Annotated in this window: 59 protein-coding genes (1 of these 59 cut by a window edge); 38 read left to right on the top strand and 21 right to left on the bottom strand. The window is 69.7% G+C overall.

Features of this window, described 5'->3' with window-relative positions; genetic code table 11:
• A protein-coding gene (locus ACYQBY_RS17575) for a DUF6668 family protein (RefSeq protein WP_459645181.1) crosses the window boundary here: on the bottom strand, window positions 1–377 show its 5' portion. It extends 208 nt beyond the left edge of the window; only the first 377 of its 585 coding nucleotides appear in the window; it begins with the start codon at window positions 375–377; its stop codon lies off the left edge, out of view.
• A 150-nt stretch (window positions 378–527) separates the two neighbouring features.
• Here ACYQBY_RS17575 and ACYQBY_RS17570 point away from each other — a divergent pair, with 150 nt between their 5' ends.
• From ACYQBY_RS17570 to ACYQBY_RS17540, 7 genes are all read left to right on the top strand, one after another.
• Complete coding sequence (locus ACYQBY_RS17570; RefSeq protein ID WP_459645190.1) at window positions 528–791, top strand: helix-turn-helix domain-containing protein; 264 nt, start codon at window positions 528–530, stop codon at window positions 789–791.
• Window positions 784–1,806: a C40 family peptidase gene (locus ACYQBY_RS17565; protein ID WP_459645180.1), complete on the top strand. Its 1,023-nt coding sequence runs from the start codon at window positions 784–786 to the stop codon at window positions 1,804–1,806. The genes ACYQBY_RS17570 and ACYQBY_RS17565 overlap by 8 nt, the downstream gene beginning before the upstream one ends.
• A 224-nt stretch (window positions 1,807–2,030) precedes the next feature.
• Entirely contained in the window at window positions 2,031–2,435 is a 405-nt protein-coding gene (locus ACYQBY_RS17560; protein WP_459645179.1) for a hypothetical protein, read from the top strand.
• Between the two features lie 781 nt (window positions 2,436–3,216).
• Window positions 3,217–3,711, top strand: coding sequence for a helix-turn-helix domain-containing protein (locus tag ACYQBY_RS17555; RefSeq protein ID WP_459645178.1), 495 nt, complete (start codon window positions 3,217–3,219; stop codon window positions 3,709–3,711).
• A gap of 99 nt (window positions 3,712–3,810) precedes the next feature.
• A complete protein-coding gene (locus ACYQBY_RS17550) occupies window positions 3,811–4,449 on the top strand; it encodes a hypothetical protein (RefSeq protein ID WP_459645177.1) in 639 nt (212 codons plus the stop codon).
• Window positions 4,450–4,507: 58 nt separating this feature from the next.
• Window positions 4,508–5,596: a hypothetical protein gene (locus tag ACYQBY_RS17545; protein ID WP_459645176.1), complete on the top strand. Its 1,089-nt coding sequence runs from the start codon at window positions 4,508–4,510 to the stop codon at window positions 5,594–5,596.
• 164 nt (window positions 5,597–5,760) lie between these two features.
• Window positions 5,761–5,997, top strand: coding sequence for a hypothetical protein (locus ACYQBY_RS17540; protein WP_459645175.1), 237 nt, complete (start codon window positions 5,761–5,763; stop codon window positions 5,995–5,997).
• Between the two features lie 404 nt (window positions 5,998–6,401).
• On the opposite strand, the gene ACYQBY_RS17535 is transcribed toward ACYQBY_RS17540, so the two are convergent.
• Together ACYQBY_RS17535 and ACYQBY_RS17530 are read right to left on the bottom strand one after the other, a co-directional pair.
• Window positions 6,402–6,608: a hypothetical protein gene (locus tag ACYQBY_RS17535; RefSeq protein ID WP_459645174.1), complete on the bottom strand. Its 207-nt coding sequence runs from the start codon at window positions 6,606–6,608 to the stop codon at window positions 6,402–6,404.
• Window positions 6,609–7,760: 1,152 nt separating this feature from the next.
• Entirely contained in the window at window positions 7,761–8,249 is a 489-nt protein-coding gene (locus ACYQBY_RS17530; protein ID WP_459645173.1) for a hypothetical protein, read from the bottom strand.
• Between the two features lie 739 nt (window positions 8,250–8,988).
• Between ACYQBY_RS17530 and ACYQBY_RS17525 the strand changes: the two genes are divergently transcribed.
• From ACYQBY_RS17525 to ACYQBY_RS17465, 13 genes are all read left to right on the top strand, one after another.
• Window positions 8,989–9,222: a hypothetical protein gene (locus tag ACYQBY_RS17525; RefSeq protein WP_459645172.1), complete on the top strand. Its 234-nt coding sequence runs from the start codon at window positions 8,989–8,991 to the stop codon at window positions 9,220–9,222.
• A complete protein-coding gene (locus ACYQBY_RS17520; protein WP_459645171.1) occupies window positions 9,219–9,398 on the top strand; it encodes a hypothetical protein in 180 nt (59 codons plus the stop codon). The genes ACYQBY_RS17525 and ACYQBY_RS17520 overlap by 4 nt, the downstream gene beginning before the upstream one ends.
• A 4-nt stretch (window positions 9,399–9,402) precedes the next feature.
• Complete coding sequence (locus tag ACYQBY_RS17515) at window positions 9,403–9,750, top strand: hypothetical protein (RefSeq protein ID WP_459645170.1); 348 nt, start codon at window positions 9,403–9,405, stop codon at window positions 9,748–9,750.
• A gap of 61 nt (window positions 9,751–9,811) precedes the next feature.
• On the top strand, window positions 9,812–10,222 hold the full coding sequence (locus ACYQBY_RS17510) for an RRQRL motif-containing zinc-binding protein (protein ID WP_459645169.1): 411 nt from the start codon (window positions 9,812–9,814) through the stop codon (window positions 10,220–10,222).
• Window positions 10,223–10,282: 60 nt separating this feature from the next.
• The gene (locus ACYQBY_RS17505; RefSeq protein WP_459645168.1) at window positions 10,283–10,528 is read left to right on the top strand and encodes a hypothetical protein; all 246 of its coding nucleotides are present in this window, start codon (window positions 10,283–10,285) and stop codon (window positions 10,526–10,528) included.
• A 136-nt stretch (window positions 10,529–10,664) separates the two neighbouring features.
• Window positions 10,665–11,042, top strand: a complete 378-nt coding sequence (locus ACYQBY_RS17500) for a ParB family protein (RefSeq protein ID WP_459645167.1) — start codon at window positions 10,665–10,667, stop codon at window positions 11,040–11,042.
• Between the two features lie 83 nt (window positions 11,043–11,125).
• Entirely contained in the window at window positions 11,126–11,605 is a 480-nt protein-coding gene (locus tag ACYQBY_RS17495; RefSeq protein ID WP_459645166.1) for a hypothetical protein, read from the top strand.
• 11 nt (window positions 11,606–11,616) lie between these two features.
• Window positions 11,617–11,844, top strand: coding sequence for a hypothetical protein (locus ACYQBY_RS17490; protein ID WP_459645165.1), 228 nt, complete (start codon window positions 11,617–11,619; stop codon window positions 11,842–11,844).
• A 107-nt stretch (window positions 11,845–11,951) separates the two neighbouring features.
• On the top strand, window positions 11,952–13,541 hold the full coding sequence (locus tag ACYQBY_RS17485) for a ParB/RepB/Spo0J family partition protein (RefSeq protein ID WP_459645164.1): 1,590 nt from the start codon (window positions 11,952–11,954) through the stop codon (window positions 13,539–13,541).
• Window positions 13,538–14,299 carry a ParA family protein gene (locus tag ACYQBY_RS17480; protein WP_459645163.1) on the top strand — a complete coding sequence of 254 codons (762 nt, stop codon included), beginning with the start codon at window positions 13,538–13,540 and terminating at the stop codon, window positions 14,297–14,299. Before ACYQBY_RS17485 ends, ACYQBY_RS17480 begins: the two co-directional genes overlap by 4 nt.
• Complete coding sequence (locus ACYQBY_RS17475) at window positions 14,296–14,532, top strand: hypothetical protein (RefSeq protein ID WP_459645162.1); 237 nt, start codon at window positions 14,296–14,298, stop codon at window positions 14,530–14,532. The genes ACYQBY_RS17480 and ACYQBY_RS17475 overlap by 4 nt, the downstream gene beginning before the upstream one ends.
• 279 nt (window positions 14,533–14,811) lie before the next feature.
• On the top strand, window positions 14,812–15,174 hold the full coding sequence (locus tag ACYQBY_RS17470) for a TnpV protein (RefSeq protein ID WP_459645161.1): 363 nt from the start codon (window positions 14,812–14,814) through the stop codon (window positions 15,172–15,174).
• An 89-nt stretch (window positions 15,175–15,263) separates the two neighbouring features.
• The gene (locus ACYQBY_RS17465; protein WP_459645160.1) at window positions 15,264–20,231 is read left to right on the top strand and encodes a helicase-related protein; all 4,968 of its coding nucleotides are present in this window, start codon (window positions 15,264–15,266) and stop codon (window positions 20,229–20,231) included.
• A 62-nt stretch (window positions 20,232–20,293) separates the two neighbouring features.
• On the opposite strand, the gene ACYQBY_RS17460 is transcribed toward ACYQBY_RS17465, so the two are convergent.
• Window positions 20,294–20,734, bottom strand: coding sequence for a hypothetical protein (locus tag ACYQBY_RS17460; RefSeq protein WP_459645159.1), 441 nt, complete (start codon window positions 20,732–20,734; stop codon window positions 20,294–20,296).
• A gap of 485 nt (window positions 20,735–21,219) precedes the next feature.
• Here ACYQBY_RS17460 and ACYQBY_RS17455 point away from each other — a divergent pair, with 485 nt between their 5' ends.
• From ACYQBY_RS17455 to ACYQBY_RS17435, 5 genes are read left to right on the top strand one after another with little or no spacing between them, the layout of a single operon-like run.
• On the top strand, window positions 21,220–21,729 hold the full coding sequence (locus tag ACYQBY_RS17455; RefSeq protein WP_459645158.1) for a hypothetical protein: 510 nt from the start codon (window positions 21,220–21,222) through the stop codon (window positions 21,727–21,729).
• Window positions 21,726–23,381, top strand: a complete 1,656-nt coding sequence (locus ACYQBY_RS17450; RefSeq protein ID WP_459645157.1) for a relaxase/mobilization nuclease domain-containing protein — start codon at window positions 21,726–21,728, stop codon at window positions 23,379–23,381. Before ACYQBY_RS17455 ends, ACYQBY_RS17450 begins: the two co-directional genes overlap by 4 nt.
• Before the next feature lie 57 nt (window positions 23,382–23,438).
• Window positions 23,439–24,359 (top strand): hypothetical protein, encoded by a 921-nt coding sequence (locus ACYQBY_RS17445; protein WP_459645156.1) that lies wholly within the window; start codon window positions 23,439–23,441, stop codon window positions 24,357–24,359.
• Window positions 24,356–24,556, top strand: a complete 201-nt coding sequence (locus ACYQBY_RS17440; RefSeq protein ID WP_459645155.1) for a hypothetical protein — start codon at window positions 24,356–24,358, stop codon at window positions 24,554–24,556. The genes ACYQBY_RS17445 and ACYQBY_RS17440 overlap by 4 nt, the downstream gene beginning before the upstream one ends.
• The gene (locus tag ACYQBY_RS17435) at window positions 24,556–26,811 is read left to right on the top strand and encodes a toprim domain-containing protein (protein ID WP_459645154.1); all 2,256 of its coding nucleotides are present in this window, start codon (window positions 24,556–24,558) and stop codon (window positions 26,809–26,811) included. The genes ACYQBY_RS17440 and ACYQBY_RS17435 overlap by 1 nt, the downstream gene beginning before the upstream one ends.
• A 92-nt stretch (window positions 26,812–26,903) precedes the next feature.
• Here ACYQBY_RS17435 and ACYQBY_RS17430 read toward each other — a convergent pair whose 3' ends face one another.
• A complete protein-coding gene (locus ACYQBY_RS17430) occupies window positions 26,904–27,896 on the bottom strand; it encodes a saccharopine dehydrogenase NADP-binding domain-containing protein (protein ID WP_459645153.1) in 993 nt (330 codons plus the stop codon).
• Between the two features lie 258 nt (window positions 27,897–28,154).
• Here ACYQBY_RS17430 and ACYQBY_RS17425 point away from each other — a divergent pair, with 258 nt between their 5' ends.
• The gene (locus tag ACYQBY_RS17425) at window positions 28,155–29,057 is read left to right on the top strand and encodes a hypothetical protein (protein WP_459645152.1); all 903 of its coding nucleotides are present in this window, start codon (window positions 28,155–28,157) and stop codon (window positions 29,055–29,057) included.
• Window positions 29,058–29,081: 24 nt separating this feature from the next.
• Here ACYQBY_RS17425 and ACYQBY_RS17420 read toward each other — a convergent pair whose 3' ends face one another.
• From ACYQBY_RS17420 to ACYQBY_RS17395, 6 genes are all read right to left on the bottom strand, one after another.
• Window positions 29,082–29,228, bottom strand: a complete 147-nt coding sequence (locus ACYQBY_RS17420) for a hypothetical protein (protein ID WP_459645151.1) — start codon at window positions 29,226–29,228, stop codon at window positions 29,082–29,084.
• Between the two features lie 315 nt (window positions 29,229–29,543).
• Window positions 29,544–30,605: a site-specific integrase gene (locus ACYQBY_RS17415; RefSeq protein WP_459645189.1), complete on the bottom strand. Its 1,062-nt coding sequence runs from the start codon at window positions 30,603–30,605 to the stop codon at window positions 29,544–29,546.
• On the bottom strand, window positions 30,605–31,714 hold the full coding sequence (locus tag ACYQBY_RS17410) for a hypothetical protein (protein ID WP_459645150.1): 1,110 nt from the start codon (window positions 31,712–31,714) through the stop codon (window positions 30,605–30,607). Before ACYQBY_RS17410 ends, ACYQBY_RS17415 begins: the two co-directional genes overlap by 1 nt.
• A gap of 53 nt (window positions 31,715–31,767) precedes the next feature.
• A complete protein-coding gene (locus tag ACYQBY_RS17405) occupies window positions 31,768–32,715 on the bottom strand; it encodes a hypothetical protein (RefSeq protein WP_459645149.1) in 948 nt (315 codons plus the stop codon).
• Window positions 32,716–32,919: 204 nt separating this feature from the next.
• A complete protein-coding gene (locus ACYQBY_RS17400) occupies window positions 32,920–33,825 on the bottom strand; it encodes a hypothetical protein (protein ID WP_459645148.1) in 906 nt (301 codons plus the stop codon).
• Window positions 33,826–33,890: 65 nt separating this feature from the next.
• Complete coding sequence (locus ACYQBY_RS17395; RefSeq protein WP_459645147.1) at window positions 33,891–34,499, bottom strand: hypothetical protein; 609 nt, start codon at window positions 34,497–34,499, stop codon at window positions 33,891–33,893.
• A gap of 692 nt (window positions 34,500–35,191) precedes the next feature.
• On the opposite strand from ACYQBY_RS17395, the gene ACYQBY_RS17390 reads away from it, so the two are divergent.
• The 3 genes from ACYQBY_RS17390 (at window position 35,192) to ACYQBY_RS17380 (ending at window position 37,083) form a co-directional block, all read left to right on the top strand.
• Window positions 35,192–35,557, top strand: a complete 366-nt coding sequence (locus ACYQBY_RS17390; RefSeq protein ID WP_459645146.1) for a transposase — start codon at window positions 35,192–35,194, stop codon at window positions 35,555–35,557.
• Window positions 35,558–35,580: 23 nt separating this feature from the next.
• Window positions 35,581–36,495, top strand: a complete 915-nt coding sequence (locus tag ACYQBY_RS17385) for a transposase (protein ID WP_459645145.1) — start codon at window positions 35,581–35,583, stop codon at window positions 36,493–36,495.
• A 189-nt stretch (window positions 36,496–36,684) separates the two neighbouring features.
• Complete coding sequence (locus ACYQBY_RS17380; protein WP_459645144.1) at window positions 36,685–37,083, top strand: hypothetical protein; 399 nt, start codon at window positions 36,685–36,687, stop codon at window positions 37,081–37,083.
• Window positions 37,084–37,204: 121 nt separating this feature from the next.
• On the opposite strand, the gene ACYQBY_RS17375 is transcribed toward ACYQBY_RS17380, so the two are convergent.
• Window positions 37,205–37,561 (bottom strand): hypothetical protein, encoded by a 357-nt coding sequence (locus ACYQBY_RS17375; RefSeq protein WP_459645143.1) that lies wholly within the window; start codon window positions 37,559–37,561, stop codon window positions 37,205–37,207.
• A gap of 123 nt (window positions 37,562–37,684) precedes the next feature.
• Window positions 37,685–38,299, bottom strand: a complete 615-nt coding sequence (locus ACYQBY_RS17370) for a hypothetical protein (RefSeq protein WP_459645142.1) — start codon at window positions 38,297–38,299, stop codon at window positions 37,685–37,687.
• Window positions 38,300–38,533: 234 nt separating this feature from the next.
• Here ACYQBY_RS17370 and ACYQBY_RS17365 point away from each other — a divergent pair, with 234 nt between their 5' ends.
• Complete coding sequence (locus ACYQBY_RS17365) at window positions 38,534–38,908, top strand: hypothetical protein (RefSeq protein ID WP_459645141.1); 375 nt, start codon at window positions 38,534–38,536, stop codon at window positions 38,906–38,908.
• A gap of 73 nt (window positions 38,909–38,981) precedes the next feature.
• Here the strand turns inward: ACYQBY_RS17365 and ACYQBY_RS17360 are convergent, their stop codons facing one another.
• Window positions 38,982–39,443, bottom strand: a complete 462-nt coding sequence (locus ACYQBY_RS17360) for a hypothetical protein (protein ID WP_459645140.1) — start codon at window positions 39,441–39,443, stop codon at window positions 38,982–38,984.
• Window positions 39,444–39,557: 114 nt separating this feature from the next.
• Here ACYQBY_RS17360 and ACYQBY_RS17355 point away from each other — a divergent pair, with 114 nt between their 5' ends.
• Both ACYQBY_RS17355 and ACYQBY_RS17350 read left to right on the top strand, forming a co-directional pair.
• On the top strand, window positions 39,558–39,911 hold the full coding sequence (locus ACYQBY_RS17355; RefSeq protein ID WP_459645139.1) for a hypothetical protein: 354 nt from the start codon (window positions 39,558–39,560) through the stop codon (window positions 39,909–39,911).
• Window positions 39,912–40,078: 167 nt separating this feature from the next.
• Window positions 40,079–40,438: a hypothetical protein gene (locus ACYQBY_RS17350; protein WP_459645138.1), complete on the top strand. Its 360-nt coding sequence runs from the start codon at window positions 40,079–40,081 to the stop codon at window positions 40,436–40,438.
• A 210-nt stretch (window positions 40,439–40,648) separates the two neighbouring features.
• Here the strand turns inward: ACYQBY_RS17350 and ACYQBY_RS17345 are convergent, their stop codons facing one another.
• On the bottom strand, window positions 40,649–41,059 hold the full coding sequence (locus tag ACYQBY_RS17345; RefSeq protein ID WP_459645137.1) for a hypothetical protein: 411 nt from the start codon (window positions 41,057–41,059) through the stop codon (window positions 40,649–40,651).
• 431 nt (window positions 41,060–41,490) lie between these two features.
• Between ACYQBY_RS17345 and ACYQBY_RS17340 the strand changes: the two genes are divergently transcribed.
• The 6 genes from ACYQBY_RS17340 (at window position 41,491) to ACYQBY_RS17315 (ending at window position 45,377) form a co-directional block, all read left to right on the top strand.
• Window positions 41,491–42,069, top strand: a complete 579-nt coding sequence (locus ACYQBY_RS17340; RefSeq protein WP_459645136.1) for an RNA polymerase sigma factor — start codon at window positions 41,491–41,493, stop codon at window positions 42,067–42,069.
• On the top strand, window positions 42,066–42,941 hold the full coding sequence (locus ACYQBY_RS17335) for a hypothetical protein (protein WP_459645135.1): 876 nt from the start codon (window positions 42,066–42,068) through the stop codon (window positions 42,939–42,941). The genes ACYQBY_RS17340 and ACYQBY_RS17335 overlap by 4 nt, the downstream gene beginning before the upstream one ends.
• 236 nt (window positions 42,942–43,177) lie before the next feature.
• The gene (locus tag ACYQBY_RS17330) at window positions 43,178–43,903 is read left to right on the top strand and encodes a hypothetical protein (RefSeq protein WP_459645134.1); all 726 of its coding nucleotides are present in this window, start codon (window positions 43,178–43,180) and stop codon (window positions 43,901–43,903) included.
• A 47-nt stretch (window positions 43,904–43,950) separates the two neighbouring features.
• Window positions 43,951–44,199 (top strand): helix-turn-helix domain-containing protein, encoded by a 249-nt coding sequence (locus ACYQBY_RS17325; protein WP_459645133.1) that lies wholly within the window; start codon window positions 43,951–43,953, stop codon window positions 44,197–44,199.
• A gap of 183 nt (window positions 44,200–44,382) precedes the next feature.
• The gene (locus ACYQBY_RS17320) at window positions 44,383–44,811 is read left to right on the top strand and encodes a hypothetical protein (protein WP_459645132.1); all 429 of its coding nucleotides are present in this window, start codon (window positions 44,383–44,385) and stop codon (window positions 44,809–44,811) included.
• A 113-nt stretch (window positions 44,812–44,924) separates the two neighbouring features.
• Window positions 44,925–45,377, top strand: coding sequence for a hypothetical protein (locus ACYQBY_RS17315; protein WP_459645131.1), 453 nt, complete (start codon window positions 44,925–44,927; stop codon window positions 45,375–45,377).
• A 124-nt stretch (window positions 45,378–45,501) separates the two neighbouring features.
• Here ACYQBY_RS17315 and ACYQBY_RS17310 read toward each other — a convergent pair whose 3' ends face one another.
• From ACYQBY_RS17310 to ACYQBY_RS17285, 6 genes are all read right to left on the bottom strand, one after another.
• Window positions 45,502–45,816, bottom strand: coding sequence for a hypothetical protein (locus tag ACYQBY_RS17310; RefSeq protein WP_459645130.1), 315 nt, complete (start codon window positions 45,814–45,816; stop codon window positions 45,502–45,504).
• 654 nt (window positions 45,817–46,470) lie between these two features.
• Window positions 46,471–48,456: a glycoside hydrolase family 6 protein gene (locus ACYQBY_RS17305; protein ID WP_459645129.1), complete on the bottom strand. Its 1,986-nt coding sequence runs from the start codon at window positions 48,454–48,456 to the stop codon at window positions 46,471–46,473.
• Between the two features lie 89 nt (window positions 48,457–48,545).
• On the bottom strand, window positions 48,546–50,543 hold the full coding sequence (locus tag ACYQBY_RS17300; protein ID WP_459645128.1) for an SGNH/GDSL hydrolase family protein: 1,998 nt from the start codon (window positions 50,541–50,543) through the stop codon (window positions 48,546–48,548).
• A 95-nt stretch (window positions 50,544–50,638) separates the two neighbouring features.
• Complete coding sequence (locus ACYQBY_RS17295) at window positions 50,639–52,591, bottom strand: DUF4832 domain-containing protein (protein ID WP_459645127.1); 1,953 nt, start codon at window positions 52,589–52,591, stop codon at window positions 50,639–50,641.
• Window positions 52,592–52,778: 187 nt separating this feature from the next.
• Complete coding sequence (locus ACYQBY_RS17290) at window positions 52,779–53,105, bottom strand: hypothetical protein (protein ID WP_459645126.1); 327 nt, start codon at window positions 53,103–53,105, stop codon at window positions 52,779–52,781.
• A 3-nt stretch (window positions 53,106–53,108) separates the two neighbouring features.
• Complete coding sequence (locus tag ACYQBY_RS17285; protein WP_459645125.1) at window positions 53,109–55,037, bottom strand: hypothetical protein; 1,929 nt, start codon at window positions 55,035–55,037, stop codon at window positions 53,109–53,111.
• Window positions 55,038–55,234: the final 197 nt, after the last annotated feature.

The following is a 55,234-nucleotide window of genomic DNA, read 5'->3' as shown; positions in this document are numbered from 1 at the left end:
GCCACCACGCCAGCCAGGAGCAGGCCCGGCGTGACGTCGCCGGATGCCCATCGATGTACCTCCTGGCGCGCACGCAGCAAGCCGCTGGCATGGGTCCGGCACACCAGGACGACGGCGCCGATGCCGGCCGGGTCGGAGGGCCACCGCCGTTCGGCGTCCCGACCGCCAGAAATGAGCGCGGAGAGGGTCGAAACTCCCGCCCCGCCGTGAGTCCCGAGCCAGTACCAACTCTCCGCCCCCTCCTGCTGAGGAAGGGCAGAGTTCGGCCGCTCTCCGGCGGGGCTGAGTCGCCTGTGCGCCGACGCCCACAGCCGTGCGGGGGTGGTCGAGGTGCCGCCCGGAGCGGGCGGAACGACGCCGTGCGTCGCCTTGTCCACGGGGTGCTCCTTCGATCGTGAGCGACAACCGCCGGCTCGAACTACCCGGCCTTCGCTCCTGTGAGTACAGACTAGACGTGTTCCTGTCAGTATAGTCAAGCCGGTAGCCGAGCAGAGCGCCGCGGGCGCGAGCAGGAAGAGGTGGTGGACATGCCGCAGAGTCAGGCACCCGGAAGCGACGTCTCAGTCATGACGGCAGGCGCTCCACCCGGTCGCAGTCCGTTGGACGACGATGTCCTGACGGTGCTGGAGGTGGCGGCGCTGTTCAAGGTTTCGCGGCAGTCGGTCTACGACTGGATTCATCAAGGGCACCTGCCGGCCATCAGGCTCGGCAGGACGTTCCGCATCCACGCCCAGGTGGTCAGGCAGATCCTGGCGTCAGGGACGATGGCTGTCGGTGGCGCCGATGCCTAACTCCGCCGCGCTCGTCGCCGCTGCCGGAGGTGCTGCAGCTCTCATTGGCCTCACGGTCATCATGGGCGTCGCCTCCGATCCAGCAGCCGCAGGCGGAACCGGTGGTATCGGAGCGGGCGCCCAGCTACGACCAGGAACGGTCCCTGCCCAGTACGCCGCCCTTGTTCAAGCGGCCGGACAGGTCTGCCCGGCCGCGCCCGCGCCGATCATCGCCGCGCAGATCAAGGCGGAGTCCAACTGGAACCCCCGTGCCGTGTCTCCGGTTGGGGCTCAGGGCATCGCGCAGTTCATGCCCGGCACCTGGCGCAGCTTCGGCAAGGATGAGAACGGCGACGGCCGAGCCGACCCCTTCGATCCGGCGGATGCCATCCCGGCCCAAGCGCGCTACGACTGCGCGGTAGCCGCCCAGCTCGCCCCCGACATCGCATCGGGGCGCATCCGAGGCGACCTCACCGATCTGATGCTCGCGGCCTACAACGCCGGACCGGGCGCTGTGAGGAAGGCCGGCGGGATCCCGCAGAACGGCGAGACGCCCGCCTACGTCAGTCGCATCAAGCAGTACGCCGCCGACTTCGCCAACCCCACGATCCCCACGCTCGGGGCGGTCCCGTCCTCGGAGTTCGGGCGACGAGTCGTGGACACCGCCATGCTCTACAACAACAAGTTGACCTACGTGTGGGGTGGCGGGAACTACTTCGGCCCAACCGGCGGCGGATTCGACTGCAGCGGGCTCGTCCTCCATGCCGTCTACCAGGCGTCGGGAGGCAAAATCAAACTTCCGCACCGAGCTGACATCCAGCGCACCATGGGAACCCCGGTCCCCCGCGAGCAACTGCAACCAGGCGACGCCATCGCCTTCGCCCACCCCGGTGCGTCGTTCTTCCACCACATCGGCATCTACCTCGGGGACGGCCAGATGATCCACGCCCCCACCTTCGGGAAGCCCGTCCAGATCACCAACCTCAGGACCAACTACTGGGGCCGTATGACATGGAAGGCGGTTCGCTACGGATGAGCACCTCCCGTCGCGCCCTGGCCCTGCGTCTCGCCGCACCCATCGCCCTGCTGGGACTTGTCCTGCCCCTCGCCTCGTGCGGGGACGGAGGAGCGAGCGGGGAGCGGGCAGTCAGTGCTCCCACGAGCAGCTCCCCCGTCGACGGCGAAACGGCCTTCACCCCCTCCCCCAGGCCCTCGGGGACCACCGGAAGTCCCGCCGCCAGCCAGCCCGTCGTGGGCTCGGTGGACATGAGCAACCCTGATGCCGTCGCCCAGGCGGCCCTGGTGGCGCTCTACAGCCACGACACCAGCATCGACACCGGCCCGCACGATGCGGCTCTGCGTGCCCTGCCCTGGCTCAGCTCCTCCTTCGCTCGCGCTGTTCAAGAAGCCCGCCCCGTCGCCGCACCAGGCGCGGAGTGGAACGAGTGGGCACAGCACCAGGCGTGGACGACACCCAGGGTCATCGAGGCCCTGGACCAGCGGCCCGAGGACACCAGCGTTCAAGCCTTCCGTCAGTACCAGGTGGACCTCACGCCAACCGGGCGAGACGGGTGGGCCGGGGCGGTCACGAGCTACGACGTGTTCGTCATCTTGACCAACGACATGCAATCTGGCTGGCGAGTGAACGAGGTGAATCTGGCATGAAAGGACATCGCTTCAAGGACGACCCCCTCATGCTGACCTTGAAAGTGGTCGACGACATGGTGGGTCATGTGAATGGTCGCGCCGTGCAGGCAGGTAGCCGGAGCGTGCATCGCAACCTCATCGGGACTGCCGCCACCTTCGCGGCCAGCGTCGGCCGGCCGCTGCCTGCGGTTGCAGAGGACGACAGAGGGCGGGTGCATCTGGTCATCGCCGCCGACGGATCGGTTCGCGTTCTCCACCCGCGACGTCAGGACACGAGCCGCTGGACGTCCGATGTCCGCCCCGCAGCGGTCGATGCTGTCCCAGCCCCAACTCCCCCGGCACGTGATTCCACGGAATCTCGGGGAGGCGGCAGCAAGCGGCCCCCGCACTACGGCGACCGCTCGACCTACTACTACGACGCAGGGCGAGGCATCGGAGCAGAAGACCCTCAGTCACCCCCTGGCGACGAACCCGCACCAAGCGACATGGCTACGGCCGCAGGCGTACCTGACGCCGTGCTATCCCAGGCGGCCAAGGCACTGGGGATCGACCCTCAGGCCCTGGCGCAGGTTCTTGCGGCATCACGACAGGAGGCTGAGGAGGCCCCCTCCAGCTCAGCCCCCCCGGCTTGATCCAAGCGTGACCTGCTGCCCCTAGGCTGGGAGGTCTCGCGTTCCGGCAGTCGGGTGGTGACCTCTTCAACCATCCGGCGAGGCTGCTACCTTCGGGTAGCAGCCTCGCCTGCTACCGGGCCGGGAAATCAGGATCGGAATGGGCGACGAAAACGGCTGGGGGATTTGTGGAGCTCGGGCGTGACGGCGGAGACTTCACGGTCACGCTTGCTGACCGTCTCAACGCCCTGTTCAAGGAACGCCACCCCGAGGGGCGAGGGCCTTACTCCACCGAAGAAATCGCCGACATAACCGCAGCCAACGGTGAAGCCGTCTCCTCGGCTTACATCTGGCATCTGCGACGCGGCGCCAGAGATAACCCGAGTCTGCCCAAGTTAGCGGCCCTGGCTCGCGCTTTCGGGGTCGGCATCGGCTACTTCTTCACCACTGTAGCCCCCCGAGAAATGCACATGGACGAGGCATTGCGCCGAGCCATGGAGAACACCGCCGTTGCGGATATTGCCCTACGTTCATCTGAGCTTAGTCCCGAAGCACAAGAAACCATTAAGATCCTTATTGAGCGACTGCACGGCATTGAGCAGCCGCCGGCGGGCTTGAAGCGCATTCAGCCTCGCCCCCTCCCCCCTGAGGCCGACGAGGACGACGCGACGCCTCGGGGTTGACGTATCACCCACCGTGTCGGCGGGGTCGAGTCCGTCTGAGCCGTAGGGCATCATGGCGAAGATCAGTGACCGCCACGTCGACTTGAGGTGACACTCGGGGTGAAAGCCAAGATTCAGTCGCTCCTCGCACGACGCAGAGCCCACTCGGCCGGGGAGGTGACTCCTCAGGCTGCCGCCCAGATGGAGAGGGACTGCGCCGACCTGCTCGACCGCATGGACCTCAGCGAGCCCTTCAAGGTCGATGAGTTCCTGGGTACCGTCTCGTCGCTGGTGGCCGCGCCCATCTACCTCCTGGACATGGACGAGGAGTGGCAGGAGGCGCTCAGGCAGGTCGGCGACCACACCTCCGCCTTCACGGTGCCGCTGTACGACGGCTTCGGGATCATGTGGAACCGCAGCATCCCCACGCTCGACGCCGTCGTCCTCGGACACGAGGGTGCCCACGTCTTCTTTGGAGACGTGCGCCGTGGCACTGGGCCGGCTCCGGTCCCCCACGAGCCCCTACGGGTGCCGTCTCCCTACGACGAGAACGGGAAGGTGTCTGAGTTGCTCCTGCTCGGCGCAGCACGCACCTACGAGCTCCCCCCCGACGGTCAGGGAAGCCCTCGTCTCGTCCTCGACCCGGTGAGGGAGTCACGCGCCGAACGGCTGGCGACGCTGGCCGCAGCGCGAGCGACCGGCCGTGGCGGCGGGTACAAGGTCGACCCCATCTCCGCGTTCTTCCGCGCCGATGGGTGAGCTGGCCCTGGCCGTCGCTCCCTGGGCGGCCCTCCCCGGTGTCCTCGTCCTGTGGTTCATGATCCTCATCAAGTGGCCGGGTCTTCGGAAGGCCGCCGGCGGGCGTTGGTACAAGGTCATGCTCGCCGCGGTCATCATGATGACCTTGAAGCTGCCAGTGGGTGGTGTGCTCATCGACGGGGCCAGTGGCGTTCCTGGTCTGCAGGTGCTGCTCCGCGACGTCGCGGGGCTCTACATGAGTCGCCAGGCCGTCATCGGCATCCACGAGGTCACGCGGAGCAAGTACCACAGGCAGCTCGACCGCCTCGTCACCACGCTCGTGCTGCTCGCCGTCCTGGTCATGACGCTGGCCTTCATCGCCACCCCCAACGGGGCGGGCATTCTCAACCTGGACCCTGCGTCCCTCCAGCCGGCGGCGCTGACGTTCTGGGTCGCCTTCTGCCTCGTTCACGGCTTCAACGTGGGCCTCACCGCACTCCGTTGCGGGCGCGGCATCTGGGGGCACCTACGCCATGAGACTCCCGTGCGGACCAAGATCGCTCTGGGCTTCGTCATCCTCGCCAGCTCCATGATCTTCAGCTACCTGCTGGCTCACGTCACAGCCATCTCCGCCTTCGCGCTCAATCGGCCCGACTCCTTCTTCGTCGTGCACAACGTCCCGCTGCAGACCTACCCCGGATTGATCGGCCTGCTGGCTGTGGCGGCTGCCGCAGCAGTCTGGGCCGACCTTCCCGAACGGTGGCTGCACCGCCGCATGGCCGCCGCCTGGCGCTGGACGACCTCCGTCGAGCCAGCCGGCGTCCTCCGCCCCCCGGTCGCCGAGGCTCGCACTCGTGTGGTGCGGCGCCTGATCGAGGTTCAGGAAGCCGCGCAGCGCATGGCCAGCTACGTGCCCGCGCAGCTCCGTGACCGCGCACTCCTGCAAGCCGCGCAGAGCACGGGCAAGCCGCTCGATGCCCCCGAAACGCAGCGCCTCGCGGCGGTCACCATCGTCAGCCTCGGGCGCCAAGCCCGTCTGACCGGACAGCGCTGCGAGCCCCAGGCCCAGCCCCCGCTGCCCATCCCGAACGAACCACGCGAGCTCGTCAGCCTCTTCCGGTTGAGGAAGCAAGCCGACCGCCTGGCCGCCGAGCTCATCGACGCCTGACGGATCACCGCATACAAGAAGGGGCGTTCCTGCCAGGAACGCCCCTTCTTGTCCCTAGTAGTACAGTCGGGGACGTGGCAGCCACAGCAGACAGCAGCACTCACAGCTGCGACACGCCGCCCTCAGAGCTGCCGCAGCGATATCGAAATCACTACGGTGTCCAGATGACCATGAAGCACCGTCGTCCCCGAGGCGCGGCGGGGGGCGCTGTCCCTCTCTTCGCCCACGTCGCCCCCGAGGCCAAGGCCGTCCTCGACGACGCGGCCGAGGCGTGCGGCGTGCACAAGTGGGTCGTCCTCGAAGCCATCCTCCGCCACACGCCCTTGGACGAGCACGGCCGTCCGGTGTGGTGGAACGAGCTGCACAAGACCACTGAGGAGCAGCCGCTGAAGAGCGCCTAAAAACGGGGAGGAGCCCCACCGCCTGCCAGCGGTGAGGCTCTCCACGAGTCCCGCGGTCCGGCTCCGGCGACCAACCTGCCCGGCCCGCTAGTCACAGGCCCGCTTGCGCGGCGCCTGCCCTTGTCATGCCCCCCTGCTGAGGAGGCGTCATCAGCGTAACTCAACCGTCCGACGCGCGACCACCCATGCGACCTGGTGTCGCCGGTTCGCGCTGCGCCAACGCGCCCCAGGACGAGACGAGCACCGCAGCGGCTGCGGCGCAGGCCCTCGATGAGCTGCTGTTCGCTCCTACTACCTGGTTCTGCATCGACTCGCGCAACAGGCGGGTGCCGGGAGCGACGCCCGGAACCCTGGCGCAGGGCCTCGCCCTTGTCGGGAACCGAGTGGCGAGTGTCGTCGGGCGACTACGCGACGACGTCGTCGGCATCGACATCGACGCCGATGGCGACCTGGGCGACGTAGCGGCCGAATCGCTGCGCGACTGGTGCCGCGCCCGCGGCTTGTTCCACCTGTTGCGTCCCTCCGGTGGTGGTCGAGGCCACTGGCACGTCTACGTCCTCTCCGGTGTCTTCCATGACGCCCTCCTGGACTTCGTGTGCGAGGTCCGACACGAGCTCCACCTGACCGCCAAGGCCCTCGACGTTCGCGAGGCCCTCCGCCCCCTGAGCGCCCCGCACCGCCGCCGGCGCACCACAGCAGCCGACCTTCTGCCGGCAGAGGTCCTCGCCGATGCCCTGCGCGAGCTGCGCCGCAGTCGGGAGCTAGTGGCTCTGCGGGAGTCGCGGACCGGGCAGGGACGCGCCCGCGACGAGTCGCCCGCCCGCCGCCGAGTACCGGGACGCACCGCAGCGCCGCTCACGCCGCTAGCCCGTCAGCGGCGCCCCCTGCCGGCGCCTTGGGCGGCCTACCTCCGCGAGGGGCGCCGGGCCGCCGCTGCGGGTGGCATCGACCGCGACCCTTCCACCCGCTCTCAGATCGAGGTGGAGGCCACCACCCAGCTCGTTATCACCGGCCACAGCCACGCCGAAGCCTGGACCGCGATCGAGCGGTCCGCGCGAACAGCCTTCACCAAGGCCAAGGCCCAAGGGCTGACGTGGTGGACGGCCTACGTCTGGAACCGTGCCGTGCAGGGCGCAGACGCCTGGCTCTCAACCCGGCGAGGCCAGGTCGAGAGGACCGTGGCCCCCCTCCCCCAGACCCAGCAGGCCCGGAAGCTCCTGGCCGCCCTGTGGCTGACGTGGCCGGCTCGCACCCGCCACGTCGACCGAGAGGTCTTCACCGTCGTCCTCTCCCGGATGGACCGCCTTCAGGCCACGGCCGCCGGCATCCCCCAGCGCGATCTGCTCCTCGACTGCGCCGTCGCCAGCCGCACCACCGTCCGCGCTTCCCTGAAGCGCCTACAGGCCAGCGGGCTCCTGGCAGTCGACGCCACCTACGCGCCGGGCACGACGTCGACGAGCCACACCCTCCGACTGCCGGACCCGCTTCCACCGATGCCAGAGGCCGCGCAGGACAGCCCTGTTGCTCATTGGCCCACCTGGGTTAGACCCCCCCTCAGCGGCCCCACCCCCTCTGATCCTCCCCAGCTCCCCCCTCCCCTCCGCAGGGCACTCGGGCTGCCCGCCGTCCACGTCCTCAGCGAGCTCCCCCGGGACAGGGACTCCCTGGGAGCGACGGAGGAAGACCTGGCGCGTCAGGCTGGGCTCCTTGAGCCCGGACAGACCTGCCCCAGCGCACAGCAGATCCGCACGGCTCGGAGGCATCTACGAACCCTGGGCGAGCACGGTCTTGCAGCCGTTGATGAGCACGGTCGCTGGCGAGCGACCGCTGCGGCAGCAAGCAGCCTCGATGCCCTCGGGCATGAGCTCGACGCCCAGGTGCGCGAGCGGGTCGCGTTGGAACGAGCGGAGTTCCGTGCGGTGGTGGACCTCGAAGCGCGGCGGGCTCGGTGGCAGGAGCAGCGTCGGGCGGCCCAGGCCCGAGCAGCCAAGGCGTCCCGTGCCGCACAGCGAGCGTGGTGGAACGGTCTCGATCCCAGCGACCAGCAAGAGCGTGCCCAGCACCGAGCGACCGCCTTCGATCGGCTCCCGCCCGAGGAACAGGCCGCCCGTGTCGCGACCTGGGCACGAACCCGCCGCCTGGCCGGCGAGGTCGAACGTGACCGACACGAAGCATGGCGAGTCAGCCTCTCCCCCGAGGACGTCGAGGCTCGCTCCTTCCACCGGGCCGTGGGCTTCCACGTGCGTCCCCATCACGAGAGAGTGCAGCTCGCCCGATCCTGGGCGCTGCATCGACGCCGCTACCAGCTTCCCGACCCAATCCGCCCAGACGCTCCGGGCACCGCAAGGTGCGAGATGCGAGTGTCGGGCGCCTCAAGCTCGATCGGAGACCAGCAGACAGTCCTCGACCTCTGGCCTGGCGTCACCGTCGACAGCCTGCTGACCCCGTGAGCTCGGGCAAGGCGATTCCGCGGAATCACCTGCAGCGGGTCGCACGGCGACCCGGGGCCCCGGGTGGTGCTGCTGCTGAGCCAGGGAGCCCACCTCGCCTCTGGTCCCTAGGAGCTCGGGCGAGGTGATTCCGTGGAATCACCTGCAGCGGGTCGCACGGTGACCAGGGGCCCCGGGTGGTGCCGCTGCCGCGATAGGAAGCCCGCCCCGCACCCAGGCCCACAGGACCTCACCGCCGGCAGGCTCGTGCGTCCACCAGCGCAGCGGACAAGGTGCGCGCCTCCCCCGGCCGCGAGCTGCTGCGCTGCTTCCCGCTCGAGCTCGCCGGAACGCACGGCACCCACCTGCCGTCCCCGCCTTCACAAGCTGGCCTGGAGGGAGGGGGTGCCCGTGTTGGCGCCATGCCGCCCCCGGCTGCAGCGCCGGTACGTGGCGTCGCGAACGGCCAGAAAGAGGTCCGCCCAGCTTGCGCCCAAAGGATTTTAACACTAACATTAGAGACGTTAGGAACGATCCGGCAAAGCCCCAGGTGGAGGAAACCATGATCGCAACCGTCGGCACCCGCACCACCCCTCTCGTGCCCGTGAGGATCACGGCGTGGATCGGCTACCGGAAGGTCGTCATCTCCGGCGCCATCCCCGGCGACTCCACGGTCACCCCGCAAGACGCCCAGGCTGTCGTTGCGATCCGCGAAGGCGTGCCCACGGCCGACGTCTGCATCGAGCGCGTCGACCTCGACTCGCCGGCTCCCCTGGCTGCCGAGGTGGGGAAGTGATGCGCGACGCCGCCGAGGAGAACCTGGCGGCGGTCACGCTCGCGCGTGGCCTCATCCAGGGGGCGCCGGACAGCCCGGAGTACCAGCGCGGCGTCGCCGAAATGCTGTCGCTCGCGTTGGGCCTGGAGCACGAGGACCACGCCCCGTGGCTGCTGGCCCTGCTGAAGGGGTCCTGAGGTCGTGGCCCTCGACAAGGCGGCCCATGCCGCCGAGGTGAACGCCCTCCGGGTGCGGCTGGCCACGAGCGAGCACCGCCCCCTGGCGGTACTCACGCCAGCCACCTACCCGTACGCCCGGAGCATGATCGTCTGCTCGTGCGGCTGGAAGCCGACCGCCGACGAGCACGAGGCATGGGGGTGGGACTCCAGCGAGCAGTTCGCGGAGCACGCGCCAGCCTCCGCTCGCCTGATCCCCGTGGCGACCTACGGCGACGGCTACGTCGCCGCTGGGCTCGACTGGTACGCCTGGAGCGAACAGCACCCCGACCGTGGCGACCCCTTCGCACCCAAGCCGCCATCGCAACACTAACGTTACTAACGTACATGTCGGTGGGGGCGGTCATCCGCCCCCACCGAGGAAGGAGAAGGGCATGACGTTCCAGGTAGTCAGGGTGCCCACGTTCGGTGCCGTCGCTTCGGTCGGCGCGGCGGCAAGGCTGACGGCCGGACAGTGGGTCAGCTTCCGTTGGGGCTGTGCCCTCGACGGGCTCGCCACACGACGCCAGCTCACCGCCGCCGGTCTGCGCCCCGGAGGACAGGAGCCCTGCGCAGAAGTGCGCTGGCGCCGCGGTCGGCGCTGGGCGCAGCTGTACCGAGTCGCCGACGCCAAGCCCAAGCGAACCGCGACGCCAGCGCAGTTGCAGGCCCTGGAGCGAGCCATGGTCGCCCGACGAACTTGCCGGAGCTGCAACCGCGATGCTGGCTACTGCCTGCCGCTACCCGAGCGGTACTGCTTGGACTGCCTCGACGACACGCGGGAGAACGGAGTGGCGAGACGGTAGCTATAGATCGTTACTAACACTAGTGTTGGAATCGTTACGAACATCAAGAATGGAAGTGTCATGACTCAGGAGTCGCTGCACCCACTGCTCGACCTGGATCTCTTGGCCGCCTGCTACGACGTCGTGGTGATCGCACCAAGTGCTGCGACCGCCACCGCAGCGGTGGCGGCCGTAGGCCGTTACCGCGTGGACGGTGAGCTCGAAGAGGACGAGGAGACCGGTCAGGACGCCGCCGGACCGGGCGCCGACTTCACCTCCGAGCTCCGGACGGCGAACACGCGACGCCTCTTCCGACTCCAGCTCTGACGACACTCCGCGTCACCTGCCACGCGGGCCCCGCGAGAAACGTTAGGTTAAACACTTCTGTTAGAAGTGCCCGGCGGGGATGCCGCGCAAGCCGCTAGTCCGCCTAGGCCACCCTCACCACCTCCGGGAGCACGCCATGCCCAGTCAACGCGAGACGGACGGTGAAGGGCTGGCGCCTGCCACCGCTGGCAGTGACGCCGATGCGGCCGACACTCCGCCGGCGGAAGCCCCGCGCAGGCGCGGCAGGCCCCGCAAGGAGACCGCGCAGCCGGGTGGCAGTGCGGTCGAGGAGAAGAAGCGCGTCGGCTACTACCAGACGCCCTCCGAGACGGACCGCGCCCGCGGTTGCTACGAGTACACGCGCCTGGCGACCGGCTACCGGTCCTTCTCCGACTTCATCGCCGCCGCCGTGATGGAGAAGTGCGAGGCGCTTGAGCGCCAGTACAACGGCGGTGAGCCGTTCCCCGCCATGGAGCCAGGGGAGCTGCCCACCGGCCGACCCCTCCAGCGCTGAACGCCGCGCTGTCCGAGTCTCGCGCCACCATCGCGCACTGACCGATCTGTTCGACAAGCCTGCTGCGCCCGAGAGGACCACTGATGCCGACGACGACCTGGACGAGCCCCTACGTCGATCCACCCCGTGACCACCTCTACGGCCAGGCGGTGTGGCTGCTGTCGCAGCACCCGCAGCTCGCTCACCTGGCCGCCCGCGTGCCCGGCGTCGTCGACACCGACGAGGAGGGCGATCCGCACATCAACCTCGACGCCTTGGCCCATGGGCTCGCCGCCCACGAGGTGCACGCCGCTGCCTGGGAGCAGTACGAGAAGCGGAGGCCAGCGCCCCGCGACGATGCGTCCTACGAGCGGTGGCAGGCCGCGGGCCCCGCCCTGGATGCTGACGTCGCCGACGCCGTGGAGTCCATCGGCACCATGTCCGGGAGCGAACGGGGCAGGTTGCGCCTCCTTGCCGCCTTCTCCACCGTCCGCGTGCCGTTCCGCGTCCTGGACTTCCGCAGCTTCGACGACAACGGCCAGCAGCTCCTGGACGACTGGTGCCGCATCGTGATGGCCGGCTGAGCGCGACGACGATGAGCAACCTCAATCGGGAAGCAAGCCGAGCTCTACGCGAGGCAGGCATCACCAAGACCGCCTGGGCGCGGCACTTCTTCGCGGACCCTTCCGAGTGGCACGGCGACGCCTGCGGCTGCGCCGACGACCGCTGCATCGGCTACCACCACGACGAGAACGACGACTGCGGGTGCCTTCCCGTCCTCATCCAGCAGTTCCTCGCAGAGCAGGCGGGAACAGGGCCATGAGCACGCCCTCCGTTCGCAGCCAGCGTCGTAAGTGATTCCACGGAATCGCACAGCAGGACTAGACAGTCCTAGCAATATAAGTAATGCTTATGTGAGGAGGTAGAGCCATGGCATCGAAGACGGGCCTCGGAAACGGGGCGGCAGTGCAGGCCGCAGCGCGACGCAAGGTGGACACGAAGGCCACCGGGGAGGATGGGACCACCCCGGCACCTCGCGTGCCGCAGGACGGCATCGTCGCGGCGCTGCGACGCAACGGGGTCGCCCAGGGCGGGGGAGGGGCTCAGGTCGTCCGACTCGACGACATCGCCGAGCACCCGGACAACCCCCGCGACGACCTCGGTGACCTCGCGGAGCTCGCGGACTCGATCCGCGACTTCGGCGTCCTCCAGGCGATCATCCTCGTGCCCGCCGAGGCGTTCCTCCAGGAGCACCCGCAGCACCGTGAAGCCGTCGCCGGCCGATCCTGGGTCGTCATCGCCGGGCACCGCCGCCGGGCCGCGTCGCTCGAAGCTGGCAAGGAAGAGATCCCCGCCGTCATCCGCCCGGACCTGGCAGGGCGCGAGTCCAGCGCGATCACGTTCGTGGTGGAGAACTACCACCGTCGCGACCTGGCCCCGATGGAGGAGGCCCGCGCCTTCGCCACCCTCGTCGACCTCGGCCTCAGCCAGCGGGAGGTGGCCCGCCGGACCGGTGTGAGCCAGTCCCACGTCTCCAAGCGGCTCACGCTGCTCACCCTGCCCCAACCCGTGCAGGATGCCCTCGGAGAGGACAAGGTCGACCTGAAGGAGGCGCTGGCCCTCGCGCAGGCGCCAGAGGAACACCGCCTGGAGGTCTGGGAGCTCGCCCAGCAGCGCCAGTGGCCCGTCGCCTCCGCGGTCACCGCCGTGATGCGCGAGGTTGAGGCCAAGGATGCGGAGGAGAAGGCCAAGCAGGAGGCCGAAGCCGCAGGCATCCCCGTCGTGGAGGCGCCCTTCAACACTTGGGGCAGCAAGGCCACCGACCACCGCTGCTATGCCGAGAAGGACATCGAAGCCGCCCGCGAAGCCGGCACCCTCGTCGCCACGCCGACCTCGCACGGGCTGACCTTCTACTCCACCGAGCCCGTGCGAGAGTCGAGCAGCCGACCAGGGGACCGCAGAGCCGAGGACGAGCAGGCGCGGCGCCAAGCGAACAAGGCGCGACTTGAGGCATGCGCCCGCCTGGTGCAGACCCGACCCAGCACCAAGCAACTCGCCGCCGACTTGGCCGTCACCGTCTTCCACGGCCACGTGGGAACGGCCGACGCCATGAAGCGGGCGCACAAGTGGCTCGGAGAGCGGGTCGGCGCCGCCTCGGCAGGTGAGGACTCCACGCAGACCATCGACGTCTACGCCTGGCACCGGAGCATCACCGATCCCGCCGAGCAGGCATGGGTCGCCTGGGCCATGGCCGTCGCCTCGGACGAGAGTCACGCCGCGGGGGAGTGGGGAGGCTGGGGGCAGCGCGAGGCCGCCCACCTCCAGCGCCTCATCCAGCGGGTCGGCTACGCGCCGACACCCTGGGAGCAGAAGCGCCTCGCCGCAGCGACGGCCGCCGCAGGCAGCGCCGGCGCCGGGGAGAACTCCCAGTCCTCGCCACTGACCGAACACGACGTCCCGCTGTTCGGCGAGGACGGCGACACCTCTGACGCCAGGAACGAGACCGAGGAGCAGGCATGAAGATCGTGACGATCGCCAACGCCGCCGGAAGCGCAGGCAAGACCACGACCGTCGTCACCCTGGCCGCCCTGCTCGCCGAAGCCGGGCACCGCGTCCTCGTCATGGACGCCGACCCCCAGGCCAACGCCACCAGCGCCTTGGGCCTCAACGACCCCAAGGTCACCCTCGGCGACGTCCTCCTCCGTCGCGCCGACCTTGCCGACGCCATCGCCGAGACCGCAGTGCCCGGACTGCACCTCGTCCCCTCCAGTGGACGCCTCGACGCTGATGCCGTGGACCTCTCCCACGTCACCGGCGGCGAACAGCGCCTGCGCCTGGCACTGAACCAGGGCCCCTCGTACGACGTCGTCCTCATCGACTGCCCAGGTGCCGTGAGCATCCTGACCATCGCGGCACTGGTCGCCTCCACTGCCGCCGTCACCGTCGCCCAACCGACCATCAAGGAGATCGTTGGGCTCCCGCGGATGGAAGCCACCGTGGAGGAGGTCCGCGACGCCTACAACCCCACCCTGAGCCTGTCCGCCGTCGTGCCCTGCATCGTGCCGGCGGCGTCCGCCGGTGCCGCCTACGGCGAGGCCGTCGACCTCATCCGGTCCGAGTGGGGAGACCTGGTCACCCCCACGGTGCGGCGCAGCGTGCGCGTGATCGAGGCATACGCCCGCAGCGTCCCCCTCAGCATCCACGCACCCCTGGAAGGAGTCACCGAGGACTACCGAAGCGTGCTCAAGCACCTCACAGCAGCCGGGGTGCTGCCGTGACTGAGGATCCCTCCCCGGAACGCCGCCGCCAGTTCGGCACCCAGGTCCGAGGCGACGTCCAGGACCGCGCCCGCGCCGCCGTGCGGGGCGTCCGGCGGGCGACCGGCGCCGACTACAGCCTGGCGGCCTTCACGGAGGAGGCGATGGAGCGCTACGCCGCCCACCTGGAGCAGCTCTACAACAACGGCGAGCCCTGGCCGGTCACCGACCGACCCCTTCCGCGAGGACGCTGACGACCCGGCGGTGATTCCACGGAATCACCGCCCGTGGGCAGTGGTGTTCTTCCAAGTTAGTGCCGTCCGTAAGTGTCTTTTGATGATTTGTCCATTCTGTATGAGATGGGGACAACGGAGGGGCGTCCTTATTCTGCTTATCTCAGGTACGGTCGCGCGAAAATACCCGCGATCGGCAGGAGCCCTCCATGGCCCCCAGGCGGCGGCAGCGCCAGCAGCACGGCATCGACGGACAGATGAGCCTGGAGTCGCTCTGGGCCGAACCGGAGGAGGTACGCGATGAACAAGTACGGGCGAATCGCACACGAGCACTGGACGAAGTTCCGACCGCAGGAACTGGCGAAGATCGAGTCGCCGACGGACTTCTTTTCGACCTTGGGGCAGCAGATCGAGGACCAGGTGGTGGAGCTAACCCCGACCCTGGCCGGAGCCGACCCGGCGGGGGAGGACTACCTGCAGAAGGTGGGTCGGCTGAACGCAGCCCGGCAGCAAGCGGAGGAGCAGGTCCTGACGGATCTGGTGTGGGAGAGCGGCCCGAACGAGACCTCCGAATCGGAGACGGAGGAGGCCCCGCCGAATCGGGTGGACGCATTCCACCGCGCGATCTGGGAGGCGAGCCAAGAGGAGCCGCTGACGTCCTGACCTTCCGTCCCGGCACGGAGCCGCTTGCTCCTTCGGGCACGAAGTCGCGAGTCGAAGCCAACCTCGCAGCCCTGCGCGTGGTGCGGCAGATGCGAGACGAGCAGCGGCCGGCCAGCGCGGAGGAGCAGCAGATCCTCTCGCGCTGGTCGTCGTGGGGCGCGGTGCCCGCCGTCTTCGACGAAGACCGCCCCGAGTGGGCAGCGGCCCGCGCCGAGCTGCGCGAGCTCGTGGGGGAGGACGGCTACACCGCCGCCCGGCGCACCACGATCAACGCCCACTTCACCGACCCGGCCATCGTCAAGCTGATGTGGACGGCCCTGAAGAACCTCGGCTTCGAGGAGGGCCGCGTACTGGAGCCCGGATGCGGCTCCGGGACCTTCCTCGGCCTCGCGCCGGAGATGGCGGAGCTGACCGGCGTGGAGCTGGACCCCTCCTCGGCCGCCATCGCGGCTGCGCTCTACCCCCAAGCCAACGTGAGGGCGGAGTCCTTCGCCGCGACCCACCTGCCAGCCGGCCACTTCGACGCCGCCATCGGCAACGTGCCCTTCGCCGACGTGACGCTGCACGACCCGCAGTACAACCGCGGCGGGCACAGCCTGCACAACCACTTCATCCTGAAGTCACTGCACCTCGTCCGCCCCGGCGGCATGGTCGCCGTCCTGACCAGCCGCTACACGCTGGACGCCGGCAACCCCTCGGCGCGTCGGGAGATGAACGAGCTGGCCGACCTGGTCGGCGCGGTCCGCCTGCCGACGGGGGCGCACCGGCGCACCGCCGGCACCGAAGCCGTCACCGACCTGCTCATCCTGCGTCGCCGTGAGGAGGGCGTGGAGCCCCGTTCCACGCTGTGGGAGACGGTCACCCCCCGCCGCGTCGGCGACGAGGTCGTCCGGATCAACAACTACTTCGAGGAGCACCCGGAGCACATCCTCGGTGAGCTCGAGGTGGGGCACGGGATGCACAACAGCGCGACCCTCCATGTCCGGCTGCCCCTGGAGCAGCTCCACGATCGGCTCGCGTACTCGCTGGGCATCATCAGCCGGGACGTGGCCTGGGACGAGCTGAAGATGACGCCACGCAGCGCGGTCGTCGCACGCGAGGCCCCGGCGCGGGTGGCTGAGGTGGGGGAGGGCCACTGGGACGGCCACATCGACGTCGACGACCGCACCGGGGACTTCACCATCTTGCAGACCGGCGTGCACGAGCCGATGGAGGTCCCGCGGTCGCAGGCACCCGAGCTGAGGGCGCTGCTCGGGCTGCGCGACGCCGCCCGCACGCTGCTGACGGCCGAGGCCGAGACGCTGGACGACAGCGAGGACCTGGAACGGCTGCGCAGCGGCCTGCGTCGTGACTACGACGCCTACGTCGCCCGCTACGGCCCCATCAACCGCTTCACCCTGCGCAGCACCGGCCGCGTGGACCCCGACACCGGCGAGCCCCGCACCGCCCGAGTCGCCCCGCGCGTGATGGCGACCTTCCGCCGCGACCCGTTCGCCCCGTTGGTGTTCGCGCTGGAGAACTTCGACGAGGCCAGCCAGAGCGCCACGCCGGCGACCATCATGTCCCAGCGCGTCGTCGTCCCCCGAGCACCGCGACTGGGCGCCGACACCCCCGAAGACGCCCTGGCGATCACGCTGGACACCCTCGGCCGGGTAGAGCTGGCCGAGGTCGCACGCCTCCTCGGGGTGGACGAGGACGAGGCGCGGCAGCAACTGGGCACCCTCGTCTACGAGGACCCGGAGACCAACCGCCTCGTGCCCCGAGCCGAGTACCTCTCCGGCAACGTGCGGACCAAGCTCGACGCAGCGGAGGCCGCAGCTGAGCAGGATCCCCGCTGGATGGGCAACGTCGAGGCCCTGCGCGAGGTCCTGCCGGCCCCGCTGGGCGCCGATGACATCGAAGCCCGCCTGGGCGCGGTGTGGGTCAGTGCCGAGGACCACCAGGAGTTCGTGCGTGAGCTCCTGGACGATCCTCGCGCCCTCGTCGAGCACCCCGGCGGAGCGATCTGGGGAGTCCGCGCGGCCAGTCACTCCCTCAAGGCCACCAGCGAGTGGGGCACCCAGCGGATGCCCGCCGGCGCCATCATCCAGGCGACGCTGGAGCAGCGGCCGGTCCAGGTCACCGACGAGGTGGAGGGCAAGCGGTACCTCAACCCCGACGCCACCGCCGCCGCGCAGGAGAAGGCACAGGCGATCCAGGAGCGGTTCGCGGAGTGGGTCTGGGAAGACCCCGACCGGGCCCGGCGGCTCGTGGACAACTACAACCGGACGTTCAACAGCCTCGTCCTGCGTGACTACACCGTCGAAGGGGAGCGGCTGACCCTGCCGGGGCTGTCGATGACCCTCACCCCCCGTCCCCACCAGCGCACCGCCGTGGCGCGGATGCTGTCCGAGCCCGCAGTCGGCCTCTTCCACGAGGTCGGGGCGGGCAAGACGTTGGAGATGGTCATGGGCGCGATGGAGCTGCGCCGTCTCGGCATGGCCCGCAAGCCCGCCCTCGTCATCCCGAATCACATGTTGGAGCAGTTCAGTCGCGAGTGGCTGCAGGCGTACCCGCAGGCGCGGCTCCTCGCTGCCAGCAGCGAGGACCTGGCCGGCGACAAGCGCCGCCAGTTCGTCGCACGGGTCGCCACCGGTGACTGGGATGCCGTCATCCTCACCCGTACCGCGTTCCAGCGCCTGCCCGTCTCTCCGCAGGCCGAGGCCGACTACATGCAGCAGGAGACCGCGCAGATCCGCGCCATGCTCGAACGGTCCGAGGGCGGGGACCGGCTGACCGTGAAGCGGCTGGAGAAGATGGTCGCCGCCGCTGAACAGCGCCTCGAAGCCCGCCTGGACTCCCCGGACGATCCCGGCATCACCTTCGAGGCCACCGGCATCGACTACCTCATCATCGACGAGGCTCACGAGTACAAGAACCTCATGACCGTCTCGAACATCCGAGACGCCGCCATCGCAGGCTCCCAGCGAGCCAGTGACCTGCACATGAAGCTGGAGCTGCTGCGCCGCACCCATGGCGACCGGGTCGTCACCGCGGCCACGGCCACACCTATCGCCAACAGCATCACCGAGGCGCACGTCATGTGCCGCTACCTGCGCCCAGACCTGCTCGAAGCAGCCGGCGTCGACGCCTTCGACTCCTGGGCGGCCACCTTCGGGCAGACCGTCACCGAGATCGAGCTGGCACCCACGGGAGGCGGCTCCTACCGACAGCAGACCCGCTTCGCCAAGTTCCAGAACGTCCCAGAGATGCTCAGGATGTGGCACGTCTTCGCCGACGTGAAGACCGCCGAGGACCTCAAGCTGCCCACGCCGGAGCTCACCGTCCGCGCCGACGGGCAGCGCCAGCCCCGCACGGTCGCTCTCGAACCCAGCGACGCACTGCGCGACTACGTGCAGGACCTGGGCCGGCGGGCCGAGCTCGTGCGCAGCCGGGCCGTCGAGCCCGACGTGGACAACATGCTGAAGATCAGCACCGATGGGCGCAAGGCCGCCCTCGACATGCGGATGGTCGACCCCACCATGCCCGTCGGTGCTACGAAGCTCAGTGCCGCCGCAGACACCATCGCCGACATCTGGGCTCAGCACCGCGAGACCCTCTACCGCGACGGCAGCGGGGAGCTGTCACCGCGTCCGGGGGCGCTGCAGATCGTCTTCTGCGACCTGGGCACACCGACCGGCGCCGGCTGGAGCGCCTACGACGAGCTGCGCAAGCAGCTCGTCAAGCGCGGGATGCCTGCCGAGCAGGTCCGCTTCATCCACGAGGCGAAGAACGACTCCGAGAAGGGCCGGCTGTTCGCCGCCTGCCGTTCCGGCGAGGTCGCCGTCATCGTCGGCTCCACGCAGAAGATGGGCGTCGGCACGAACATCCAGGCCCGCGCCGTCGCGCTGCATCACCTGGACTGCCCCTGGCGACCGGCTGACCTGCAGCAGCGCGACGGGCGCATCCTGCGACAGGGCAACCAGAACCCTGAGATCAGCATCTACCGCTGGGTCACCGAAGGCAGCTTCGATGCCTACTCCTGGCAGACAGTGGAGCGGAAGGCCCGCTTCATCGCCCAGGTCATGCGCGGGCGCCTCGACGTACGAGAGATGGACGACGTGGGCGACAACGCCCTCTCCTTCGCCGAGGTCAAGGCCCTCGCCAGCGGTGACCCCCTCGTCATGGAGAAGGCCAGTGCCGACGCGGAGCTCACCAAGTTCGAGCGGCTCCTGCGGGCACATGGACGCAACGAGGCCGCGCTACGGCGCACCATCACCATCGCCGAGGACGTCGTCCATGCCGCCGGGCCGGACTTGCCTCGGCTGCTCGCAGCTGAGACGGCTCGGACGTCGACGACAGGCGACGCCTTCCAGGTCGAGCTGCTCGGGAAGCACTACGACTCCCGCACGGACGCCGCAGCAGCTCTGCGGACGTGGGTGAAGGAACACGAGGTGGACATCATCAGCCGCGGTCGCTGGCAGCGGTACGAGCTCGGCGAGGTGGCCTCCCTCGGAGGCCACGTCATCACTGCCGCCGCCGTCCCCTGGATGGGACGCGAGGGCCGATGCCAGTTCCAACTGCGCGGTGTCCCCCGCATCGGCACCACCGTCGACATGGACGGGCTCCTGGCGGAAGGCATCGGCACCGTCCGGCGCCTGGAGAACCTCGTCCAAGAGATCCCCGCCGCCATCACCAGGGTCGAGCACGAACGAGACCGAGCCCTCGCTGACATCGACCAGGCACGGCTCGCACTGAGCCGGCCCTTCAAGTACGACGAGCAGCTCACCGCCGCCCGCCAGCGAGTCGCTGACATCGCCGCGCAGATGTCCCCCGACAAGGCGCCGGCGCCGGGACCGGATGCAGTCGAGGCGCCCGAAGACGCAACAGCTCCCGCCGTCGTGAGCCCGCCCGAACACGCCGAAGTGGAGACGAGCATCGAGCGACCAGCGCCCGAGCCGGCCGCCTGGGGAAGCGTCACCGCCGCCCATCACGCAGCTCGTCAGGCGACCGCACCGCCCACGCACCCACGGTCGCCCGCTCTCGGGCCAGCCCCCGGTAGTGGCCGCGCCATGTGAGTGACCCGCGCCAGCACGACGGAGGCGACGCCCCTACATCAGGGGCGTCGCCTCCGTCGTGCTCAGGCCGTCTGGCTCAGAGTGACCGGCTCAGCATCGGCTCCCGACGCCGGAGGGGTCACCTCGGGACCGGAGTCGTCACCGGAACTACGAGGTCGAGGTGCGCCCCGACGCGACCGGCGCCCAGCCGGCGCGTCGTGCCCCAGCTCCAACAGCGCCGCAGCAGACCAGCCCGCCGCCAGTGCCGCCGCGTACGCCTCCTCGTAGGACGTGGCCGCGACCGACGCCCGATCAGCTGCAGCGGCCACCATCTCCTCGGCTTCGCGCTGAGCGCGGGCCACATGCTCCGCTGCCCGCTCCTGAACGGTGCCGACGTCTTCGTTGGCCGCCGTCCGGCTGGCAGCAGCAGCCGCGAGCTCCCCAGCCGCCCCGATCATCGTCCGTTGGAGCAGCGCCTTCGCGGCCTTCTCGGCGGCGCGGCGTGCTTCGCGCAGATCGCCCATGTTCCCTCCTCTGCGCATCGCCTGCTGGCACAGCCGATCCGCACGATCCCAACCCGACCGCAGTCGGGGGCGCCCCGAACGGGGCTGCTGCCACCCCATCACGAGTCCGCGCCTGCGGGGAGGTCCCACACGAAGGCGACGTCGTGCGGCTACCCGCCGACCCCGCCCTCCAGGCGTTCCTCGTCGTGATGAGCCGCCGTGGTGCTTCTCCTGGCCCCACGGTGCGCCCGAAGGCGCACACCCCGCGGCAGCGGGGTGCACATCCCAGTGCGTGACCGCACTATTGAACCGCACGCCTCTGAGGAGGAGCAAGATATGGTTTTTGTACCAAAAACCGTGGACATCGGCTGGCGCCGCTGTCAGGCTGCTGTCACGTACCTCCTCCTGCCCGTGCGCGGGCGATGCGGAGGTACGTGCGACCGGGCGCGGTCGGAGGCAGCCAAAGAGCAGCGGTGGGCGCGGAACTCTTGAGGGGGCGGAGGGGGATGACGCAGCAGCCGGACGACGCTGACGCGGCTTCCCCGGCCGGCGCCCAGGTGGAAGCAGATGACGCGGCCTCGCGCGCACCTGGCGAGACGGCCGACGCGGTGTCGCGTCGAAGGCGCAACACCGGGGCGCAGAACCGGAGCTTGCGGCGCGGGCAGCGCCGGCATCGCCTGGCACCCACGTTCGATGACGAGGAGTTCGCCGTGCTCGCCGAAGCGGCACAACGCGCGGGCCTGACACCCACGGGCTACATCGCGGAGTCAGCACTGGCTGCCGCGCGGGCGACGGCCCCGCCGACTGTCGGGCCGCAGCGGCAACTGCTTCTGGAACTGATGGAGACGCGCACGCAGCTCGTCCGCTTCGCCACGAACGTGAACCAGGCCGTCGCGGCACTCAACGCCACGGGCACCGCGCCGGCCTGGTTGGAGCAGGCGGTCGCCATCACGCGCCGGGCCGTTGTGCGCGTGGACGAGGCCACCGCCGCCGTTCAGCGAGGGGGACGGTCGTGATCGCCAAGGTGATGCGGGGGGAGAAGGTCGGGGGACTGCTGCGGTACCTCTACGGTCCGGGTCGCGCGAACGAGCACACCAACCCGCACCTGATTGCAGGATTCGATGACCCCACCGCCCTGGAGGTGCCGGTCACCGAACGCGGAGAGCGGGACTTCCGGTCGCTGATCGCGGCGCTTGAGGCACCGCTGACCGCCGCAGGAGTGGGGCCGGACAAGAAGCCCGTCTACCACCTGATCGTGTCCGCAGCGAAGGCGAACGAAGCTCTCGGGCAGCCGGCCGATCGCCGCCTGAGCGACGCAGAATGGCGCGAGGTCTGCGAGGACCTCATGGACCGAACCGACCTCGCCCCGACAGGGGACGACGCGGCCCGGCCGGCCCCAGTGAGGTGGATCGCGGTCCGCCACGACGACGCCCACGTGCACCTGGTCGCGACCCTGGCCCGCGAGGACGGCACCCGCGCCTGGCCCAAGAACGACTTCTATCGATTGCGTGAGGGGTGCCGCGCGGCCGAGGCCAAGTACGGCCTCGCGAGCACGGCGCCTGCGGACCGCACCGCACCGAAGCGGGCGACCCGAGCGGAGACGGAGAAGGCTCAGCGCACCGGACAGCGCGAGCCACACCGCGTCACCCTCGCCCAGGAGGTGCGATCGGCTGCGGCCACCGCCAGCAACCTCGACGGCTTCTTCGACCAGTTGGCCGACGCAGGAATCATGGTCCGGCGCCGCTACTCCACCCGCGAAGCTGGGCAGATCACCGGCTACTCCGTCGCGATGCCGACCATCCTCGAAGGCGGCGACCCCATCTGGTTCTCCGGCGGCAAGCTGTCCTCCGACCTCACGCTGCCCAAGATCAGCGCCCGCTTTGAGATGGATCGAGTCGGCGACAAGACCGCCGCAGAAGCCCCTGGACGGCGAGCCAACGCGAGGACCGGCGCGGACAAGGGCCGCGCACACCGCGTCAGCCCGGAGGAGCGGGAGCGGATCTGGGCGCGAGTCCACGAGGCGACGGCGCACGCCACGGAGACGATCAGCACCCACGGCACCAGCGACCCCCGCCAGGCAGCCGACGCAGCTTGGGCGGCGGCCGACTTCCTCAGCGCCGCAGCCGAGGTCCTCGAAGGCCGACGCGGCGGACCGCTGACCGACGCGGCGGGCAGCTACCTCCGCGCCGCGAAGGAGGTGTGGGGGCGCACACCGCCGCCCAGTTCGGCTGGACGAGGGCTGCGAGAGGCCGCGTCGTGGATGACCCTCGCGCGAGCCTTCTCCCGCTCCAACATGGCGCCGATGCTGCAGGCCCTGGCGCAGATGGCCGTCCTTTCCGACGCACTCGTGCGGCTGCGGGAGGAGCAGGACCGAGCCCACCAGGCCGCAGCCGCCCGACGTGCAGCCGAGCAGCTCCGCGCAACCGTCGGCCACTACGGCGGCGTGCTTACCGCGAACCCACCCAGCGAGGGCGACGCCTTTCGTCGCACCGAGGTGGGGGACGAGCAGGCCACCGGTGTCACGCAGGCGCAGGCTCGGGATCGAGCCCGACGCGCCACGAGCGGAAGCACCCAGGACAGCCGGCCAGCGTTCGGGGTGCCGAACCGACCGGCCGCATCGCCGCCTCCAGCGGCACCACCGACCCGCCGGGGAGGACCCCGGCGCTAAGACCATGACCACCGCTGTGCCAGCAGCATCGGTCAGGAGATAAGGGAGCACGCCCTGATGAACGAGCGAGACGAAGTCGACGAGGTCCGCGAGGAACTCGGACAGAAGACACAGCAGTACGTCACGATGGCGATGATGGCGGCCGAGGCCATCATGCAGATCGCTGCGCTGAAGGCACGGGAGGCCGCAGCCCGCGACGAGCAGGCAGCGGCAGCCGCCCGCGCCGAAGTGCGCGCACGCTACAACGCCGACCGCATGAAGTGGCAGCCGCTGTTCGACCAGGAGCAGCGGCAGAAGATGACCGTCGTGGACGCCGGCATGGCATGGGCCGTCGCCCAAGGGTGGCGCGGTGACCTCGACGCCGACCGCGCCAGCGACAGCGCCGAGGACCTGCTGCGCGAACTACGGCCAGACGTCATGGCCCGCTACGACGAGCTGCGAGCCAGCGGCCAGAGCCCGATCGACGCGATGCGCGAGGTCGCGCCCCTCTTTGACGCGCCGCCTGTGCGGACCGGCGAGGCGGCGCCCGCCCGCAGCGAACTCGGCGTCGCCGACTGGTCGGACCGCGAGGCCGGTGCGCAGCTCGTCCCCATGGGCCCCTACGTCGGTGACGGCATCGACTACGACCAGGACGTGGACCAGGTCGCCTTCGCCATCGACGAGCAGATCTTCGGCCCGCAGGACAACGACCTGCTGGAGCCCGGCGAGGAGCCGGCCGCGTCCCGCCCGACGACCGCCGGCGCAGGAGCCGAGGCGGCAGGGGAGGCGCCGGTCGTGACGGCTGGCGAGACGGTGAGTGGGAGCCGCTCCCCGCACCCCGCCACCGCCCTCGTCGCGGAGGGCAGCCCCGTTCCGCTGGAGAGCACCACCAAGAACGCGGCAACCGCCGCCGCCAGCAAGGCCGTCGGATCTGGCGGCCAGCAGGCGTCGAAGGTCTACACCATCACCACCGTGGCAGCCCCGAGGAGTGCGCGATGAGCGAGCAGCAGAGCGTTCCCAGCCGCGAGCTGCCCGCGCCGACTGCGGCACCGCGCACCTCTCGTCCCAGCGGTGCCCCGCTCGACATCAGCGTCGTGCTGGCGGACATGCAGGACCAGATCGACGACCTCGCCGCCGTCGTCCGCAGCCAGCAGGAGGTCATCGAGGCCCTGCGCCGACAGGTAGGGCCGCGCTGATGGCCGGCTACTCGCGGCCACTCACCGCGGAGGATCGGGCGAAGCGAGATGCAGCGCGGCAGGACAAGGTGCAGCAGCTGCAGCGGGTCGTCGCGCAGCAGAAGGCCGCGCTGCGACAGGGCAGGGGTGCGGACTGGGCGGGCTGGCTGCGGCAGGCGGCGCGGTTCCACGCCTACTCCCTCGACAACGTCCACCTCATCCAGGCCCAGCGTCCGGCCAGCACCCTGCTCGCAGGCTACGAGGCGTGGCAGGCGCTGGGCCGCCAAGTCGTCAAGGGTGAGAAGGGAGTCCAGCTCCTCGGTCCCCCCGCCGCATCCGGCGTGACGGCACCGCGCCTGGCCTACCTCTGGGACGTGAGCCAGACCAGCGGTGAGCCGCTGCCCCCCGCGCATCGACCGCCAGAACGGAGGCCGGACCGCATCCAGCTCATCGAGCGGCTCATCGCCGCGAGGCAGGATGAGCTCGCTCGAATCCGGCAGTCCCTGGAGGACGGAACCAGCGCACCCTCGCTTGACGACGGAGTACCGGAAGACCTTTACAGGCTCGTCCGGGAGTCCGCCCAGGTGTGCGCCTTCGCGGCGCACGGCCTGGACCGCGACGAGTACGACTTCCCAGACGTGGCGACGTGGGCGGGCACCTCCGACGACGGGCACTACATGCTCGACGTGGTCGCCACGGCGGTCCTGTCGCAGACCCGTGAGCTGGTCGCCGCCATGCACGCGGCCGACCCCGGCATGGCGCCGCGCGGGGGAGTGGTGACGACCGTCGCGCAGCGAAGCCAAGCGCCCGGCCCAAATGCCGCAACACTCGACGTCGCAGCTCGCGCGGCGGCGGGTGCGCAGCGCACGGCATCACTGCGGCAGCGAGCCGAAGGAGCCGCAGCCAGGACGCGGCCAGGAGTCAACGACAGCCAGGTCGCTGCCGCACCGCAGCAGCTCCTGGCCATCAACGCCCTGGCGGCCAGCTTCTTCCGCCAGCAGCTCAAGGCACACGAGGGACCGCGTGGATACCTGACCGGCCACGGCAGTTGGAACGCGCCAGGCTTCCAGGGGCGAGGCTTCACCGAGGCGACCATCGCTCGGTTCGGAGTCGGATACGCGCCGGCCGGATGGACACAGCTCACGGAGCACCTGCGCTCACGTGGCTACCGTGACGAGGAGCTCGTGGCCGCCGGCGTCGCCGTTCCCAGCCGCCGCGGGGGAGTGGTCGACCTGTTCCGCGACCGCATCATGTTCCCCGTCCGGCGAGTCGAGGACGAGGCGGTCATCGCCTTCATCGGACGCGCCGCCCCCCGTGCTGGGGACGACGTGCCGAAGTACATCAACAGCCCCGACACCGCCCTCTACACCAAGGGGGAGCACCTCTTCGGCCTCTCCGAGGGGCGCAGCCACTTGGACCGAGGTGCCTACCCCGTCTTGGTCGAAGGGCCCATGGACGCGATGGCCGTCTCCAACGCCGGCGACGGCCTGTGGGTGGGTGTGGCGCCAGGGGGGACCTCCCTGACCAGCGCTCAAGTCGAGGCCCTGACCAAGTGCGTCGACGTCACCAAGAGGTACCCCATCGCCGCGTTCGACGACGATGCCGCAGGACGTAAGGCAGCCATCGCCGCCTTCGAGGTGCTGCGCGTCCACGACGTCCAGGCCATGCGAGCCGAACTGCCGGAGGGCAGCGACCCCGCCGACGTCCTAGAACGCTACGGCTTCGGAATGCTGGCGGTGGCTTTGACGGGGGCTGACGATCGACCGCTGGCCGACTGGGTGGTCGATGCCCAGATCGAGCCCTGGGCAGGACGCCTGGACGAGGTGCTGGCCAGCCACAACGCGGCCAAGGCTGCCGCCGAGGTGATCTCGACCCTGCCTCGCGAGCAGGTCTGGCGACAGACCAACCGGGTCGCCCAGCGGCTGCATCAGCCCCAGCAGTACGTCATCGGGTTGGTCGGAGACGCCCTGGCCGACCGCGACAACGCGCGAACCGGAGGTGGTGCCAGCGCGCGAGTCGCGGCCCGCGACCGCGGCGACGACCTGGAGCGTGGCCAGCTAGGCGACGCTTTCGACGCCGTCGCAATCAGTCCAGCGGTCGCGGGGACCCCACCTCGCCAGAGCGAGCCCATCCCGGCACCATCATCGGCTGCTGAACTCGCCGCACGAGGGCAACTGCCTCTCGCCGGCTCCCGACGTGCAAGCGCCGCCGACCCGCATCATCCACCCACTCAGCACGCCGCTCCGCCTCTCGCGCAGCCGGCTCGCAGTCGCTGACATGACACGTGAGGGCTCCTGCTCACCTCGAGCAGGAGCCCTCACGCATCACTCGGCACCACAGCGACGTGCCAGGCCCACAAAGCTCCGCGTCACCCCAAGCCCGTCCCACGGACGGGTGCGACCTGCACATCGGCCAGGCCGAGAAGGCTCTCGCCACCCACGACCTCAGCCGGCGTCCACGCACCCGCCGGCGCACCCTCTAGCACCTGTCCGACGACGGCCGCAGTCCACGTCCATGCCGCCTCGCCGAGGTCCTGCACCGTCAGCAGCGCCGAAGACCCCTCGCCCTCGACGTCGACGACCTCCACGTAGGTCCGGCCCTGACCAGAGGCACCTCGGCCCGGCAGCGGCTTTCGCGGGTCAGGCACGTACGCGCTGGCGTCCGCACCCGTCGCCCTCCACGCTGCAGCCAAGTCCCCCATTGGGGCCCGCAGCACCGGCAGGTCGATGCCGCCGATGCTGAACGTCGTCGCCCCGCTGCCCAACGGCTCGCGAACCAGAGCCCCGCCGACGTACCGGGCGCTCTGGTAGCGCATCAGCTCCGCCTTCGACGCCTCGACACCGGCGGTGCCGCTGCCACCTACAGCAAGTACAACCGTCCGCACCTCAGCGATCGGTCGAGCGGCCTGCTTCGCCAGGCGCCGCACCAAGCACTCCGTCGCTACGACACCGAAGCCAGCGCCCGTGACGAGGCAGACCTCAGCCACCGCCGCCTCCTCTGCCCTCGCTAGCAGGGCCTCCACAGCAGGGAGCTCGTTCGCAAGGTCGACGTACGACACGCCCTCGGCAATGCAGGCGTCGATCACCTCAGGCGCCAGCGTCGTGAAGGGGCCAACTGCGTTCACGACAACCCGATGACCCCGCACGATGCTGCGCACATCCATGCCAGAGCTAAGCTCCACCAGCACACTGCGGACTGCTTGGGGGGTCTTCGCTGAGACCCGAGCTAGCCCCTCTGAGTCCCGAGCAGCAAGTGTCAGGGAGTGTCCCTCAGCCATGAGCCGGGCAGTCACCTGGCCGCCGGCCCGTCCGGTGGCACCCAGAACCAGCACGTCAGGCATGGGGGTCCTCTCGATCATCATGGGGGCAGGCTTCGGTCACCATGCCAGGTCTTCGGTGCGCAGTGGCGGGGGGCCTCGAAGCTCTCCCGATTCCCTGGAATCGGGACGCACACCGACCCATGCAGAGGGTTGGCCATCAAGGCAGTACCACCACGTGCACATACGTTAAGTTGACCCCCTGTGACCCTCGGCTCCGGCTCAGTGGCGGATGAACAAGGCGACGGCGCCTCGGATGCGGCTGAGATTGCCAGTCCAGTACAAGATGGACGACCCGCCCGCGTGTCCGCCATGACGAGAAGGCTGGCCACGCCCAAGGTCGTGATCCCCCTCACGCTCTTCGTGGCGGCCGTCGTGACCGTGCTTGCGGCTCTGCCCGCGGGGAAGCACAAGAACCTGGACGTGTGGGACTACGTCGGCACGGGCTTCACCCTCGCCGGAACGATCCTCGCAGTCGCCATCTACCTCATCTCGGCCGGCGAGACAAGGAAGCTGCTAGGCACGATTAAGGATCTTGTTAAAGAAACCAGCGAGCTGAAGCAAAGGACTGAGGAGCTCGGGGGAGAGGTCGCCAGTCACTCTGAGCACATCGTGTCTCTCAAGGACGAACTTGAGGATTTCGGCCCGTCCCGCGACTCCGACTTCGTTGGGACAATCTACCGTCCTTCTGATTGGGAAATGAAACTCTTCGAAGGATCCGACCCGGAGTCCATGTCGGACGAGGACTGGGGCACGATCCCACCCGAAGGCATCATGCCCGAGGTAGGCGACGGCAACGTTGATCCAGAGTCGCACGACCACAGGCCGAAGCTAGTTCCGGGAAAGGGGAAGGAGTATTGGGACGCTCTTGCAGTTGTGTTGGTCGCTGCCTTCGATCCGAATGAGAGTAAGAACGAGAACTCGCCAGAGGTTTCGTTGCAGTCGTTCCAGAAGCAGCAGGGTCGGGGCAACTTCCGGTGGATTGCTAGGTTTAGCGACGGTTCCGCCTACTCGGTCTATAGGGGCGGGCGGGCAAGGCGGGGGGACTATACAGTCACTCACTTGGAAGGGCCGCTGCCAAAGGTTGTTCAAGCAGCGGGCGGGATGACTGATAGGTCTCGCCCAGAGATTGGCGTGGTCAATCGCAGATGGAAAATCAGAAGCTCTACGCCTGGGAGCTGGCTCGTGGCGTTTGAGGATGTCTAAGCTGCTTGCCGGCGAGAGATTTCGTCAGTTGCGCATGACGTAGAGGATGGTGTGCCCGTCGGGAAGCTTTTCCCGCACGGTGGTCACCGCATCCCAGGAGTCGGCTGTGGCGATGGTCTCCCTGTGCACTTCGGAGGTCTGAGGGTCCCGGTAGGCGATGGTCCACTGCATGGGCCCATTCTCGGGCACCGCGAGAAGCTGCCCGAGACGATGCCACGGGGACCGTCAGGCGAACGGCGGCAGGAGCAGTGGCACTGTGACGTGATCTACGTGGACGTTCGGGTGCAGCCACTGAACCGGCCGACCGGTGGACGAGAGCGTCGGGGTCAGGAGCTCCCCGCGCGCCGCGCACAGGTGAGGCCAGGCGTCCAGGGTGGCGGTGTCCATTGCGCCAGGCTGCCGGATGCCGCTCCAACGAGACTTTGGCCGTCCACAGCCCGTGCGTTCCGACCAGGGGCGGCGGTCCGTTAAGACCGTCGCGGCCTGTCAGAAGCCGAGCACGGTGGCGGCGTTGTCGATCCAGGCTTGGTCGATGCGGATGTAGGTGCCGACGCTGGCGAGGGAGGAGTGGCGGGTCTGGCGGGCGATGGCGCGGTCGCTGGCTCCGCGCAGGTGGGCGTAGGTGACGAAGCCTGCGCGGAGGCTGTGAGCGGAGTAGGTGTCAGGGTGGTCGATGCCTGCGCGGGCCACGGCCTGCTGCACGAGAGCGTTGACTGACTCCGGGTGCAGTCCGCCCAGACGGACGGTGTTGCTCTTCGTGACGCCGCGGAACACGTGGCCGTCGTGGATGCCTGCCAGGTGCAGCCAGTGCTGCAGAGCGGTGACGGCGCAGCGGTCGGGGTTTGCGGCGCGGGGTAGAACCACCAGCTCGTGAGTTTCGCCGGTCTGGTTGGTCTTGGACCGGGGGAGGGTGAGGACGAGGCCGTTGTCGTGGGCCTCGATGTCGGCGACGGTGAGGGCGGCGAGCTCGCTGCGGCGCATGGCCCCGACGAAGCCGACGAGGAGCATGGCGCGGTCGCGGGCGCCGGCGAGGTCGGGCTCGTTGGGTCGTCCTGGGGTCTTCCAGACCTTCGTGATGGGGCAGGCGTCGAGGACGTCGAACAGCTCCGGCGGCTTGAGGGGAGAGGCTTGCTGTGGGGCGGCGCCGTGCGTGCGTCGGATGCCTTCCCAGACGCTGATGACACGGGGGTGCGTGGTGGGGTCGGTCAGGCCCTGCATCCGGTGGGCGAACTTCAACGCCGACAGCCGCCGGCTCATGGTGCCCACCTTGGCGCCAGAGCGCGCGAGGCCGGTGAGGTAGCCGGTGATGGTCGATGGCGCTGCGGGCAGCGGGACGCAGGAGTGGTCGGCGCACCAGGCGGTGAACTCTCGCCAGTCGGAGCGGTAGCCGCGCATGGTGTTCGCCGCCCGTGCGGCCTCGACGTAGCGAGCCTCGTCCTCAGATAGTGGAACGTCGTCCAACAGGGCGGCGACATCCGATTTCCAAGCAATCGCGACCGTCGAGGACTCTGGGGGCGGCTCTTTCGATAGGCCGGGTTCGTCGAGCATCACGTGCGGTCCCGAGCCATGAGGCGATCGCTCAGCTCAACCGTCGCCAGGTACCACCAGAAGACCCAGTCCAGGAACTCCTCCCCATAGTCGCGAAGCTGCTGTGGATTGCTGTGTCGCAAGTCGTACCTGTTGGCGATCTCGAACAGGGCGCCCTCGTCCCTTGCGTGCAGCTTGTCCCTCAGTAGCGGTCGGCGGTCTTCGAGGATGCGGGCGAGGGCGACGATGGCGCTGACCTTGGCCGCGCGATCGGCGTCACGATCGCGGAACATGGCGACAGCGTGCGCGACCGTGTTCTGATCAGTGGCAGAGGGGGTGGCGAGCACAGTCGAGACGAGGGCGTCACGGTCATCGCCGACGATGCGTACAAGGCGACCGACGTCCTCGCCGTCTTCGGCCAGGCGCAGATCGAAAGACCAACGATTCAACAGGGAGTTGATGCGGGTTCGATAGAGAGCTTGGCCAGGCTGCGCGGCGAAGCGGGAGTAGTGCCAGCCGCAGTCAGCGTAGTCGTGGTAGGTCCGGTGCCGTGGACGAGCGATGAGATCGCCGATGGCCTCGATCAGCGAGTAGAACAGGTCTTCGTCCCAGGCATCCGGCTGCAGAGGCCACAGGTTGGGGACGTCGAGCATCTGATCGAGTCGATCGCTCAGTAGCTGATGGTCGTCTAGCCTTGCATCCACGCAGGGGGATGGGACGGCGTTGTCAAGGTAGCCACGTTCGCGGAAGTTGTGCACCTCGCGGACCCATGCAGCCTTGAGTCGATCTAGGCGCTGCTCGGGTGACAGCGCCGACGACTCGGGGACTCGCCTCTGTCGCTGTGCCCAGTAGGGCCGAGGCTCCAGACGTTCTGGCAACTCGTCTAGCTGGCTAAGGAGGGTACGCAAAAAGCCAAGATGCGCCTCGTCGGGCGCAGTCCACTCGTCATTGGTGCTGAGGATATCCAGCGTGCTGGCTGGCTCGGGGTCGCTGAAGGCTTCCTCTAGTAACCACCGTGCCTCGACCCGCGACGACGTCGAGTGAGACAACACCCAGCGAAGCTCGGTCCTGAACGCCTCGCGGGCCCAGGTCAAGGTGTAGGACGGACCGCCGATGCCGTACTGCTCCATGGTGGCAGCATAGAGGTCTCAATCTGGGATTCCGTGCATTATCCCGCCCTCTATCAGGCGGGATAATGAGACTCAGCGTGTGGCTCGCGAGTGATCTCCTCGCCTCCTTGCCACGTGTGCGGAGGTGCGTCGCCGGCGCGGAAGCCGTGGCGTGCGTACCAGCGCGCGAGGCGCGGGATGCGGGTCTCGTAGTCATCGAAGCCAGGGCCGGGGTACATCTGGCCGACGATCTCTGCGTCCACGGCGTCAGCGAAGCGGCACAGATGCACCAGCACCGCCGTGCCCAGGCCCAGACTGGTCAGATTTCCGGGGACGACGATGTCGTGCAGTGTGATTTGCCGGCGTGCCTCGGGGTCCAGTCGCTTCCAGCGACGCATCTCCTCCACGTTGTCGGTGACGTAGAGCGTTACCGGTGGCAGCCCTCGCTCAATGTCCCTGACGGACTCCGGCAGTGGGCGGGCGTGGCCGGGGAGGTGCTCCAGCAGGGCCAGGCGTCGGTACCGGTCCTCGACTGCGCCGGCCAGGTCACGGACGAGGCCCTCCACACGGGTCTCGGCGCTGCGGTCGCCGTTGTGGGCGGCCAGGCGGAGGTCGGGCAGGTGCTTGAGGAGCTGATCGACGGTCGCTTCGGCGTGGTCGCTGTTCAGCCAGCCGAGAAGAGACGTGAGGGTGTTCTCAAGGTAGAAGTCTTGGGCGCTGCTGAAGACGCCCCACATGCCAGGGGTGCTCCCTACGCCGTGAGCGCCGAACTGCTGTCGGAGGGCGCGGGCCCTGGTGAGGGCGAAGCCCCGCTGATCGGCCAGCTCCGCCGCACGCGGTCGCTGGGTCCAGCGCCACCATGCTGGAGCAGTAGCGATCTCGGTATGAGCCGCTTCCGCCTCCGCGGCCTCGTCCAGTGCTTGTCGGTGACTCTCGATGACGCCGCGAGGATCGCGTCGAACAGTGAGGGCAGGGGCCCACTCCGCCCCAATGTGGCCCACCGTCGGGATGTCCCAGCTCATCGCCACTCCCCCTGCCTGTGCGGTGTTGCTTCCTCGACGGGTCCTGGTGCGGCAAGGCCCATCATCGGTGACCTGCTAATCACTTTCAGTGTCCTCCGGCGTCTCTAGTCCGGGCGCAAGGCGCGACGGCGTGTCGGACGTGTGTTCGAAGACGGGCGCCCTCGCAGGCCGCTGCTGGCGTGGATGGGCGGCGGTCGACGCTGCTCAAGCTGCGAGGTGGTGGCTGAACCGTGTCGCGCTGAGATCGACGTGGTCGCGCAGGCGGATCGTGACGCCGTCGCGAGTGAAGTGGTCTCCCTGTCCGGGGCCTGGGGTCCACTCCGCCCCTGCGGCGACGTCGAGCAAGGCGGGCAGGTGCGGTGCGCCGGCCTGGCGAGCTCTGGCGGCGGCGTCGTCATAGGAGCTCAGGGCTGCCACGGTCTGTCCGAGCAGTGCCAGGCCGTTGTGGATGATCCCGCGCTGGACATCGTCTCGGGTCACGGGGCCGGCGTAGACGGTCTCATCGTGAGCAGGGTCGACGGCGATGTAGCGCAGGAGGAGGTCCTTGCGGGTGGTGTTGAACTGTGCGCCCGCCGGCCAAGGGCCGTGACCGGGGTCGGTGCCGGCCATGACCTCCGCAGTGCGCCCGAGCATGGGGCTTGGATTGCGGCGGGCGACGTCGGGAAACTGTCCGATGGTGGCGTCGAGGAAGCGGTCGAGCGTCGGCAGGCGCAGCACGCAGTGACCGACGAACTGTCCATCGTCGGTGAAGTGCGGATCGTCCGTGCCGTAGGCCGTGCCGCCATGCGGGCCATGAACCTCCAAGCGGACGGGCTTGATCTCGGCGGGAACGCCTAGGGCGAGGTAGGTCACCCGTAGTGCGTGGGCTGCGTCGATGCATGCGTTGCCGGGCAGGCCGTTCGAAGCGATGTGGTCGAGGAAGATGCAGCTCGGGAGCATGGTGAGGAGATGGAGTGGCTGACCTCGTTCCAGCAGTGCGACGATCACCTCCGGGTCGCTGACCAGGGGGCGGGGCCGGTAGCTCTGCCGCTCTCGGGGCACTCGGGGTGTCGCTGTCGGATCGACCGGCTTGCGGGTCGCAGTCCGATTCGGCGCCTTCTTCTTCGTCATGGCGATCCTCCCGCTTGATGGGTGCGCTGCTGGCTGTTTGGGGCGGTGTTCCTCGATGAAGGTGGTCAGGCCGTGCGTCGGCTGAGTGGGTTGTTGCCGGGAGTCGTGCGCCCCAGTAGGACTTCGTGGGCGCGTCGGCAGTTGGCCTGGATGGTGGCTTCACCGCCGATGCGTCCATTGCGCCGGGCCCTGGTCGTCAGGGCGTACGCGAGGCAGTCATGGCTGAGGGGCTGTCCCTGCTGCTCGCGATAGGACTCAAGGGGGGCGTTGAGGCTGGCGTCGACGTCGCAGCTGAAGGCGCGTAGTCGTCGACCGCGTAGGGCTGCTGGGCTGCGCTGAATGCAGGTGCGGCACCACCAGTGGCCGGCGTCGTCGTACCCGCCGCACAGCCCGACCGACCCGTTGCAGGTGGCGCAGGGGCTGGCATTGGCGAGGGTGAAGACGTGTTCGGTCCAGGCGGTCTGACGTTCGGCACTTCCCGCCCAGCGGCGCAAGGCGGCCTGTAGAGCCTCGGAGAGCTCGTCGTAGTGCTGAACCTCCGGCGGCGGCCCTGCCTCATCGGTGCCGGTGCCGGTGCCGGGTGCTGACCATCGAGGGGGTACCCGCGGGCGCGTCGTGGGCGAAGGAACGTGAGTGGTCCCGGTGGGCCGGTCGGTCGGCTGCTGGGTGCTCACAGACGCCCTCCATAGAGCGGGGAGCGGTGGGCAGCAGCGGGGCTGATGAGCGGCGCGACGGTCAGCATCGACCCGCGCCCCACCTCGACATGATCGACATAGCCGGATCATGGCGGGTACCTCTGACACATGGGCGGCTACACGCCGTCATGGTCGTGCTTCGCGAGTGGGCTTCACAGTCGAGGCCGCCAAGTCCGGCCCCTGAGTGCCTCATGCAGGACGACCGTTCCGCGACCTCGCGCCGCCAGGTCCCGGCCAGTCGAAGCCACGGCTTCTCGCAGAGCGAGGCGATCTTCGGGGGCTTGTTCGGCGAGTACGCCGATGGCCTCGGGGTCTCCCAGCTCCCGCCAGCAGCGCCGGGCGGCGTTGATGTCTGCCTGGATCTGGTGGGCGGCTAGCCATGCCAGCAAGACAGGGTGTCGGTGCAGAGCCTCCTCTGCTCGCCAGCTCGCGGGGGCGAAGTCCATGAGCAGCTCCCCGGCCGCCAAGTCCCAGCCCTCGACGCTGGGCGGGGGGACGGCAGGGGGCCAGTTGGGTGGTCGCCATGTCCGGATGACCGGCTCATGATCGGATCGGCGCATCACTCCCCCACCTACTAGCCTTCGAACAAGTGTTCGAAGGCTAGTGGATGTACTGAGTCAGACTTTCTGGCATGCCCATGAGCCAAGATCGTTGAAGACCCGGGGTCCGCGATGAGCCGCTCCCGGCCGCGTCCCATCAGCCAGGACGTCCAGCTGTCCGTAGTGCTCGCCGTGCTGGCTGGTGAGCTGTCCATGTCCGAGGCGGCCCGCCGTCACGGGGTCGCTGCCGCCACCGTCGGTAACTGGCGCGACCGCTTCCTCGCCGCCGGCAAGGAAGGCCTCGTCCCCAAGCTGCCGGGCACCCCTGGAGTCGGGACGTCGACGGAGCGGCGCCTGCGGGCGGAGAACGAGCAGCTCAAGCTCGCCTTGGCCGAAGCGATCATCCAGGTGCGCATCCTGCAGATGGCCACCCGCCACACAGACGCCGCAGGTGCAGCGGCGGTCAATCAGGTCCCTTCAGGGACCTCGAGACCCTGAGGAGGGAGCACCAGCTCCCCGTCTTGAGGTTCGCGAAGCTGGCCGGGATCCCGGAGCGGACCTACCGGCGCCGCCTGGCCCGCTACCGCCGGCTGGGTCCTGAGCAGCCGGACCGGGGGCCGTGGCCGGCGCCGAAGGTCGACGCGATCGAGGCGCTGGCCGCGAAGTACGCCGCGGACTGGCCCGCCTGGGGCCACCGCAAGATCGCCGCCCTCATGCGCGCCGACGGGCATGCGGTGTCGACCTCGACAGTGCAGCGGGCGCTGCGCCGGCGAGGGCTGCTGCTGTCGTCGGGCTTCCGGGCCGACCGCAAGGCGTGGTCGATGGTGCGCCGACAGGTCTTCCACGACCCACCCACGCGACGGAACCGGGTCTGGCAGATGGACTTCTCCGAGTTCGAGACCCCCACCGGCGGAATCTGGCGGCTGTGCGCCGTCGTGGACTACGCCACCAAGTTCTGCCTCGCTGTCACCGTGACCACAACAAGTCGCGGCGGCGATGCGGTCGCCTGCGTCCGAGCCGCCATCGCCGCCGCTCAGCGCCAACTGTGCCTGGAGGACCTGCGCGCCGACCGCGGCAGTGTCGAGGTTCTTGACGAGGCCACCGGGGAGCTCCTGGACCGCCCCGCGCCCATCGCCTTGGTCACCGACAACGGACCCTGCTTCCGCGGCGACACCTTCGCCACCCTCTTCACCGGCCCCGACCCGCTCCTGCGGCACGTCCGCACCCGCGTGCGGTCCCCGCAGACCAACGGGGTCGTCGAGCGCTTCTTCGGCACGCTGAAGTACGAGCACCTCTACCGCGCCATCATCGACGACGGTGACGCTCTGGCCGTCGAGGTCAACCTCTTCCGCCAGACCTACAACACCCGACGTCCCCACCAGGCCCTCGGCGATCGCACCCCCCGCGACGCCTACCGCGCCACACCGAGCCCATGACGAAGCCACATCAAGATCAACGCCATCTACCGGATCTGTCGATGAGCGAGCAGTCCCCGTAGTGCTACCCGGTGGGTGTTGTCACCCGTTCGGCCGATCAGGTCGACGGGCTCAAGTGCCGAGGTAGACGTGCCGATGGATGAGCAGGACCACCCGTGACCGCTCGTCCCCGGCTCTGAGGGAGCACTCGTGAACGTCTCCGGCACCAGCGCCAGCAGCGCCCTGTGGGGAGTCAGCCCGGCTTCCTCCACCTCCCCCGCCACCTCGGCCAGCAGCAGCACGGGCGGAGACATCTACGACCAGCTCACCAGCTCGGACTGGGAGCTGATCCAAGCGGCCACCGGATGGACGAAGCCCGCTGACTTCGACGCGAGCAATCCGAACCATCTGCGTCCGCACCTGGCAGGTGACATCGCTATGGCCCGGCACACGCTGGCGCCGAATCAGGAGATCACCGGCGCATGGCTTAAGACCCAGGCGCTTCGCTACCAGCAGGCTGGACTGAGCAACCCGTTCTCCGGACCTGTGATGGAGCGTGCCCTCGCCTACTTGGATGGCAAGGGCCGCGGTACCGACATCAACCTCTGACACGGCCACACGATGGCTCCGCACTCGATCACCAAGGTCGAGTGCGGGGCCGTCGTCGTACCGGCTCACATGCACGCTCATGCCGCGGTGCGAGCGCGATGCGGTGTGGCTCGCCGTGGCCTCAGTCGATCCAGGCGACCACCGAGACCACGACGAGGCGGGTGTCCGCTTCGCCATGGCGGTGCCGTCCATACATGAGGATGTCCGGGCCTGAGCAGTTGGCTTCAGGCTGGAGGTCCTCATCGTTCAGCACGACAGCGAGCAGCCCAGGTGAGACTTGGACGCACTTGCCGAAGGTGAGCACGTAGGCGGGCCGTCCCCGCTCGGCGTGAGCGACGGCTTCGGCCGGTGTCAGCTCACGGCCTCGGGTGCGGCGCACGCCCTCGATGGTCAAGAACTGAGGGGAAAGCCCGTTGTCGGCCTGTTCGCGAAGATCTGCTCGGTCTGGTAGCTCGCGCAACAGAGCGGACAAGCTCATGTACGCAGCTTGGCCTCATGGTCGGGGAGACGTCCACACAGACATCCGCCCATGCTGCTGGTGGGGCGCGGTCAGTAGCTGAGCGGTGCGGCGCCGGGCTTCACTGTGGCGTCGTCCAGGGCGTCAAGGGCGAGGCGTGACGTCGAGGGTGAGCAGGCCGTGGTGGACCAGTGGCCCGCCCGGAGTGTCGCCCCAGGTGATCGGAGCCTTCGCCGTGAAGGTGGCCGGCGTCGGAGCCTCCAGCGTGATGGACCAGCCGTTCCACACCCCGCAACTGGCGTTCTCCGGGCAGTACAGATCCTCGGGGATGTGGGCGTAGAGGCGCCCGGCGCCGGAGCGCAGTCGCTGCGACTCAGCCTGCAGGTCGGACAGCATCGGCAACGCTTCCCCCTGTGGGCCTGCCGCACCAGTCGGTGTCCCGGCGGGCATGACTACCTGGACGTCCACCATGAACGCCTCGCACCGTGGCACGTCTACCGTCGCGGTCGGCGCCGGCGGGCTGTGTCCCTGCTCCTGTCCCCTCTCCGCGATCAGCAGCGCGTCGGGGACGGCGACCTGCGGGTCGTCGGGGGTGACGGTGGCTGCGACGGTCACCGCCCACGACACCGGCTCCTTGTCACAGTCGGCGAGCTCGAGACCAGGAGGGGCGTGGTCCTCCCACGGCGCCCACACCAAGAGCGCACCCGCGCTGAGCATGGAAGCGAAGCAGGTCACCACACGAACCCACGGCCTGGCCATGGCTTGTCCTCCCTCGCCGTCATGGCACCTTCGACGCCCAGGACGGACGTGACGCTCCCTCGATCGTCCACCCTCACGCCGACCGGCCGCTGGCTACGGCGCTGACCACCCCGACAGGCGACCCATCCAAGATCCGCATTCGCCGCGACCAGGGCGCGAGCATGACCGGCCGGTGGAGGCACGACTCTGGTGCTCTCCGGGCACACCTCCTGATGCTGCTGCCAGGATCCAGGCGTGCCGCCTGAGCCGTACCGCCCCACGGTGATCGCCATCGCGCCCGAGTACGACGAGGACGCCTACGTCTGGGACCACTCCCCAGGCGAGCCCGGCGGCGGACTCAACTCTGCCGTGCTGCTCGACCTGGGCGCCGGCTCGGACCTGCTCGCGCGGCTGCGGGCTTGGAACGCCGTCTACGCCTGCCTGCCGGGCACCGACTTCCAGTGGCGTGCCAAGCAGAGCGAGGAGGACTGGGAGCAGGAAGGGCTGCAGCTGGCCCTAGAGCTGCAGCGCCAACTGCCCGACGTCGAGGTCTACTTCGGCGCCCCCGACCCCTCGCGCCCCTCACTGCGCGAGCAACTGGGCATGCCGTCCCTGCCGCCGGAGAGGTGATTACGCCGGCGTCGACGCGCACGACCAGACGCTGGTCAGGCACGGTGCCGAGCCGGGGTGGGGGCCGGGCGAGTCAGGCGGCGCTGAGGCTGATGCGGGCACCGACGACGGAAGCGATGCCGTCGGCGTCGCGCTCGACGAGGGGCTCGACGAAGGCGAAGGTCCCATGGCTGCCGAAGCGGACCCTGACGAAGCAGGAGTCAGCGGACAGGTAGGCGCCAGTGGTGCCTACGGGCATCTGCTCGCAGGTGAGGGCCGCGGCCTTGTTCGCCTGGACGTCCATCTCGCGGGCGAGCTTGGTGGCGACCACCTTGACGGGCTCGGGGCTCTCCCAGCAGGCCACCTGGCCGTCGCCGTTGCAGATGGTGGAGTCCACCGCGCCGAAGGGCGCCTGCAGACCGCGTGCCACGTCCACCGCCTCGGCCAGGTGCTTCTGGTGGGAGTGCTCGGTCAGCGCGGGCAGCGTCGCGGACGCACCAGCTCCGACGAGGGCGAGCACCAACGGCACTGCCAGGACCGGACGCAGAAGGGCCACGCCTCGTCATCGACATTCCGTGATCGAACCTGAAGGAGTAGACCATCCGCCTCCGCCGCAGGTACGGCGCGATCCTGGGCGGCCAGCCACCCCATGACTGACTAGCTTCACGGCATGGAGGTTGTCGTCGAGGTGGGTGACTGGGAGCACCAGTGCTGCGGCTCCGTCATCGAGCGCAACGAGATCCTCGATCTCGGCTGCATCCGCTGGTCGGGGCAGGACGGCAGGGTGCGCCTCATCGAGACCCACCACCACATCGAACCCGACGTGCGCGTGCGGGGACGGGTGACCGACCTCCACGTCGTTGAGGGCGACGGTGTCACGCGGCCGATCTTGCGCATACCGAGCGGGGACGCCCTGCGAGGCGTCGACCCCCACGATGACGGCCACCTGGAAGACCCGTGGACAGGGGAAGAGCTCACCTCACGCAGCGAGAACTTCCTCGTCACCGTGCAGACCTTCGCCTGACGATCACCTCAAGCACACCAGGACGGCCGCACGTGATGCTGATGAAGCGCGGTCATGATCCGCCTAGGCGCTCTCGTCGACCGAAGAGCGATTCCCTGAGGTAAGTGCGGAAGAGTGCTGATCTGCCCTGTCAGCCTGCTGTGACGTCCATGAGAGGTCCGCCACCGATGACGCTTCACCGCCTTGTGCTGCCGCGCCTGTACTGCGTGATCATCGACGGCACCCTCGACAACGAAGCCGACACTCAACGGGTGGACGGCAACGACCAGTCCGCCGACCTGGCCGGGGAGATCCGAGACATCATCAGTCCCCAGCTCTACCCCGACCTCGCCGCCGGGGCGGACGCCGCCGACCACACGGCAGCAGCGCAGGACGAGCTGATGGGCTTGGAGCTGACGCGGGAGCACTGGAGCTTCGTGCACGCGACGCTGCGCAGCTGGGCTCCCTATAAGCAGGCGCCTGAGCACATCGAGGTGACCCGCGATCTGCTCGCGCGCATCGAGGCGCAGATGCCTCACCTTGCGTAGCTGCCCGCCGACATCCTCGAACCGGTACGGGAGGAGCCCAAGGAGCCGTCTTGAGGACCCTCGACCTCGCCGTCAGCACGGCCGACATCCGCGCTGACGCCGCGCTCAGTGCGCGGGCATGACCCGCCCAGACGCCCGCCTTGTCGATGAGCGAGGGGATCTGTGGGGACATTGTCGGCGCTGTTGAAGGCTCAGCGGCATCCCGCTGTGTCACGTGGCGGTGATCACTACGCGGGCTTGGGTGACGCCGGAAGGCGCCGCAGGCTCAGGTGCGTCGTTGGCTGTCCACGTTACGTCGAAGGTATGGACGTAGGTGCCCGGCTGGAGGTCGGTCGTCTCCAGGTGCACCTCGTTCGCGGTGCATGGCCCGCCGATCTGGCATTCCGCCTCACGCAGCACCAGCGAGCCGTCTCCGTCGGCGTTGTCGACCTCAACGGTGCCGATCGCCTCGCGGTGTACGGAGTAGTCGTCTGGGTCGGCCGGCTCTCGCGGCTCGAAGCTCACCGTCAGGGCGGTCTCACTTCCCGCAACGATGCCCTTGTGGCCACCGAGCCAGGCCACGGAGGCCTCGATGGGGACACGTTCTGCGGCGGCGCTGCCGTCGCTGTCGATGAGGTCCACGCTCGCTGAGAGGTCGAGCCGTCCCTCCGGGGGGTGGGGCCTCGGGCTCGAAGGGCGAAGGGCTACCGGAGCCACAACCCGCGATCATGGTCGCAGCCGCGGCACTCACCGCCAGCATCCGTGCGGTCTGGAGGGTTCTCGATCGTGATCCGCCCTGCCGAGCCCGTCCCACCACGCACCTCCTCCATCTCGCGCCCTCGCCTGATGCTGGAGGTGACTGTGTCAGAGCCGGGCTCGCCGGTGGACCTTTCGTCAGCTCGTGCGGTTGCGCTGGCGCGAGGGTGGTGGCGTCTGGTGTTGCTCGACCCGCCGACCGTCTCACGAGCCGCTGCGCTAAGCGGGCGGCTGATCCCGACGGGCGGTGCCGGCGGGCGGGGCCGCGCACCCAACCGTTCGTCGCCTGGCGGGGTATGAAGGGGTGGAGGTGGGCGGTGCGTGAGGAGTTCGAGGCGTCCTTCGACGTCTTCGTCGTGGCGGCGCTGCCGCGTCTGCGCAAGCTGGCGTACGTGTGGTGCCGGGACTGGCACCGAAGCGACGACGCGGTCCAGGAGACGCTGAAGCGGATGTACGTGGCCTGGCCACGGATCCGCCGCGACGGCGACGCCTTCGCCTTTGCTCGCACCACCCTGCTGCGCCGCCTCCTCTCGGAGGAACGCCGCCCGTGGCGGGCGCGCGAGGTCGCCGACCTGACCCTCGGTGACCACGACCCCGTGGCGCCCCCGGCCGATCCGGGTGTGCGCCTGGACCTGAACGACGCCCTGGCGACACTGCCGCCCCGGCAACGCGCAGTGATCCTGCTGCGCTACGTGGAGGGCCTGAGTGTCGCGGAGGTCGCCGACGCCCTCCACTGCAGCGAGGGCACCGTGAAGAGCCAGGCCCACGACGCGAAGGTGAAGCTGAAGGCACTCCTGGGCCCCGACTACGGACCCACCTCCCTCACCCCCACGCCAGCCTGCCCGACACCTGCCTGTCCGACGCCCGCCGCCCGGCACCGTGGAGAGCCCCGATGATCGATGCAGGTGTGCCCGACACCGACGACGAGAACCTGACCCGAGCCCTGACCGGGATGGTCGAGGGCGTCCGGCCCCCGGCAGGTGACTGGGACCTGGCCGGGCTGCACCGGGCTGGGCGCCGGCGCGCACGGCTGCGTCGGGCGGCCCTGGCCGTTCCTGGCGCCCTGGTGCTGCTCGCGGCGACCGCGGTGGCGTGGCAGCAGCCGTGGCGCGACGCGGCCGTCACGGTCCCGTCCATGCCGCGGCCGCAGCAGTCCGCACCGGCCGATGCCACTGAGAAGACGGGACGGCTGATGCTCGACCCGGCAGTCCAAGCCGCGGCGACGGCGGCGTTCCAGCGCGCCTTCGACGCGGTGGATCCCGCGGTAGCCACCTCGGCGGACGGGGCGCAAGGGCACTGGGTCGGGCCGGGGGCCGCACCGTACTTCACCTGGATGTACGGCGGCCGAGACGACCGCACCCGACCCGGCACCGAGATCCACGTGAGCGTGACCTTCGGCCCGCCCCAGCACGCCCAGTCCTTCCGATGCGCCGCGGCCACCGCAGAACAGGCGGGCTGCTCAGAAGACACCCTGCCCGGCGGAGCGGTCCTAGTGCGCACCACCGACACGATGCCCGCTGTCGCGGACACGCCCGAGAGCGGTGACGGTGATCGACTCGTCGAGCCTGCCCGAGGCTTCGTCCCCCGGCTCAGCGTGATCTACCCCGACCACCGCGTCATCACCGCGACGGCTTGCGCTTGCCTGGTCGACTCGCAAGCCCCGACATCTTCCGGCTCGTCCTGGGCATCGAGCACCTCCACCCAAGACAAGCTGCGCAGCCTGGTGCTGCGCCCAGAACTGGAGAGGCTTGAGAATCCGATGAAGTGACACTCGGGTCGCCGTCCGCGGGTGCGAACCACGTGCACTCTCAGGCCGCCGGGCGCGATCGTCAGCGGCTGAGGCTGCGCCGAAGGCAGAAGTGGATGGGCTTCGCTGAGAGACGGACGGCGTGGTCCTGGGGCTGTTCGGGTGGCGTCACCGGTCCTGGTTCAGCTTCCTGCCCGGCGAGCCGATCAATCGAGTGTCGATCGCTCGATCCTCGATACGGCCCCTAGGAGCACCGCATGGCCATCACCTTCACCCGCCGCCGCCCCGAGGGCCGTCAAGGTGCCGCGGCGCAGCCGCTGCGGATCAGCCTGCTCATCGGGGCCTTGAGCGTGTTCGGCATCCTGGCCCTGCTCATCGGGGTAGGGACTGCAGTGGTCGCCACCGGGCAGTCCGGCACGCCGATGCACCTGCCGGTCCGCCTGGCCGGTTCCCTGCCCTTCCCCGCCCAACAGGTCGCCCCCCAGCAGGTGCAGGCCCTGGCCCCGGATGGCGCCGACACCGCCATCTACGACGGCGACGGCCAAGACGCACCGACCGGCATCACCGCAACCGGGGGAGGCCTGCAGGCCGAGGTCGCCTTCCTCGACCACCCCGTCGATGCGGGAGTGGCGCTGGCCGCGCACTCCGGGGCGGGCGTGGCGGGGGTGAGCATCGCCGTCCTCATGGCGCTGCTGGTGCCGCTGGTGCGCACCACCGCCTCCCGTGAGCCCTTCGCTCCCGGCAACGCCGCCCGCCTGGCCGCTGCCGCCGGCGTGCTGGTGCTGGCCTCGATCGCGGCCTCGGTCCTGCCCTACCTGGGGGCGCAGCGGCTGCTGCAGTTGCCCTTCATCACCGAGAAGGTGTGGGTGGCGGACCTGCAGCCGGTGCTGTGGCCACTGCCGGCTGCGGTGCTCCTGCTCGTCCTGGCCGCCGCCGTGCACGCCGGCGCCCGCCTGCGCGAAGACACCGAGGGCCTGGTCTGAGCCCGATGGCCGCACCCACCACCCCCGCTGCTCCTCCACGCGAGCCCGTGACGCAGGCAGGAGCCGACGTCGACGCAGGGGCGGAAGTACCGCACCGCATCCGCTGCCACCTCGACGTCCTGCTCAAGCAGCGCGGGATGACCATGGCCCAGCTCGCCGCCCGCGCCGGGATCACCGTGGCCAACCTCGCGGTGCTGAAGAACGGCCGCGCCCGCGCGATCCGCTTCTCCACCCTCACCGCCCTCTGCGACGCCCTGGACTGCACCCCCGCGGACCTGCTCAGCCTCGACAACTGACCGCCAACGCCCGGACTCACTTCACCAAGTGCACCTGTCCCGGCCCTTCCCCTACACCTGCTTACCCTTTGGAGCTTCCCCATGTCCGACACCGCGCTCGACCCGGACCTTGACCTCAACTCGCAGCCAGCCACCCGAAGCCGCCACCAGGTCAGGCCCCTCCTCGCTGCTGGTGCGCTGGCCGTGATCGCAGCGTCCGTGGCCACCCACCTCGCCCTGGTCGACGACGGCCGGGCCGAGCGGCAGCCAATGGCGCCCACCGCGGCCTTCGCGGTCCTGGCCGCGCCGCAGCAGCCCGGCGACGTGATCGACAGCCCGCACCTGCGTTACCTGGTGCGCCCCGACACCACCCGATTCCTCAGCGACACCCCCCTCGGCCCGGCTTACCTCGGCGTCGGGGTCACCGGCGACGCCTGCTTGCTCACCCTCAGGACCCAAGGCGGCGAGGTCGTCCCCGACGCGGGCTGCACCCCCTGGCCGCCGGACTCCTCCACCGCCGTCATGGGCGCCGACGGACCTCGCGATGAAGACGTCCTCCTCGTCCCCGACGGCTACCAGCACGAGGAGGACTGGCGCGGCGTCCACCGCAACCTCCTCATCAAGGTCATCTGACCGCGCCGCCCACCACGCGAACGCACGACTCCGACGCTGTTCCAGCGCAGTCGAGGACCGCTCGTGGCGCCTCTCTGTCGAGGTGCGCAGTCGCCGACCGGTAGAACGCTGGGGTGAGTGCTTCGCAGGAGACGATCCGCCGCATCCGGCAGACACCGCGGCAGTGGGCCGATGACGTCCACGCCGAGGTGCTTCGCCTGCTCCAGCGTCCCAGTCACGAGGTCAGCCCCGGCGATGGACCGGTACGGGTGCTGCGCTCATGGACTGCGGTGGAAGACGGCCAACCGGTGCTCTACCTGATCTACCGTCACCCGTGGTGGAGCTTCACCACCGGCCTGCGCCGGGTGCTGGACGAGGTGGATACCTACCCCCTCGACATCCCCAGCGACGGCCTCGACCCTGCCAAGGACCTCGCCGGGGACCTGGTCACCTCCGACATCGAGGAGTCGTTGGGTCGCGTCAGCGAGTCCATGGCCCCCGACGCGGAGGGCGTGTGGTGGTGGGGACACCCACCACTGCCAGCGGATGAGAATCGCCGAGGCCCTGCACCCGGAACTCACCGCTAGACCGACCAGCGCAGGCAGGAAGGACCGCACACACCGCGCTCAGTGGGCGATCATGTCTACCAGTAGGCGCCTGACCATCCCGGTGACCACGTGGCCAGTGGTGGACTGCGCCGGAAGCGTGGGGTCACAGCTCGACGGTCGGCTCCACAGAGCTGATGACCTTGCCCTGATCCCGTGCGTACTCGATCTCGCGCCGTGTCGAGGATCCGACATAGCCGCCATCGCTGACCACGCGGACCTCGTCCGCCAGGTCGATCCGCCTCAGGTGCAGCTCACCCAGCGCGTCGCGCCTGGCGGGCGTCAGCTCCTCACTGATCGCCTCGGGAGCGAGCACGATCACGCCCAGACACGTCAGTCGTTGTCGCTCCGACTCGAACAGGCTCTGAAAGCGCAGCGAGCCACAGAGGCACACCACCCTCGGTCGTTCGCGGGCATCCACGCACAAGCCTCCTCGATGCGACGAAGTCGGCCGGCGGGCCAGGGGCCAGTCGTACACCACAGTCATGGACGCTGCTCCGTCCTCCACCAGCGTTGGCAGCCCTCACGGACGGCCGGCAAGCGCGAGCGTGTCAGTGCCGCCGGACAGGATCTGTCAACGGCGACCATGCCAGGAAGTTGACGCAAGACATGGATGATCGGTGGTCACTCCGGGTGGAGGAGGTGCGGATGCCTGGTGGCATGGGACCACGACCGCGCCCGCAGCCCGGAGAGTCGGAGTGGGCGGAGTGGGTGGAAGCTCGCCAGCGGGAGGAGCTCGCCAGGCGAGCACGCCGATTCTGCTGGGTTCAAGGCGGACCCGAGGCTCCTGGGCCATGGGCAGGAATGGTGATCGCTTGGCAGCGCGATCCCGGCAGCGGGTGGCGAGCCGAAGTTGTGTACCTGGTGGATGACGTGACGCCAGCCGTGGTCGTGTGCACCTGGGTGGAGGCACGGAACCTGCGCCCAGCATGAAGCGAGTGCGGGCGCCAGGCCCAACCTGGGCAGGGCCGGGCGATTCCGAGGAATCACCCGGCCCTGCCCACAGTCGGAGACTGCTGGCGGTCCTTGTGGTCGTGCCGACATGCGCAAGCCTCTGTCTCCGAGGGCGATTGGGTCAGCCTCCGGCAAGCTGAACGGCTCGCTCCTGCCACCACTGTCCGGCGGCCGGACCGCCGTTGCACGTCCCGTCGGAGTCGCCCGGTGTCTTGATCCACAGCCAGGCGTCCACCGCAGCGTCACCGGTGGCAGTGGTGAAACCGCGCCCGACTCGACGACCCGGCGGGTTGCACCAGGCGTCCTCGTCCTCAGCGGCGGCCGGGCCGGCCCCGTTGCGGCTGGTGTCGATGACGAAGTGCCCGTCACCGCCCAGCGCCTTGAGGACCTGGCGGCCGTAGGAGGTGCTGGCTTCGGTGCCGACGTAGTTGCTGACGTTGAGGGAGAACCCCCGTACCCCCTCAACGCCAGCCGCCTTCAACCGGACCGCCATCTCCTGCGGGCTCTGCCAGCCGGCAGTGCCCGCGTCGAGGTACACGCTGGCTCCGGCTGCGGTCAGCTCCTTCCCCGCCTGGGCGAGCAGAGCGGCCCGCTCGGCGCGGGCCGCATCGGAGAGGCAGTCCCAGCCCGCCACCGCGTCGGGCTCCAGCACGACCACCGCACCGGAGTCGCGCACGCCCTGGGCGAGCAAGTCGATCCAAGACCGGTAGGCGCTGGCGCTGGCGAGGCCACCGGCGGAGTAGCCGCCCGAGCAGTCACGCGAGGGAATCGCGTAGGCGACGAACGTCGGCGTCTGGTGCGCCGCCGTCGCTCGGCGCACGACGTCGGCGACGGTGCTGGTGACGTCCCGCGTCCAGTCCCCGATCCAGACCGCGGAGCCCTCCGCAGCCAGGCGCTGCAGCGCGGCCTTGTCTCGCGGGTCCGTCGCGGCTGCGGCGGCCTGCGCTGCCTTGCTCTGCGGGTCCACCCAGGGTCGCCCGGCAGCGAAGGGGCCGTCCGAGCTCCGTCCCGGCGCGCCGGATGCGGCGTCCGGCGTGGAAGGCGTCGTCGGCGCGGGCGCCTTCCCGGTGCTGATGCGGAAGTTCTTGAAGTCGACGTAGCCGGTGGCCGGAGGGCCGGGGCGGTTGATGAAGACGTCACCCATGAACTCGTTGACGCCGGTCGTGTCGCCGGCCTCGCGCCAGCGGACGTCGCTGACCTTGACGCCCTGGCGTCCGTCGATCCAGACGCCCAGCTCGCCGTCGTTCTTGCCGGGGGTGTTCATCTTGACGTGGATCTTGACCTCGAACCACTCACCGAAGGTCATCGGCAGTTGAGTGCCGTCGCCGTTGTGATCCTCGGTGAGCGGGATCCGGATGCCCCACTTGCCGTCGTAGTCCTGGCCGCCCGCGTGGCCGGCGTAGATGTACGCCTCCCACCAGGGGTCCGTGCTGTCGCCCTTTGGGGGCCGCGGGGTGAGCCGAATCGACCACGAACCCTCACGCTTGTTGCCGCCGGAGGAGGCGTACCAGAGGCTCTCGTTGTCGGGCACGCCCGCCAGGCCGGGCAGCTTCCCCGTCGTCTGGCGGTACGCCTGCTCCATCTCCTTCGGGATCCGCACCTCGTAGGTCAAGGTCGCCTCGTCCGTGGCTGCGATGCGGGAGCGGATCTTGCTGCCGTCCATCTCCCCCTTCTGCATCACTACCCGGGAGACACCAGGGCTGGGCGAGGACAGGTTCTGCGGGGCGTCGTCCTCGCTCTCCCCCGCGTCTCGCAGGTCCTGCAGCGTGGCGCCCTTCGTCTGCTTCTCAGGCGCGTCGCCGCGGGGCGGCTTCTTCACCGCGTCCTCCTTGCTGGGCTGGTCGCCGCCGAACAGGGCCTCCCACACCTGTCGCAGCCAACTGCGCTTGTCCTCCTCGCTGGCATCGGCTGCCGGCGGCGCGGGCAGCGAGCTCGCCCCGCTGGCGTCGGGGGCTTCCGGCGTCGTCGGGCTCACCGGGGACGTGGACGTCGGCGTGGGTGTCGCGGTCGGGGTGGCGGCAACGGCAACGGCGGCGGTGGGTGTCGAGGTAAGCAGGGTGGCGCTGACGAGCACGCAGGCTGCGGTCGTCCGGCGGGATCGGGGCATCGGGGCCTCCTGGGGGGATGCGCTGGCGCGAGTGGATGTGGGGCTCGTACGAGGTGCTCGTCGCGAGGGTGCAGCGGGTGGGGTGGGCGTCACGGTCGCGCCGTCGCGGGGGACGGGGCGGTGAGGACCTGCTCGAGGACGGGGCGCCAGGCGGCGGCCATCTTGGTGTAGCCGGAGGCGTCGGGATGGACGTGCTGCCCCTGCTGGTAGTCCGCCTCCTTGTCGAGGTCGGCGGGCGCCATGTCGACGAAACGGACCTGGGCGCCCTTGCTGGCTCGGTCGGCCACGACGTCGGGCACGAGGGCGTTGAAGGCGGAGACGTCGACGTACATGGGCGCCAGCGACGCCACGAGCACGGTGGTCTGCGGCCGGGCGGCGTGGATTTGGTCGAGGACCGTGCCGAGGCGCTGCGCCGCCTCAGCGGGGCTGGCGCCGTGAATGAGGTCGTTGGTGCCGGCGTGCAGGAGCACCACGTCCGGGGTGTGAGTGCGGACCCAGTCGCCGGCGTGGGAGGCGAGGTCCTCGCCCTTCGGGTGCTCGGCCAGCCACCATCCGCAGCGGCCCTCATGCGCCCGCCCGCCGGGCATGTCGGCGGGGCCGTTGGTGAGGGAGCCGACGTAGCGGATGCGCCCGGCGGGGAAGGACTTCGCCAGGTCACCCCGGTAGGACCCCTGCTCGGCGCGGTGGGTGCTGGTGTCGCCGCAGCGGCCATCGACGGGGAAGCCATCGGTCAGGCTGTCGCCCAGCGGCATCACGCGGACGGTCCCGGCCGGGGCAGTCTTCGGGCTCGCCTTGGGGCTGGCCTGCGGTGACGAGGTGGAGCTCGGCGTCGGGGATGCCGTGGGCGTGGGCTCTTCGCGGGGCGACTCCTCGTCACCGCCCTTGGTGGGCTCGTCGTCTCCGAAGAGGATCAGCCAGGCCCGCTGCAGCCAGTTCAGCTTCTCCTCCTCGCTGGCGTCCTCACCGGGAGGCTGCGGCAGTACCGTGCCCTCGTCGTCGTCCCGGTCCCCCGAGGGCGTCGGGCTCGCCGAAGGCTTCGGCGAGGAGCTGGACGACGGTGTCGGGCTCGCGCTGGGCTTGGGGCTCGCACTGGGCGTCGGGCTGGCGCTGGGGGCGGGCTTGCCGGTGCTCGGTTCGCCGCCTCCACCGATCCGGCCGGGGGCGTTGTTGTCGACGACGTGCAGCATGGTGAAGACGCGCTGCAGGTCCTCGTGGAACGTGCCGCCGTCGGAGAACTCCGCACCCCGCTCGACGGAGAGGGCGTGCACGTCCCAGGCGGTGTCGTCGACCAGGTAGCCGCCGTAGTCGCGCAGCGCCTCAGCGATCTTCCGGGCGTTCTCCGAGCGGATGAAGCTCAGGTCGGCGTCGGGCTTGAGGGCGAGCAGGGAGCCCATCCGGACCGCCGAGACCTTGCCGCCGTAGCCGCGGCTGGCGTAGGAGTCGGCGGTGCGGGCCGGCCACCGCTTCCCGCCCTCGGCGAGCGAGCAATGCTTCTTGCACCACAGGTTGATCTTCAGGGCGTGGTCGAGGGAGGCCCTGCTGAGGTCGCCCTTGCGGATGGTGCCGCCGATGCCGGACATGTGGGAGCCGCCGTGGCAGCCCTCGATGCCGTCGCCGCGCAGGCTGAGGGAGTCCCCCGTGGTGTACTGCCAGGAGGGGTCACCACCGGGTGAGAGCCGCAGGGGCTGCCCGGAGATGACCGTGTCGGGCTTGTCCGCCCTGAGGAACGTGGCGCAGCCGTTCCACTTCCCGTTGTGCTGCAGGGATGGGTCCACGTGCACCGGGATGGACCCGTTGAGCTTGCGCACCGGATCGGAGGGGTCCACCGAGATGATCTCCTCATCGACGGTGATCTCGCCTCGGTGCTTGGTGGTCCGCTCGATGCCAGCGGGCACGAACTTCGCGCCGGAGCCGATCGGGGTGTACCAGATCGAACCCGGGAAGGGCTTCGCCGTGAGGCCGGCGGAGGCCCGGTCCGGGCCGGGTGCCGCGGTGGCGGTGGGTGCCCACAGGGCAGGCGTCAGGGCGGCAGTGAGAGCCAGCGCGACCAGGCCGGCGCGGGCTCGGGGAGGGCGATCGGTCGACATGGGGTGGCCCTTCGCGTCGCGATGCGGATGACGGGGAAGCAGGGAGGGCCGGTGCGCCCGGAGACGTCACCGAGCACACCGGCCCAGAGATCAGGTCAAGAGACCGTGATGGAGCCGAGCGGGTACCCGCCGCCGGCGGTGCGGTTGGTGTTCGCCAACTGCAGGGGCTTGTAGTAGCCGTCGCGGTCGACGACCCTCACCGCGAGCTCGTACTGCCCGGCCGCCATGCTCGTCGGCACCGTGAAGGAGTCCACGTGCTCCGTCTCCCCTGGCAGCACCTTCTGCAGGTCCAGGGTCGAGCGGCCAGTCCAGACGGCCTTGCTCCCCTTGCGCAGCTCGTAGAGCACCACCCACGGCTCGTAGGCCGGGGTCACGCCGCCGTTCTGCCACGTCGCGGTCACCGAGAACGCCGTCCCACGCGGAATCGGGGTCGGCAGGGTCACCTGATCGATGTGGAAGCGGAACCCGGCGAGCTTGCCCGCGGCCTGCATGGCGTCCTTCTCGGCCTGGGAGAAGTGCTCCGGACCGAGCTTCATGTTGCCGTTGGAGAGGGCTGCCATGTGGAACTCGCGTACCTGGTCGACGGCGTTCGCAAATCGTCCGTCGCCCGGCATGATGTTGACGAACTCACCGATCGCCGGCGCCACCTTCCACTGATCCTTCATCTTCGCCCAGTGGCGGTCTCCGTCGCGCATGTCGATCATGCCCTGTGCGCTGAAGCTGTCGTTGCGCCAGCCGACCGCGATGTCGTCCTTGCCATGGCGGAGGCTCATCGCGTACTCCACGCCAGCCTGCACGTCGTTGTTGCCGTGCAGCATGATCCAGCGCTTGTTCGGCATCGCCTTGATGTGCGCGTCGATGATCCGCTTCTGGGTGGCTTCCGTCGCAGTGGTGTAGGGGCCATTCGGGTACTTCAAGGGCCAGGTGTGCCACTCGCCCCAGTTCCCGTAGAAGCCAATGTCCAGCATCCCCACACGTGGATCGTCGGCGTACCTCTCCCCTGCGGCAGCCAGGAACCGCTCCACCGCCTGCAGGTACGCCTCGCTGTTCCAGTCCGGCACCCAGTGCCGCTTGCCCTTGTCGGTGGCCCAGAAGCCGCCGGCCTCCGCCTGGAGGTACCCAGGGACGGAGGACTCGGGGCCGCCGAAGTGCATCGACATGATGCGGAAGCCGAACTTCCCGCAGCGCTTCTGCGCCTCCGCGAGCTCACGGTCGATCTGCGACCAGTCGTACTTGCCCTTGGCGGTCTCGATGTCGGACCACTCATAGCGGTCGTAGGTGTACTGCGACGGCTGCGGCTGCTTCAACCATTCGTGCCCCAGCCACTTGAACAGACCCGCCCCCGGGTTCGCGATGGCCGGCGCCGACATCGGCACCGCAGTCGCCTTGAGCGCGGTCGCGCGGGTGCCTCGCGGAAGTGGCGCCGGCGCAGACTCGTTCGAGCCGGCGGGCCTGGCCGCGTCCGTCGAGGGCTGCGTCTCACCCTTCCCGCCGTCCTCGGTGGCCGTGGCGGTGGCCGTGGCGGTGGGCGTGGCGGTGGGCGTGGCCGTGGCGGTGGGCGTGGCCGTGGCGGTGGGCGTCGACTTCGTCGCCTCGCCGTCGGACGGGACACACGACGGTCCCTCCCCTCCCGTGGGGACGGAACCGCTCCCGGAGCCCTCCTCCGGGCCACGCTCCGGCGTGACACCGCCCCCCGGCTGGTCGTCGCCGAACAACGCCTCCCAAGCCCGGCGCAGCCAGTCGAGCTTGTCGTCCTCGCTCGCATCGGCGCCGGGCGGCTCCGGCAGCGCGTCGCCGGAGCCAGCCGACGCGGTGCTCGTGAGCGTGGCCGCCGCGCTGCTCGTCGCCGTGGGGCCCGATGTGGCGGTAGCTGAGGGCGTCGAGCTCTGCGATGACGACCCCGTCGGTGCGGCTGAGGGCTGCGCGGCCCAGCTTGGGATGGCGTTGCCGACGGTCAGGGTCAGGGCCAGGGCCGCGGTGAGGCCGAGGCGGTGCGATCGGTGTGAGCGGCGCTGTGCAGCGCGTCCGCTCTGCTGAGGGCTGTTCACGGGTTCCTCCGGTGAGGGTTGCTGAGGGAGCGTCGCGCCGCGTCGGCTCTGGCAGGGGCGGGAGCCGGACGCTGAGCCGTGGACGGTGAGGAGGGGACGCCGGGGAGGCAGGCAGCGGTCACCATCGCGGCGACCGCTGCCCGCCCTGCTCCAGCTCCGGCACCTGGCGTGCCGGGATGCCGGCGTCCTACAGGTCGGGGTGCAGAAGGTGAACGACTTGAGCCAGCCACGCCATCGGCTGCAGGGCGAGGACCACCGGCGTCAAAGGCGCGGTACCGCCGTCGCGGCACCGGTTCCGGCTGAATGCCTCACCGATGACCACAACCGTGGTCGCCAGGACTGCGGCGGCGAACGCCGCCCATGCGGCCCAGACGAACAGCCCGAAGGGGATGGCGACGGCCAGCATGAGGGCTTCCGCGACGAGCACGCCGACCGCGATGACGGTTCCAGCGTTCACTCGTTGCGGAGGTGGCTCAGGGCGTTCGGTGTCGAGGATCTCGGCGGTAAGGCGCACCACTCAGCCGCCCGTCGGGGCGGTACGAGCGTGGTCCGTCTCGGTCTCTTCCCTCGTCGTGGGGTCGGGAGACGAGGTCGTGGCCTGGCGGGCGCCACCGCCGAACAGCTCTCGGTAAGTCGCCGCCGCCTTGGGCATCTTCGTCACGTTGGGCGACAGCTCCCAGTTGGTGCCGTCCTTGGCGATCTCGAACAGGGCCTCGCCGGCCACCTGGCCGGCACCGGGTCCGGCGTGCTTGGTGAAGAAGGAGTGCATCCCGCGGATGAAATCGGGGTGGTCGCCGTCCTTTGCGGAGCCGGACCACTCCGGCACGAACAGCGGCACCCCGTGCTGCTCGGCGGTCTGCCGCCAGGTTTCCAGGCCCTTCGGCCCGCCGCCCCCGTCCCGCTCGGTGAGCAGCTTCTCGAAGTCCGCCTTGCTGCGCTGCACCGGGAACGCGTTGTAGTAGTCGACACCGATGCCGTCGACCTTCTCGGGGACCAGCTCGCTGGAGTCACCGTCGAAGCCCACGCTCTCCTTGTTGAACGTCAGAATGAGCATGGAGTCTGGGAACGTCTTGCGCTTGACCTCGTACATGCGGTCCAGGGCGTCGCGCACGGCCCTCTCCTGGCCAGCCTTGACAGACCAGTCGTACCAGTTTCCGTTCAGCTCCCAGGCAGGCGACCAGATCAGCGTGCCGGGACGGTCTCCCCACAGCTCCTCGCCGGTGGAGAACATCTGCGACCACCGCTCGTCGTAGTCGCCGGCCGCAGCCTTCTCCCACGAGCCACCCGTCGGGAACGGCTCGACGGAGACGATCAGCGAACGGGGCTGTCCGTCCGTGGTGGTGCTCCACTTGTCCGGACCGTACTCACCGCCGGGGCGCAGCGCGGCGAGGGTGATGGAGTTCTCTCCTCCGTGAGCCCACGTGTTCGCCAGCACCGCCTCCTTGCCGCGGGCCGCGCCCAGGCGGTCCTTGGAGCCAGAGATGCCCGAGAGCCACTGGCCCGGTCGCATGTCCTTCAACCAGGACTGCGTGCCCGGCTGCGTCGGTGCGGGGGTCTTGTCGTCGCAGTCTCCTGAGGCGCCCTTGGCTCGCTCGGCGGCCTCGCGCACCGCCTCCTTGCGGACCTCGTCGGAAAACCATCCGCTGCTGTTCTGGCCGTCCTCGACCGTCCGCCCCGAGCCGGCAGAGGGGGTGGGCGTGCTGGAAGCGTCAGGCGTGGGCTCGCCCTCGGGGCCTCGACCGTCCTCGGAGATGCCCTGCCCGGTCGTGTAGGGAGGCGCCGTCGGGATGCTCGCCCGAGCGTCCTCGGGGCAGTCGGTCCCCGTCGTCGGAGTTGCGGTTGAGGTAGGTGTCGGAGTCGGCTCGCCGTCCGTGGTCTCGTCGTCGTCGCCGCAGCCGGGCGGCGCCGGGTGGATGGTGATGCACAGCCGCTCCTCGGACGGCCTGCTCGTCCCCGGCGTCGGGGTGGCGGTCGGGGTGGGAGCCAGCTCCTCGGGCGTGGTGCCCTCCGGCTTGTCGTCGCCGAAGAGGGCACGCCAGGCCCTCTGGAACCAGTTCAGCTTCTCCTCATGGGTGGCGTCGGGTCCGGGCGGGGGCCCGAGCACCACGACCTGCGGGCCGGAGCTGGTGTCGACCGTGACGGCCTCGGCCGGCTCGTCGTCCGCCGCCGAGGTGGGCTCGTCGGGGTCCGGGGTGTCGCCCCTGGGTCGCACCTGCCCGTCCGTGCCGGTGTTGGCGCGGACCGTGACAGGCTCCTGGTTCCCGCCGGAGCGGTAGATCACCAGGACCTCGCGGCCGTCGATGATCCGCTCCTCGACGTGCAGTCCCGTGGTGTCCCCCTCGATGACGTACGGCTTGGTGCCGGTCGAGGAGGTGGCGGTGGCGGTGGAGCCGGTGTTGGCGAGGGCGGAGGCAGGGGCGAGGCCGCCGATCAGCGCCCCCGCCATGGTCAGGGTCAGCGCGGCGGCTGCCGGCCTGCGTCGACGACGCGGACGGGCAGGGGCCCTTCGCGTCAGGAGGGGATACTGCACGTGGTCCTCCGATGATCGGTCACTGGGAGTGATGGGTGATGCGGACGGACTCGACACCTGGAGCAGCGGGTGGCCGCGTGCTGGCTGCTGCGCTGCGATCGGGTGTCGGTCGG

The sequence above is a fragment of the Kineococcus anabasis genome (assembly GCF_054590795.1).
This window is presented reverse-complemented; position numbering and strand designations above follow the sequence as displayed.

What these genes read in the sequence shown, in the direction of transcription:
- ACYQBY_RS17570 (WP_459645190.1), top strand. Translation starts at nt 528, where the DNA reads ATGCCGCAGAGTCAGGCACCCGGAAGCGACGTCTCAGTCATGACGGCA.
- ACYQBY_RS17565 (WP_459645180.1), top strand. Translation starts at nt 784, where the DNA reads ATGCCTAACTCCGCCGCGCTCGTCGCCGCTGCCGGAGGTGCTGCAGCT.
- ACYQBY_RS17545 (WP_459645176.1), top strand. Translation starts at nt 4,508, where the DNA reads ATGATCCTCATCAAGTGGCCGGGTCTTCGGAAGGCCGCCGGCGGGCGT.
- ACYQBY_RS17540 (WP_459645175.1), top strand. Translation starts at nt 5,761, where the DNA reads ATGACCATGAAGCACCGTCGTCCCCGAGGCGCGGCGGGGGGCGCTGTC.
- ACYQBY_RS17530 (WP_459645173.1), bottom strand. Translation starts at nt 8,249, where the DNA reads ATGGGGACGCACGTGGAAGCCCACGGCCCGGTGGAAGGAGCGAGCCTC.
- ACYQBY_RS17525 (WP_459645172.1), top strand. Translation starts at nt 8,989, where the DNA reads ATGATCGCAACCGTCGGCACCCGCACCACCCCTCTCGTGCCCGTGAGG.
- ACYQBY_RS17510 (WP_459645169.1), top strand. Translation starts at nt 9,812, where the DNA reads ATGACGTTCCAGGTAGTCAGGGTGCCCACGTTCGGTGCCGTCGCTTCG.
- ACYQBY_RS17505 (WP_459645168.1), top strand. Translation starts at nt 10,283, where the DNA reads ATGACTCAGGAGTCGCTGCACCCACTGCTCGACCTGGATCTCTTGGCC.
- ACYQBY_RS17500 (WP_459645167.1), top strand. Translation starts at nt 10,665, where the DNA reads ATGCCCAGTCAACGCGAGACGGACGGTGAAGGGCTGGCGCCTGCCACC.
- ACYQBY_RS17495 (WP_459645166.1), top strand. Translation starts at nt 11,126, where the DNA reads ATGCCGACGACGACCTGGACGAGCCCCTACGTCGATCCACCCCGTGAC.
- ACYQBY_RS17490 (WP_459645165.1), top strand. Translation starts at nt 11,617, where the DNA reads ATGAGCAACCTCAATCGGGAAGCAAGCCGAGCTCTACGCGAGGCAGGC.
- ACYQBY_RS17485 (WP_459645164.1), top strand. Translation starts at nt 11,952, where the DNA reads ATGGCATCGAAGACGGGCCTCGGAAACGGGGCGGCAGTGCAGGCCGCA.
- ACYQBY_RS17480 (WP_459645163.1), top strand. Translation starts at nt 13,538, where the DNA reads ATGAAGATCGTGACGATCGCCAACGCCGCCGGAAGCGCAGGCAAGACC.
- ACYQBY_RS17470 (WP_459645161.1), top strand. Translation starts at nt 14,812, where the DNA reads ATGAACAAGTACGGGCGAATCGCACACGAGCACTGGACGAAGTTCCGA.
- ACYQBY_RS17465 (WP_459645160.1), top strand. Translation starts at nt 15,264, where the DNA reads ATGCGAGACGAGCAGCGGCCGGCCAGCGCGGAGGAGCAGCAGATCCTC.
- ACYQBY_RS17460 (WP_459645159.1), bottom strand. Translation starts at nt 20,734, where the DNA reads ATGGGCGATCTGCGCGAAGCACGCCGCGCCGCCGAGAAGGCCGCGAAG.
- ACYQBY_RS17455 (WP_459645158.1), top strand. Translation starts at nt 21,220, where the DNA reads ATGACGCAGCAGCCGGACGACGCTGACGCGGCTTCCCCGGCCGGCGCC.
- ACYQBY_RS17445 (WP_459645156.1), top strand. Translation starts at nt 23,439, where the DNA reads ATGAACGAGCGAGACGAAGTCGACGAGGTCCGCGAGGAACTCGGACAG.
- ACYQBY_RS17440 (WP_459645155.1), top strand. Translation starts at nt 24,356, where the DNA reads ATGAGCGAGCAGCAGAGCGTTCCCAGCCGCGAGCTGCCCGCGCCGACT.
- ACYQBY_RS17435 (WP_459645154.1), top strand. Translation starts at nt 24,556, where the DNA reads ATGGCCGGCTACTCGCGGCCACTCACCGCGGAGGATCGGGCGAAGCGA.
- ACYQBY_RS17430 (WP_459645153.1), bottom strand. Translation starts at nt 27,896, where the DNA reads ATGATGATCGAGAGGACCCCCATGCCTGACGTGCTGGTTCTGGGTGCC.
- ACYQBY_RS17420 (WP_459645151.1), bottom strand. Translation starts at nt 29,228, where the DNA reads ATGCAGTGGACCATCGCCTACCGGGACCCTCAGACCTCCGAAGTGCAC.
- ACYQBY_RS17415 (WP_459645189.1), bottom strand. Translation starts at nt 30,605, where the DNA reads ATGCTCGACGAACCCGGCCTATCGAAAGAGCCGCCCCCAGAGTCCTCG.
- ACYQBY_RS17410 (WP_459645150.1), bottom strand. Translation starts at nt 31,714, where the DNA reads ATGGAGCAGTACGGCATCGGCGGTCCGTCCTACACCTTGACCTGGGCC.
- ACYQBY_RS17405 (WP_459645149.1), bottom strand. Translation starts at nt 32,715, where the DNA reads ATGAGCTGGGACATCCCGACGGTGGGCCACATTGGGGCGGAGTGGGCC.
- ACYQBY_RS17400 (WP_459645148.1), bottom strand. Translation starts at nt 33,825, where the DNA reads ATGACGAAGAAGAAGGCGCCGAATCGGACTGCGACCCGCAAGCCGGTC.
- ACYQBY_RS17390 (WP_459645146.1), top strand. Translation starts at nt 35,192, where the DNA reads ATGAGCCGCTCCCGGCCGCGTCCCATCAGCCAGGACGTCCAGCTGTCC.
- ACYQBY_RS17375 (WP_459645143.1), bottom strand. Translation starts at nt 37,561, where the DNA reads ATGAGCTTGTCCGCTCTGTTGCGCGAGCTACCAGACCGAGCAGATCTT.
- ACYQBY_RS17370 (WP_459645142.1), bottom strand. Translation starts at nt 38,299, where the DNA reads ATGGCCAGGCCGTGGGTTCGTGTGGTGACCTGCTTCGCTTCCATGCTC.
- ACYQBY_RS17355 (WP_459645139.1), top strand. Translation starts at nt 39,558, where the DNA reads ATGGAGGTTGTCGTCGAGGTGGGTGACTGGGAGCACCAGTGCTGCGGC.
- ACYQBY_RS17350 (WP_459645138.1), top strand. Translation starts at nt 40,079, where the DNA reads ATGACGCTTCACCGCCTTGTGCTGCCGCGCCTGTACTGCGTGATCATC.
- ACYQBY_RS17335 (WP_459645135.1), top strand. Translation starts at nt 42,066, where the DNA reads ATGATCGATGCAGGTGTGCCCGACACCGACGACGAGAACCTGACCCGA.
- ACYQBY_RS17330 (WP_459645134.1), top strand. Translation starts at nt 43,178, where the DNA reads ATGGCCATCACCTTCACCCGCCGCCGCCCCGAGGGCCGTCAAGGTGCC.
- ACYQBY_RS17305 (WP_459645129.1), bottom strand. Translation starts at nt 48,456, where the DNA reads ATGCCCCGATCCCGCCGGACGACCGCAGCCTGCGTGCTCGTCAGCGCC.
- ACYQBY_RS17300 (WP_459645128.1), bottom strand. Translation starts at nt 50,543, where the DNA reads ATGTCGACCGATCGCCCTCCCCGAGCCCGCGCCGGCCTGGTCGCGCTG.
- ACYQBY_RS17285 (WP_459645125.1), bottom strand. Translation starts at nt 55,037, where the DNA reads ATGGCGGGGGCGCTGATCGGCGGCCTCGCCCCTGCCTCCGCCCTCGCC.